Origin of the sequence: Streptomyces aquilus (assembly GCF_003955715.1) — a bacterium.
GTDB lineage: Bacteria > Actinomycetota > Actinomycetes > Streptomycetales > Streptomycetaceae > Streptomyces > Streptomyces aquilus.
In genome coordinates this window covers 4,674,860-4,731,971 of record NZ_CP034463.1, presented here as the reverse complement: position 1 = coordinate 4,731,971, position 57,112 = coordinate 4,674,860, and the positions used below count along the sequence as shown (strand labels likewise).

Here is a 57,112-nt window from a genome sequence, read left to right as displayed (position 1 = left end):
CTCCAACTGCTCCTTCGGCTGCCAACTCCCCCCGCCCGCGGTGAGCGTGCCCGGTACGTCCTGCCCCGTCCCGGCCACCTTCATCTTCACGCCGGTGAGCGCGCCCCCGCTGACCTTCACCCCCGTGGTGTTGATCGACGCGCCCGTCGAGCCGTCCTTGGCCGAGATGACGATCTTCGCCGCCGACGTCTTCGGGGAGTCCCCGGCGCCCTTGCCGTCGTTCTTGCCGTCGGCGCCGCCGCCACAGGCGGTGAGGGTGAGGGCGCCGACCGCCAGGACGGCACAGGCCCCCAGTGCGCGCCGCTTTGCTATGTCCGGCGTTGTCACGAGCTGCTCCCGATTCGTGTGATGTGCGTGATCCGCTCCAGTGCGTGGACAAAGAGCGCATGCATGGCCGGTCGGGTTCCCCGCGAGCGCGCTGAACGCCATCGCGTGACACAACCGGGACAATCCCCACACGAAATGAGCCACCGGCCGAGGCGCACCTCGGCCCCGACGCCGCGGGGCGCCGCGCGTTGGCGGCGCGGCGGCTCACACCCGAGAGCGCGGGCGCCTCGCCTCCGTCACCGACCCCCGTACAACTCCCCGTACGACAACCACTCCCCGCCCGGCCCCCTCACCGACTCGGCCGCACGCACAGCGCGCACGATCGCACGCGTCACCATGTCGGCGCCCGCCGCGAGGAGTTCGTTCAGCGCCAGGGGGTGCTCGGCGTCGAGCGCACGCTGCCCTGTCGCCAGGGTGAACACCGTGTCGCCGTCGTTCAGGAGGTGCACCGGTCGCACGGCGCGCGCGATGCCGTCGTGCGCCGTGCCCGCGAGTTTCTGCGCCTGTGCCTTCGACAGGTCCGCGTCGGTGGCGACCACCGCGAGCGTGGTGTTCAGGAGGGGAGGCGTGTTCTTCGCCGCGGTCTCGGCGAGGCGCCGGCGCGCGGCCTCGTGGACATGCGCCTCCGGGTAGTCCACGCGCCCCTCAAACAACTCCCCGTACAGAACGCCCGTTTCCGGATCCATCACGGATCCCGCCGCGTTCGCCACCACCAGCGCGGCGACCGTGATCCCCGACCCGAGCACGACGCTCGCGCTGCCGACCCCGCCCTTCATCGGCCCGACAGCGGCGCCCGTACCCGCGCCCACGCCCCCTTCCCGAACGCGCGCCCCGAGCGCGCTCGCCGCGGCCGCCTCCACCGCCGCCCGCCCCAGCGCCGCATCCGGCCTCGCCCGAAAGTCACCACCGCGCCCGAGATCGAAGACGCAGGCGGCCGGTACGACGGGAACGACATGCGTCGGATCCACCCCGACCCGCACCCCGCGCCCCTGCTCCTCCAGCCACGCCATCACGCCGGTCGCGGCGTCGAGCCCGTACGCGCTGCCGCCGGTCAGGACGATCGCCTCGGCCTTCTGCACGACGTTGCGGGGGTCGAGGGCGTCGGTCTCCTTGGTGCCGGGCCCGCCCCCGCGTACATCCACGGCGGCGACGGCGCCGCTTTCCGGGGGGAGCACCACGGTGGTGCCGGTCAGCCAACCGTCGCCGGTGCGCGTCGCGTGTCCCACGCGCACGCCGGCGACGTCCGTCAGAGCGTCAACTGTCATGCCCCCAGTCTCGTCCAGGCCGCACCCGCACCAGCCCATCCGCGCGGCACCGGCACCGACGTCGGCGTCGACACCGGCGCTCACCCGACCGGTGTCGGTGCCGCCTCCCGGCTCTCCCGGGCCACCATGCGCGCCGTCAGCGTCGTCCCCGTCGCCACCGCGAGCGCCGACACGACGCCGGCCGCGAGGACCGCCCAGTCGCCCAGGAACGTGCAGGCGATGACCAGCAGCGCGGTGACCGGCAGCACCAGCTGCTGCGCGGTGCCCACCTTGAAGTAGCGCGAGTGCAGGGCCCAGACGGTGAGGAGATACAGCGCTGTCGGCAGCGTGACGGCGGCCGACGCGGCCAGCGTGGAGATGTGTGCCTTGCCGACGGATTGTTCGACCGCGACCTCCAGTCCGGCGCCGATCGCGGCGGCCGAGGCGAAGATCAGGTAGTGGCCGTAGCCCCACAGGAACGCCTGCTTGTTGCTGTGCAGCCTGCCGTGGATCGGCACCACGAAGTAGATCCACCAGGCCGCGAACACGATCAGCAGTCCGCCCGTGGCGATCGGCAGCAGTTCGCCGAGCGCGTCGTTCTCCTCGACGGCGGACTTCACGGCGATCGTGGCCGCGGCGATCGTCTCGCCGAGGACGATGATGGTGAACAGTCCGTACCGCTCGGCGATGTGGTGCGGGTGCCAGGAGGAGTTGAAGTCCTTCTCGGCATACGCCGGCACGCACATCTCGATCACCGCCATCACGAGGAACACCCAGGGCCGCGCCCCCTCGGGCAGGACCACGAGCCCCGTCCAGCCGACCATGCAGAGCAGCACGCCAAGGGCGTACCGCAGGGCCATCGTCCGCTCCGCGCCCTCGGTGGACAGCGCCACGCGTATCCACTGCGCGGACAGGGCGAGCCGCATGATCACATAGCCCAGCCAGACGGCCAGGAAGTCGTGATCCTCGAAGGCCCGCGACACCCCGGCCGCGAGCACCAGCACGCCGGCGATCTGGATCAGGGTGACGACTCGGTACAGGACGTCGTCGTTGTCGTACGCCGAGGCGAACCAGGAGAAGTTCATCCAGGCCCACCAGATGGCGAAGAAGACCATCGCGTAGTTGAGGATGCCCTCGCCGGCGTGCCCCTCGGCGATGGAGTGCACCAGTTGCACGCCCGCCTGGGCGATGGCCACCACGAAGCACAGGTCGAAGAAGAGCTCCAGAGGAGAGGCGACCCGATGGGCCTCGTCGCGCCCGCGGGCGCTGAGCCTCCGCAGAGGGCTCCGGGTGGCGTGCGCGTCGGAGGGCGCCGGGGACGGAGTCGAACTGGACGTCATGCGTCCAAGCACACCAGATACCGGCCAGAAATTCTTGTGAACGGATTCACAAGCGGTCAGGGGCCCAAGGGCTTGGAGAAAGCGCCAGGTCAGCTGGCCCGCCCCCCGTCCGGGCCGCGCGGTGTCGGGACGTTGGTCCCGCAGATCGGGACCAACGCGGCCCGCGGAGCCGCCCGCGCGGGCGTGCAATGGAGCCGTACCGACGAAGCGATGTGGAAGGTGCGGGCCATGACTGCCATCCCTGCGGAAACCACGACCGCCACTCCGGCCGAGGAGACGGCGCAGCACACCTCGGCGCCGGGGGACGCCTGGGCCGGCTTCCGCGGCGGGCTGTGGCGCGACGCCATCGCCGTCCGAGACTTCGTCCAGAGCAACTACGCCCCCTACGAGGGCGACGCCTCCTTCCTCGCCGGCCCCACCGAGCGCACCACCAAGGTCTGGAACAAGCTCCTCGCGATGTTTCCCGAGGAGATCGCGCGCGGTGTCCACGACGTCGACGTCAGCACCCCGTCCCGCATCGACGCCTTCGCGCCCGGCTGGATCGACCCCGACCTCGACCTGATCGTCGGCCTCCAGACCGACGCCCCGCTCAAGCGCGCCATCATGCCCAACGGCGGCTGGCGCATGGTCGAGAGCGCCCTGGGCGCCTACGGGTACGCGGCCGACCCCGCCGTCCGGGAGATCTACACCAAGTTCCGCAAGACCCACAACGACGGCGTCTTCGACGCCTACACCCCCGAGATCCGCGCCTGCCGCTCCTCCGGCATCATCACCGGCCTGCCCGACTCCTACGGCCGCGGCCGCATCATCGGCGACTACCGCCGCGTCGCCCTCTACGGCGTCGACCGGCTCATCGTCGCGAAGCGAGCGGACAAAAGCGCTCTCGAAGTCGAGTGGCCGAGTGCGGAGGTGATCCAGGAACGCGAGGAAGTCGCCGAGCAGATCCGCGCCCTCGAAGAACTCAAGGCCATGGCTCTCTCCTACGGCCACGACATCTCCGGCCCGGCCAGCACCGGCCGCGAGGCCGTCCAGTGGCTGTACTTCGCATACCTCGCCGCCGTCAAGGAGCAGAACGGCGCCGCCATGTCGATCGGCCGCATCGACGCCTTCCTCGACATCTACCTCCAGCGGGACATCGAACGCGGCCTGCTCACCGAGACCGAGGCCCAGGAACTGATCGACGACTTCGTCATCAAGCTCCGCATCGTGCGCTTCCTGCGCACCCCCGAGTACAACGAGGGCTTCTCCGGCGACCCCACCTGGGTCACCTGGTCCATGGCGGGCCTCGGCGAGGACGGGCGCCCTCTGGTCACCCGAACTACCTTCCGCGCCCTCAACACCCTCTACAACCTCGGCCCCGCCCCCGAACCCAACCTCACCGTCTTCTGGTCGCCGCGCCTGCCCGAGGCCTTCAAGTCGTACGCCGCCCAGGTCGCCATCGACACCAGCGCCCTGCAGTTCGAGTCCGACGACCTGATGCGCCCCAAGTACGGCGACGACACCGCCATCGCCTGCTGCGTCTCCGCGATGGCCATGGGCAAGCAGATGCAGTTCTTCGGCGCCCGCGTGAACGTCGCCAAGGCACTGCTGTACGCCATCAACGGCGGCCGCGACGAGGTCTCCGGCAAGCCGGTCGTCGAGGGCTTCGAGCCGATCACCGACGAGTACCTCGACTACGACACCGTCCTCGCCCGCTACGACGCCATGCTCGGCTGGCTCGCGAAGACCTACGTCCACGCGCTCAACGTCATCCACTACATGCACGACAAGTACGCCTACGAGCGCCTCGAAATGGCCCTGCACGACCGGAAGATCCTGCGCACCATGGCGTGCGGCATCGCCGGCCTGTCGGTCGCCGCCGACTCCCTGTCCGCGATCCGGCACGCGCGCGTGAAGGTCGTCCGGGACGAAACGGGCCTCGCCGTCGACTACGTCGTCGAGGGCGACTACCCGGCGTACGGCAACAACGACGACCGGGCCGACGAACTCGCCCGCTGGATCGTCCACGACTTCATGGAGAAGGTCCGCCGCCACCCGACGTACCGCGACGCCGTGCACACCCAGTCGGTGCTGACGATCACCTCGAACGTCGTCTACGGCAAGAAGACCGGCCACACCCCCGACGGCCGCCGCGCGGGCGCCCCCTTCGCGCCCGGCGCCAACCCCATGAACGGCCGCGACGAACACGGGTACATCGCCTCGGCGCTCTCCGTCGCCAAGCTCCCCTACGACGACGCGGAGGACGGCATCTCGCTGACCAACACCATCACCCCGGACGCCCTGGGCCGCGCCCCCGAGGAGCGCGTCGCCAACCTCTGCGGCGTCCTGGACGGCTACATGGCGAGCGGCGGCTTCCACATGAACGTGAACGTGCTCGACAAGGCGACCCTCGAGGACGCGATGGAGCACCCCGAGATGTACCCGCAACTGACCATCAGGGTCTCCGGATACGCGGTCAACTTCATCCGCCTCACGCGCGAGCAGCAACTCGACGTCATCAACCGCACATTCCACGGATCGCTGTAAGGGAGCAGGGCGATGACCACGCTTCTTCCGCCCGCGTCGACCACGCCGGCGCCGGGCGGCGGCGCCTGCGCCGCGGCGGCCACCCCCGCCGCTGCGGCGACGCGGCGCCCCGTGGTCGGCTCGGTCCACTCGTGGGATCTGTCGACCGGCGTCGACGGCCCCGGCACCCGGTTCGTCACGTTCCTGTCCGGTTGCCCCCTGACCTGCCTGTACTGCCACAACCCCGACACGTGGCGGATGCGCGACGGCAAGCGCACCACCGCCGCCGACGTGGTCGCCGAGGCCGGCAAGTACACGCGGTTCATCGCGGCGGCCGGCGGTGGCGCCACCGTCAGCGGGGGAGAGCCACTGCTCCAGCCCGTCTTCACGGGCGAGCTGCTGCACCGCTTCAAGCACGAACTCGGCCTGCACACCGCCCTGGACACCTCCGGCTTCCTCGGCGTCCGGGCCACCGACGCCCTGCTGCGCGACACCGACCTGGTCCTGCTCGACATCAAGTCCTGGGACCGCGCCACCTACCGCAAGGTCACCGGCCGTCCCCTCGACCCCACCCTGGACTTCGCCCGGCGCCTGGCCGACCTCGACAAGGAGGTCCACGTCCGCTTCGTCCTGGTGCCCGGTCTCACCGACGCACCCGACAACATCGCCGGTGTCGCCGCCTTCGCCGCCACGCTCGGCAATGTCAGCCGCGTCGACGTCCTGCCCTTCCACAAGCTGGGCGAGGCGAAGTGGCAGGCGCTGGGGCGGACCTTCGCCCTGCACGACACCCCCTGCCCCACCCCGGAGCAGGTCACCTCGGCCAAGGGTGTCTTCGAGACCCACGGGCTGTACGCGGTGTGACCCGGTACGGCGACCGGACCGGCCAGGGCCGGCGCCGCCAGGGCCGTACCCTGGACGCATGAGCACCACCCCCGACCCCGAGCCGCGCGCCCCCAAGCCGTCGCTGATCTTCGACGACCCGCTGGACCAGCAGTCCTCGGACGACACGGACCGCGGCTGGGGCGAGCGCCCCGGTACGGACGGCGCGGCGGACCTGAAGCGCTTCCTCGACGAGAAGCCGCCCCACCACCTCTGAGCCGTCCGCCGCACGGCCCGCCACAGTCGGCGGGCCGTGGCGGCAGCTACCGCTCGTCGTGGCCCGAGCCACGCTGTGCGACCAGCGCGTCGCGGATCTCCTTGAGGACCTCCAGCTCGGTCACCTCGATGACCTCGTGAGTGCCCTCCTTGGCCTTCCTGCGGGCCTCCACCCGCGCCAGGTACTTCGCCATCGGCAGCACCATCAGGAAGTAGACCACCGCCGCGGTGATCACGAAGCTCAGCGTCGCGCCGAGGACCGAACCCCACAGGAGCTGGATGCCCTCGTCGGCCGTGCAGTTGTCGCTCAGACACGAGCTGTAGCTGTCGAGGTTCTTGGTGCCGATCGCTCCGACGAGCGGGTTGATGAGTCCCTTCACGACCGCATTCACGATGTTGGTGAAGGCGGCTCCGATGACCACCGCCACGGCCAGATCGACGACGTTGCCGCGCATCAGGAAGGCCTTGAAGCCCTGCCAGAGACTCGGTTCCTTCTTCTCGCTCACCTAGGGAACTCTCCTCGCACGCGGTTGTGGAACAAACAGCTCCGCAACCTACGTCAACGCAAGGTGACCCTGTCCAATTGGGTAGCTCGAACGGGGGACTTGACAGAAATCCGCGCAACAGGCGGATCACATGGCTCAACACAGCGTCACCGCCAGCCGTGCCGTCGCGCTCGCGCCCGCGAGGCGCGCCGCGATGGACCGTGGCACCGAGAGCACGACCAGCGCCCCGCTCTCGGCAGCACCTTCCAGCGGCTCCGGCACCTTCTTCACCCGCGCCCCGCGCGCGATCACCCGCGCGTCACCGCCCGTCGCCGTCGACTCGGCGGCGATCACGTCGACCCGGTCACCCGGCCGCAACAGCAGAACCGTGGCCCCGTCCGCGATACGCACCGGTGCCGTCACCATCTCGACGGCGCGCTGCTTCCGTACCGGCGCGGCCGCCGGGTGCCCGCGTGCCCCGTCCGCCTTGTCCGGGCCGACGGCCAACAGCGCGGCGGCCGTGACGGCGAGGCCCGCCGCGATGGCCCGCCTGCGATGCCGTACGAGCCTGGCCAGTTGATAACGCCCGCCCCGAACCCGCACGGGAGCGAAGTGCGGCACCTCGCACGTGGCGGGGGTATCGGTGCCCGGCGGGCGCGGGACAAGAGGAGAAGGAGAAGGAGCGAAGGACACGGGACCACCACCTGTGACGAGGGACCGGCTTGCAAGGCCACGATGAGGCCTGGTGCCGAATCCCGCCGAGGCAGGTGGACGACCGACTGGTTGTGGACAACTCCCTCACCCGAACGGGCAGTTCCGCCCTTCAGGCGCACTGCCCGTGCCGCGTCAGGGCAGTGCGAAGCCCGGATCCATCCCGCCGAGGGCCGTTGTGCACAGGCAGTCCCGCTCCTCGTTCGCCGGCAGTGCGGCCACCGCGTCGAACAGCACACCCCGCAGCCGGTCGACGTTGGCCGCGAAGACCCGCAGCACCTCGTCGTGCGAGACGCCCTCACCGGTCTCGGCGCCCGCGTCGAGGTCCGTGACCAGCGTCAACGAGGTGTAACAGAGTTCGAGTTCACGGGCGAGCGCCGCCTCGGGGTGGCCGGTCATGCCCACCACCGACCAGCCCTGCGCCTGGTGCCACAACGATTCGGCACGGGTCGAGAAGCGCGGCCCCTCGATCACGACCAGCGTCCCGCCGTCCACGGCTTCCCAGTCCCGCCCGCGCGCCGCCTTCAGCGCCGCCGTCCTGCCGACGGGGCAGTACGGGTCGGCCAGCGACACATGCACCACGTTGGGCACGTTGCCGCCGGGCAGCGGGAGCCCGTCGAAGTACGTGCCCGCCCGGGACTTCGTACGGTCGACCAGCTGATCCGGTACGAGCAGCGTGCCGGGCCCGTACTCGGGGCGCAGTCCGCCCACGGCGCAGGGCCCGAGGATCTGGCGGGCGCCCACCGACCGCAGCGCCCACAGATTGGCGCGGTAGTTGATCCGGTGCGGCGGAAGATGGTGGCCGCGTCCGTGCCGGGGCAGGAACGCGACGCGTCGGCCCGCCACGTCACCGAGGAAGAGGGAGTCGCTGGGCGGGCCGTAGGGGGTGTCCACCTGGATCTCGGTCACGTCGTCGAGGAACGAGTAGAAGCCCGAGCCGCCGATTACGCCGATCTCTGCGTTCGCCATGACCAGCACAGTAGCTGGCGCCGGCAGCGGGCCGGACCGGGCTCAGGAAAACACCGAGGACCCCGCCGTCGTACGACGACAGGGTCCCGCGTGCGGAGTCCTCAGGCGGCGGAGCTGCTGCTGGAGGAGGTGCCGCTGCTCGACGACTTCGAGTCCGAGGACGACGACGTCGAGGTGGACGAGGACGACGTGCTGGACGTCGACGACTTCGACGACGACGCCGGCGAGCTGCTCGACGAGGAGCCGCGGCTGTCGTTGCGGTAGAAGCCGGAGCCCTTGAAGACAATGCCGACCGCGGAGAACACCTTCTTCAGGCGGCCACCGCAGTTGGGGCACTCGGTCAGGGCGTCGTCGGTGAACTTCTGCACCGCCTCGAGGCCCTCGCCGCACTCGGTGCACTGGTACTGGTAGGTCGGCACTTGTCTTCCTCCTGGCACTCTCACTCAATGAGTGCTAACGACGGTCCATAGTGACGTATTCCTGAGGATCAGTCCACCGTCACCGGCACGCGGTGACCGACGCCACGTGCGACCGTACGGCTCCGGGGGCGCGCCGCGAGCCGTGAACGCAGGGTCAGAAGCGTCGCCAGGGCGAGCAGGGTGCCGACCATCGGGACCAGGAATCCTGCACCGTCCCAGAAGCGGTCCTCCAGCTGACCGGCGACCGTGACGGCACCGGCCTGGCCGAGCGCCACCGCTCCGGTCAGCCAGGTGAAGGCCTCGGTCCGGGCACCGGCCGGCACCAGGCTCTCGACCAGCGTGTAGCCGGTGATCAGCGCGGGCGCGATGGACATGCCGACCAGAAGGCCGAGCCCGGCCAGCGCGAGCACGGAGTGCGCGGCCCACAGACCGGAGGCCGTCAGCGCGAGTGCCGCGTATCCGACCACCAGGCGCCGCTGTGGGGCGACCTTCCACGCGATGGCGCCGCACGCGATGCCGGAGAGCATGTTGCCCGCGGCGAAGACGCCGTACAGGACACCGTTCAGACCGGGCTCGCCGATCGACTCGGTGAAGGCGGCCAGCGAGACCTGCATACCGCCGAAGACCGAACCGATCCCCAGGAACGCCACGATCAGCACCCGCACGCCGGGGACGCGCAGCGCGGAGGCGTGCTCCACGCGCGCGTGTCCGTCCACCGCGACCTGGGGCTGCGTGCCCTTCTGCGCGGCGAACAGCAGACCGCCGACCAGGGTCAGTGCGGCCTCGGTCATCAGGCCCGCGGCCGGGTCGACCGCGGTGCACAGGGCGGTGGCCAGGAGCGGGCCGACGACGAAGGTCAGCTCGTCCGTCACGGACTCGAACGCCGCCGCGGTGCTCATGAGGGGCGAGCCCTGGAGCTTCACGCCCCAGCGGGCGCGCACCATGGGGCCGATCTGGGGCACCGAGGCGCCCGTGGGAACGGCGGCGATGAACAGTGCCCACAGGGGCGCGTGGGAGAGCGCGAGCGCCGTCAGGGTCAGACCCGACAGCGCGTGCACCAGCACGCCGGGGATCAGGACGGTGCGCTGGCCGTAGCGGTCGGCGAGACGACCGCTGTAGGGCGCGAACAGCGCCATGGAAACACCGGTGACAGCGGCCGCGCCGCCCGCGGCGCCGTACGAGCCGGTGGTGTGCTGCACGAGCAGCACGATGGAGATCGTCAGCATCGCGAACGGCTGGCGTGCCGCGAAGCCGGGGAGCAGGAACGTCCAGGCGCCGCGCGTGCGCAGCAGTTGCCCGTATCCGGGGCGGGAGGAAGCCGGCGAGTCCTTCGACGGCTCGGTGGTGACCGTGGATGCCACGGCCCGTGCCTTTCTGCCGCCTGGTAGCGCGCCCGTGCGGGGGCGCCGAGAGCTGTCCTCATGCGCGGAACTGCGGTAGATACCGGCGCCCACTGCGAGGGTGTCCCGGCCGCCATACGGTCGCGCCAGCTCTGCGTCAGGCAGAGTTGGTTCGATCAGGGTGCGCCTTCATCGTACAGGGATCAACGGCTGATGCTCCTGTGAAAACGAGCACCATGGGCGGTGTTCACCTGCGATTAGGAAGGGTGTGAACTGTGCGAAACACGCCCTTAATGACATGGAGTGCGCTGAAGCGCGTCGCGCACGCTCCGTCCGGGCGCCCCCGCGCACGCCCAGGCGCGCCCCGCCTTCGCCCCCGTCAGCGCCCGGGCCCCGCGCCGTTCGCGCCCAGCCAGCCGGCCAGCTTGCCCCCGTGTCCCACGGCGCGCAGTCGCTTCTCCGCCGCGTCCCGGACCGGGTCCGTGGTGACCACGAGCAGTTCGTCCCCGCGGCGCAGCACCGTCGTGGGCAGCGGAACGAACGATTTTCCATCGCGGACGACGAGGGTGACGGCGGCCCCGGCCGGCAGCCGCAGCTCGTTGACCTCGACGCCGTGCATCTTCGACCCCTCGGGGATCGCGACGGACAGCAGATGCCCGCGCAGCCGCTCCAGGGGCGCCGACTCGATGCCGAGGTCGGCGGCCTCGGCGTCCTGGCCCAGGCGCAGCTTGCGGGCGAGCCAGGGGAGCGTCGGCCCCTGGACCAGGGTGTAGACGACGACCAGGACGAAGACGATGTTGAAGATGCGGCGGCTGCCGTCGACGCCGTTCACCATCGGGATGGTCGCCAGGATGATGGGCACGGCGCCGCGCAGCCCGGCCCAGGACATGAGGGTCTGCTCCTGCCACGGCACCCGGAACGGCACCAGGCAGAGCACGACGCTGAGCGGGCGCGCGACCATGGTCAGCACGAGCCCGATGACGAGCGCGGGCCACACGTCGTCGCCGAGTTCGTGCGGGGTGACGAGCAGGCCGAGCAGGACGAACATGCCGATCTGGGCGATCCAGCCGAGCCCGTCGGCGAAACCGCGCGTGGCGGGCCAGTGCGGGAGCTTGGCGTTGCCCATCACCATGGAGGCGAGGTAGACGCCGAGGAAGCCGCTGCCGTGCGCCAGTGCGCCCGCCGCGTACGCCGTCACGGCGATCGCCATGACGGCGATCGGATAGAGACCGGAGGCGGGCAGGGCCACGTGCCTGAGCCCCCAGGAGCCCAGCCAGCCGACCGCCAGGCCTATGGCCGCGCCGATGGCCAGCTCCAGGGCTATCTCGCCGATCAGCACGTACCAGTGCTCGACGGGGCCCGCGGTGGAGAAGGCGACGACGAGGATGACGACGGGTGCGTCGTTGAAGCCGGACTCGGCCTCCAGCGTGCCCGTCACGCGCGCGGGGAGGGGGATTCTCCGCAGGACGGAGAAGACCGCCGCCGCGTCCGTGGAGGACACGACCGCCCCGATGATGAGCGCCTGCCGCCACTCCAGGCCGATCAGGTAGTGCGCGGCCGTCGCCGTGACCCCGACGCTCACCGCGACCCCGCCCAGTGCCAGCGCGGACGCGGCGGGCAGCGCCGGCTTGATCTCCTTCCACTTCGTGCCCAGGCCACCCTCGGCCAGGATCACGACCAGGGCCGCGTATCCGATGACCTGGGTCAGTTCGGCGTTGTCGAACTTGATGTCGCCGATGCCGTCCTGGCCCATGGCGATGCCGATGCCCAGGTAGACGAGCAGGCTGGGGAGCCCGCTGCGCGAGGAGATCCGGACCGCTGCGACGGCGACGAGCAGGACGAGCGAGCAGACGAGCAGGAGCTGGTTGAGGTCGTGGACGGTCAGCGGCTGTTCCCTTCCCTGGCCCACGGGCATCACGCGCGCGTGGGCTCACGTACATAGGACACGAAGTGGCGGGTCTCCGCACCCAAGTACTTCGTTACCTTACCTAACTCTTGACGATTTCTTGACACTCCTCAAGGCAAGATCGAACGCCCGGCCATTCGGGTTGCCGACTCCGCGTCAAGTGCCGTCGGGCCCTGCGCCTATGGTTGCTCCAGCGCTCATTCAAAAGGACAGCCCGCCCTGCCGCTCGCGTTAGGACAGCAAGGACAGCGATGCCCCCCAACACCACCGCCTCATCGGGTCAGAAGCCCGGCAAGTCCGGCAGGAAAAAGGGGCGCAAAGCCCGTCTGATCGTCCTCGTTCTGGTATTGGCCATCATCGGGGGCATCGCCTACGGGGCGTACTGGTCCATCAGCACCGTCCGCGCCTCCTTCCCGCAGACCAAGGGTTCGATCACGCTCGAGGGCCTGTCGGGGCCGGTCGACGTGAAGCGTGACAGTTACGGCATCCCGCAGATCTACGCCTCCACCGACGAGGACCTGTTCATGGCGCAGGGCTACGTCCAGGCGCAGGACCGGTTCTACGAGATGGACGTGCGCCGCCACATGACCTCCGGGCGCCTGTCGGAGATGTTCGGCAAGGGCCAGGTCGACAACGACGAGTTCCTGCGCACCCTCGGCTGGGACCGCGTCGCGAAGAAGGAGTACGACACCAAGCTGTCGGCCTCCACGAAGAAGTACCTCCAGGCGTACGCCAAGGGGGTCAACGCCTACCTCCAGGGCAAGGACGGCAAGGACATCTCCCTCGAGTACGCCGCCCTGGGCTTCACCAACGACTACAAGCCCGAGCAGTGGACGCCCGTCGACTCGATCTCCTGGCTGAAGGCGATGGCCTGGGACCTGCGCGGCAACATGCAGGACGAGATCGACCGCGCCCTGATGACCAGCCGCCTCGGCCCCAAGCAGATCGCCGACCTGTACCCGGACTACCCGTACAGCCGCAACAAGGCGATCGTCCAGGAGGGCCAGTACAACGAGCTCACCCAGACGTTCGAGCAGGACGGCTCCCCATCCGCCTCAGGCTCCACGAGCGGCGCGACGGGCACCAGCGGCACCTCCTCGGCCTCCACGGCCCTCCAGGGCCAGCTGGCGGGCCTCCAGGACGTCCTCGACGATGTCCCCGCGGCCGTCGGTGTGAACGGCAACGGCATCGGCTCCAACGCCTGGGTCGTCTCCGGCAAGTACACGATCACCGGCAGCCCGCTGCTGGCCAACGACCCGCACCTGTCGGCCTCGCTGCCGTCCGTCTGGTACCAGATGGGCCTGCACTGCCGCACCGTCTCCAGCAAGTGCCAGTACGACGTGAGCGGTTACACCTTCGCGGGCATGCCCGGCGTCGTCATCGGCCACAACGCGAACATCGCCTGGGGCATGACCAACTCCGGTGTGGACGTCACCGACCTCTACCTGGAGAAGCTCAGCGGCAACGGCTACCTGTACGACGGCAAGACGGTGCCGTTCACCACGCGCGAGGAGACCATCAAGGTCGCCGGCGGCAAGTCCAAGACGATCGTCGTCCGCGAGACCAACAACGGCCCGCTGCTCTCCGACCGTGACGACGAACTCGTCAAGGTCGGCAAGAAGGCCACCGTCGACGCCGCCGCACCCGACCGCGGCGACGGCTACGGCATCGCCCTGCGCTGGACCGCCCTCCAGGCGGGCACCACCATGGACGCCGTCTTCGCCATGGACAAGGCGGCGAACTGGAACGACTTCCGCGCCGCGGCCGCCCTCTTCGAGGTGCCGTCGCAGAACCTGGTCTACGCCGACAGCAAGAACATCGGCTACACGCTGCCCGGCAGGATCCCCACGCGCGCGAAGGGCGTCGACGGCTCCATCCCGCAGCCCGGATGGGACTCCAAGTACCGCTGGACCGGCTGGATCAAGCAGGGTGAACTGCCCTACGAGTACAACCCGTCGCGCGGCTACATCGTCACCGCCAACCAGGCCGTGATCGACCCGGACAAGTACCCCTACACGCTCACCACGGACTGGGGCTACGGCACCCGCAGCCAGCGGATCACCGACCTGATCCAGTCGAAGATCGACGACGGCGGCAAGATCTCGACCGACGACATGCGGCAGATGCAGGTCGACAACAGCAGCGAGATCGCCAAGCTGCTCGTGCCCACGCTGCTGAAGATCGACATCGAGGACAAGGACGTCCGCGAGGCGCAGAAGCTGCTGGAGGGCTGGGACTACACCCAGGACGCCGACTCCGCGGCCGCCGCCTACTTCAACGCGGTCTGGCGCAACATCCTCAAGCTCGCCTTCGGCAACAAGCTGCCCAAGGAGCTCCGCGTCGAGGGCCAGTGCCTGTGGGTCGAGAAGGCCGACAGCACTGGCCCGGTGGACGAGGAGACCGAGGTCCGCGAGTGCGGCCAGCGCGATCCCGACCAGGCGCAGCCGGACGGCGGCGACCGCTGGTTCGAGGTCGTGCGCAACCTCATGGACGACGAGAAGAGCGACTGGTGGAAGACGCCGCAGGGCGTCGGGGACCGCCCTGAAGCCACCAACCGGGACCAACTCTTCAAGCGCGCCATGATCGACGCCCGCTGGGAGCTGACCGCCAAGCTCGGCAAGGACATCGACACCTGGAGCTGGGGCCGGCTGCACCGCCTGTTCCTGAAGAACCAGACCCTCGGCACCGAAGGTCCCGGCTTCCTGAAGTACATCCTCAACCGCGGCCCCTGGAAGCTCAGCGGCGGCGAGGCCACGGTCAACGCGACCGGCTGGAACGCCGCCGGCGGCTACGGCGTCGTCTGGGTGCCGTCGATGCGGATGGTGGTCAACCTCGGCGACCTCGACAAGTCGAAGTGGATCAACCTCACCGGCGCCTCCGGGCACGCCTACAGCGCCCACTACACCGACCAGACGAGCAAGTGGGTCAAGGGCGAGCTGCTGGACTGGTCCTTCACGAAGGACGCGGTCGACAAGAGCACGAGCGACACCCTGGTGCTCAAGCCGTGAACCGCTGAAGCACGGCTGAAAGCGAACAGCCGAAGGGCCCCTCCACGCGCGGGTGGAGGGGCCCTTCGCGCACGCCGGGCGGGACGCGCGAGCACGGGGCGTGCATCAACCGCCGCACGCCCCCTGAGCGTTCAGTGGTCCGCCGCCCGCCCGTCACCACGAAAACGGCGCACACCCGACGGCGTCACCACCGCGTCCACCGGCCGGTCGTGCGCCTCCTCCGGGACGCGCTCGACGACTTCGGAGTCGTAGAGCAGCACCACCAGCGCGGGATGCGCACCCGCACGCTCCAGGCGCGCGAGCACGCGGTCGTACGACCCTCCGCCCCGCCCCAGCCGCATGCCACGCGCGTCGACCGCGAGGCCGGGCAGCAGTACCACGTCGGCGGCGGTCACGGCATCGGGGCCCAGGCGGTCGCCGGCGGGCTCGAAGAGGGCCATCTTCCCGCCGTGCCGGATGCGCGCGAGAGAGCCCTCGCCCGCGTACGCGCCCCAGTCCAGGTCGTTGTCGGGCAGGAGCGCGGGGAGCAGGACGTGCACGCCCCGCGCGCGCAGCGCGTCCAGCAGCGCGAGCGTGCCGGGCTCGCTCCCCACCGAGACGTACGCCGCCACCGTGCGTGCCTGCGCCAGCTCGGGCAGCTCGAGCGCCCGCTCCGCCAGCGCGGTCGCCGTTCCCCGCAGGTCATCGGCCGTCAACCTGCTTCTCACCGAGAGGAACTCTCGCCGCAACATTCGCTTGTCAGGCTCGTCAGGACGTCCGATGTGACTCACAGGTCGCTCCCGTATCCTTTCAATACGCTCATATCAGGGTTAATTAACCGGAGCCTCAGATTCCCTGCAAAGGCACCGGATAAGGTTGCGGGCATGACTCAGTCGCACCCTCGGATCAGCAAGGCTGTCATCCCAGCAGCAGGCCTCGGCACCCGGTTCCTGCCGGCCACCAAGGCCACTCCCAAGGAGATGCTGCCGGTCGTCGACAAGCCGGCGATCCAGTACGTGGTCGAGGAGGCCGTCTCCGCGGGCCTCGACGACGTCCTCATGGTCACGGGCCGCAACAAGCGCCCCCTCGAGGACCACTTCGACCGCAACTACGAGCTGGAATCCGCCCTTCAGAAGAAGGGCGACGCCAGCCGGCTCGCCAAGGTGCAGGAGTCCAGCGACCTCGCGACGATGCACTACGTCCGCCAGGGCGACCCCAAGGGCCTCGGCCACGCCGTGCTGTGCGCGGCCCCGCACGTGGGGCACGAGCCGTTCGCCGTCCTCCTCGGCGACGACCTGATCGACCCGCGCGACCCGCTGCTCAAGCGGATGGTCGAGGTGCAGGAGCAGCACGGCGGCAGCGTCATCGCCCTCATGGAGGTCGCTCCCGAGCAGATCCACCTCTACGGCTGCGCGGCCGTCGACCCGACCGACGACGGTGACGTCGTCAAGGTCCACGACCTGGTCGAGAAGCCCGCCGCGGCCGACGCCCCGTCCAACTACGCGATCATCGGCCGCTACGTCCTCGACCCGCACATCTTCGACATACTCCGCAAGACCGAGCCCGGCCGCGGCGGCGAGATCCAGCTCACCGACGCCCTCCAGCAGCTCGCGGCGGACGAGAAGGTCGGCGGCCCCGTGCACGGCGTCGTCTTCAAGGGCCGCCGCTATGACACCGGCGACCGTGGCGACTATCTGCGTGCCATTGTCAGACTCGCGTGCGAACGTGAAGACCTGGGCCCGGACTTCCGGACCTGGCTTCGCAGTTACGTAGCCGAGGAGATGTAGCAACGTTGAGCAACGCCGCGCCCCGCACCACCGGCCAGGACCACCTCTGGTCGGTGGACGAACACCTGGAGGACATCCTCGCGACCGTCCGCCCCCTCGAACCCATCGAGCTGCAACTCCTCGACGCCCAGGGCTGCGTCCTGGTCGAGGACGTCACGGTGCCGGTCTCGCTGCCGCCGTTCGACAACAGCTCCATGGACGGGTACGCGGTACGGGTCGCGGATGTCGCGGGCGCGAGCGAGGAGTTCCCCGCCGTCCTGGACGTCGTCGGGGACGTCGCGGCGGGCCAGGCCGACCTGCTCCACGTGGGCCCCGGCCAGGCCGCCCGCATCATGACCGGCGCCCCCCTGCCGCCCGGCGCCGAAACCGTCGTACCGGTGGAATGGACCGACGGAGGCCTCGGCGAGGGGCCCGTGACCGGGATGCGCGCCCGCGCACTGGCCCCCGAGGGCGCCGAAGGGCACGTGCACGTGTACCGGCCCGCCGAGGCACGCGCGCACGTACGGGCCAAGGGCAGCGATGTGAAAGCCGGCGACCGCGCCCTCGAAGCCGGTACGGTCCTCGGCCCGCCGCAGATCGCCCTGCTCGCCGCGATCGGCCGCGGCACCGTACGCGTGCGCCCGCGTCCGCGCGTGGTCGTCATGTCCACCGGCAGCGAACTCGTCCAGCCCGACGAGAGCCTGGGCAGCGGTCAGATCTACGACTCCAACAGCTTCGCCCTCACCGCAGCCGCCCGCGACGCCGGCGCCATCGCCTACCGCGTGGGCGCTGTCGCCGACGACGCCGAGACCCTCCGCGACACCATCGAGGACCAGCTCGTCCGTGCCGACCTCATGGTCACCACGGGCGGTGTCAGCGTCGGGGCGTACGACGTCGTCAAGGAAGCCCTCTCGCACGTCGGGGACGAGGACGAGGCGGGCAGCGGCATCGACTTCCGCAAGCTCGCCATGCAGCCCGGCAAGCCCCAGGGCTTCGGCTCCATCGGCCCCGACCACACCCCCCTGCTCGCGCTGCCCGGCAACCCGGTGTCGTCGTACGTCTCCTTCGAGCTGTTCGTGCGCCCCGCGATCCGCACCCTCATGGGACTGGACGACGTCCACCGGCCGCGCACGCGCGCGAAGCTGACCGCGGGCAAGGCGCTGACCTCGCCGAAGGGACGTAGGCAGTTCCTGCGCGGGACGTACGCCGACGGCACCGTGACCCCCGTCGGCGGCGCCGGCTCGCACCTGGTCGCGGCCCTCGCGCACGCGGACGCGCTGATCGTCGTCCCGGAGGACGTGGAGAGCGTCGAGCCCGGCACCGAGGTCGAGGTGGTCCTGCTCGGCTGAGCGCTCCTGGTTGGCGGTACCGTGTCGCGCACAGCAGGCCCCTGCGCCGCACCGCGAAGGGCCGAGACCGGGAGCGCCACACAGCATGAGTACGCAGGACCGACTGACGCACATCGACGAGGCGGGCGCCGCCCGCATGGTCGACGTATCCGAGAAGGACGTGACCGCGCGCACCGCCCGCGCCAGCGGCCGTGTCCTCGTCTCGCCCCGCGTGATCGAGCTGCTGCGCGGCGAGGGAGTACCCAAGGGTGACGCCCTCGCCACCGCGCGGATCGCGGGGATCATGGGCGCCAAACGCACCCCGGATCTGATCCCGCTGTGCCACCCGTTGGCGGTGTCCGGTGTGAAACTGGATCTGTCGGTCGTGGACGACGCCGTGGAGATCCTCGCCACCGTCAAGACGACGGACCGCACGGGCGTCGAGATGGAGGCCCTCACCGCGGTCTCCGTCGCCGCGCTCACCGTGATCGACATGGTCAAGGCGGTCGACAAGGGAGCGGTCATCACGGACGTGCGGGTGGAGGAGAAGACCGGCGGCAAGTCGGGCGACTGGAGCCGGGCGTGAGCGCCGGGGCGCATGACGCCGAGCGCGCGCCGTACCGCGCGCTGGTCGTCACCGCCTCCAACCGTGCCGCCGCCGGCGTCTACGAGGACAAGGGCGGCCCCCTCGTCGCCGAGGGACTGAAGAGCTTCGGCTTCGCCGTCGAGGGGCCCCAGGTCGTGCCCGACGGCGATCCCGTGGAAGCTGCCCTGCGCGCCGCCGTGGAGGCCGGTTACGACGCCGTCGTCACCACCGGCGGCACCGGCATCTCGCCCACCGACCGCACTCCCGAGGCCACCCGCAGGGTGATCGACCACGAGGTGCCGGGCATCGCCGAGGCCATCCGGGCCTTCGGACGGGAGAAGGTGCCGACCGCGGCTCTCTCACGAGGGCTGGCCGGAGTCGCGGGACGCACGCTGATCGTCAACCTGCCAGGCTCCACCGGCGGGGTGAAAGACGGACTGGCCGTCCTGGAGCCCCTGCTGACCCACGCCGTCGACCAGATCCGCGGCGGCGACCATCCAAGACCCGGCGCCGGCAACGGGGGTGTGAGCTGAACAGCCCATCCTGGCCCGTCGTGCTCGCGGACGGCGATGTCGTCCTGCGGCCGATAAAGATGCGCGACCAGCGGGCGTGGCGCGAGGTCAACCGGCGCAACCGCGACTGGCTGCGCCCCTGGGAGGCGACCATCCCGCCGCCCACGCCCAGCGGGCCGATCGCGCACCGCCCGACCTACCGGCAGATGGTGCGTCATCTGCGCTCCGAGGCGAACGCGGGCCGGATGCTGCCGTTCGTCATCGAGTACCAGGGGCGGCTCGTCGGGCAGTTGACCGTCGCCGGGATCACCTGGGGCTCGATGTGCTCGGGGCATGTCGGTTACTGGGTGGACGAGTCGGTGGCCGGCCGTGGCGTGATGCCGACGGCGGTGGCGCTTGTCGTGGACCACTGTTTCCGGACCGTCGGCCTGCACCGCATCGAGGTCTGCATTCGTCCCGAGAACGGGCCCAGCCGACGCGTCGTGGAGAAACTCGGATTCCGCGAGGAGGGCCTCCGGCCCCGTTATCTCCACATCGACGGGGCCTGGCGCGACCATCTCGTCTTCGCGCTCACGGCGGAAGAGGTGCCGGAAGGGTTGCTCGCACGGTGGCAGCGGGCACGCTCACAGAAGGCGCCGCACAACACGCCCCGGAACCCGCAGAACACGCCGGGGAATCCCGCATAGACCCGGGAAATTGAATATATGTTCGAGAATGATCGGTCGGCGACCGTCTCAGGGCATTAAATTCGCGCCCTCAGCGGCCTGCTGATCGCATCGGTCACAAAAAAAGCTCGAAATATCAGCCAGATCGTGCGACACACCGGCCCAATTGGCGGATGGCCTCACGCAAACCCCTCTACCGTGTGAGGCGTGAGCAGCAGCGGCCTCATCTACGCAGTCATTGTCGGGGCCTGGGCCGCCTACTTGGTGCCGATGTGGCTCCGTAGGCAGGACGAGCTGAACGAGGCCCGTCCGACGGAACGCTTCAGCACCGCCATCCGGTTGCTGTCCGGACGGGCGGGGATGGAGCGCCGGTACGCCAAGGACCTGCGGGCGCGCTCCACCGAGGAGGGGGAGCCCAGCGCCGTCGACCCGGATGCCGTCACCGACTCGGTGGACGTCCGGGCCTTCGCCATGCCTCCGACGCGCCCGCAGGCGCGCGCGGAGATCCACGCACGCGCGGAAGCGCCGGCGTCCGGGCGCAGGGAATCGGTGCGCGAACCGGCGCGCGAACGGGCAGCCGAGCCGGCGCCCGCATCCGCGTCCGCACCGGCGCCCGCATCCGGATCCGCGCCCGCGCGCAGACCCGTGCCCACCCCCCGGCGCACCCCCTCGGCCGAGGCCGCCGCCGCGCGCGCCCGGCGCATGAAGGCGCTCGCGCGCCGGAGGCGCACCACCGTGGCGCTCTTCCTCGCCTTCACGCTCGGCGCGATCGTCGCCGCCGTCGGAGGGCTCGCGTTCCTCTGGGCGCCAGGCGTGCCCGCCGTGCTGCTCAGCGCGTACATCGCCTACCTGCGCTCCCAGGAACGCCGCCGCTTCGCCTACCAGATGGACCGTCGGCGGGCGGAGGCGGCGGCGCAGCACCTGAAGGAGCGTGCGCGGCAACCGCGCCGGCGACCGTCCGCGGACGCCGCCGCCGAAGCGGACGAGCCGGACGACGGACCAGAACCCGAGCAGCAGGACACCGGGCTGTCGGCGCTCGCCGCCGACCGGCGCGCGCTCGTCGAGCAGACCGATCACGCCGAGTGGGTCGACCAGCAGCGTGAGCGGCAGCGGCGGCCGGGGCACGGGGACAGCTGGGAGCCGGTGCCGGTGCCGTTGCCGACGTATGTGACCGCGCCCGTCGCGCCGCGGGCCACGGCCGACGTGGACCTGGGGGCGCCGGACGCGTGGAGCTCGGCGCGGTCGAGCTCCGTCGCCGGGGACCGGGAGGCGCGCGCCGGACAGGACGGCTCCGGATCGGACGCGGAGCCGGGGGAACCGCCCCGCGCGGAAGCCGCCGAGGCCGACGAGGACAGGGCGGACGGGGGCGGGCGCAGTGACGCTCGTCGGGCCGCGTCCGCGCGACGGGCCCGGGAGCGGGGGCGCACGCCGCTGTTCGACCAGTACGAGGACGGGGAGCGGCCGCGCGCGGCCAACGAGTAGCCGAGGAAGCCCCCACCTGTGGGTTGCCGCTCCGGCAGGGCAGGGAACGGATTTCCAAGCACCCCGATCGGGGTGCTAAGGTTTCACTCGTTGCAAGGGCCTGTGGCGCAGTCCGGTAGCGCACCTCGTTCGCATCGAGGGGGCCAGGGGTTCAAATCCCCTCAGGTCCACGCAGCATAGAGCCCCTGGCGGTGATCACCGCCAGGGGCTCTTGCCATGCCTGCGCAAGGAAGGCCTCCGCCACTTAATGTCGGCCGCCGACCGGACACCGTAGCGCGAGACCCGCCGGGACCACTGCCGCGAGGACGGCGAGGACGGCGCAGGCCGCGGTGGTCGCGCCGAGTTCCGGCCAGGGGACGTGGATCGGGGACCGTACCGACTGAAGGCCGAGCGCGGTCCACATGCCGGTGAGGTTGAGGGCCGTCACGAGCAGACCCAGGATCGCGCCCGCCGCGACCACCGTCAGGGACTCCAGGGCCACGAGACGGAGCACCTGGGTGTGCGTGGCTCCCGCCAGTCTCAGGGACGTCAGTTCGCGGGTGCGGTCGGACGTCGCCATCAGGAGCGTGTTGACGAGTGAGACGGCCGTGTAGAGGAGAGCTATGCCCAGGACCAGGAGGTAGCCGAGGCGGGTGGTCGCGTCGGCGGCCGTGAAACCGGTCGCGGGGTGGGCGGCGGCCAGCCACGCGTCGCGGGTGAGCAGCGTCGCCCGGGGCGCCGCCGAGCGCAGCGCCGCCCGCACCGACATGGCCTCGACGCCCTCCCGCACCCGCACCTCCACCCGGTCCACCACCGCCCCGCGCGCGTTGGCCGGCGTGACGTACACCCCGTTGTCGCCCGTCCCGACCGGCATCACCGCGGCGATGCGGAGGGATCTGCGGGTGCCGTCGCCGAGCCAGACGGTGACGTGCTCGCCGACCTCGTGCCGTGCCCACTCCTCGTTGACGACGATCGAGTCGTCGGACAGGTCGGAGAGCCGGCCGGCGGTCAGCGGGACGGCGGTCGTCCTGGCGAGCCGCTCCGGATCGGCCGCTCTCGCCTCGGACTTGACCAGGGCCACACCCTCCTCCAGGCGGTACACCTCGCTCGACGCGGTCGGTGAGACCTCGGCGCCCCGGACCGCGCGCAGACGGTCCAGTGCCCGCGCGTCCAGGCCCGTCGCCGAGGTCAGCACGTAGTCGGCCCGCGTCCGCTCCCGTGCCTCCGTGGCCCGCGCGTCGTTCAGGGTCGCCGTCGCGCCCAGCAACGAGCCCGTCAGGGCCACCGTGACCAGCACGGGGGCGGCCAGGGCGGCCGTGCGGCGGAGAGAGGTCGTGGTGTTGGCGCGGACCAGCATGCCGCGCGGCGTGAGGAGCCGGATCAGGGGGCGGACCAGGAGGGGCGACAGGAGGGCCGTAGCCGTGATCAGGAGCAGCGGACGGCTGGTGTACGTCTTGCGGTGCAGCAGGTCGCCGGGGTCCGTCAGGAGCGTCACGGTGAGCGTGACCGCCGCCGTCAGCAACAGGGCCGCCCCGCACAGGAGTCGGGCCCGTGTCAGAGGCTGCTCGTCGGCCGACGCCTCGCGCAGGGCCTGGGTCGGGGCGGTGCGGCCGGCCCGCCAGGAGGCGGCCGTCGCGCCGCACAGCGCCACCGACAGGCCCGTCCAGAACGCCATTTGGTACGGCCAGACATGGGCACCGATCGTGAACCAGGCCGGCGCGACACCACCCTCGACCACCCGCTCCGCGAGCCATGGGGCGCCGTACGACCCCAGCGCGCAACCCGCCGCCGACGCGAGGACGCCCACGAACAGGGCTTCCGCCAGCACCGTGCGACGGATCTGGCCGGGCGTCGCGCCCGTGGTGCGCAGCAGGCCGAACTCCCTGCGGCGCTGGGCCACCGCGAACGCGAAGGTGGACGCCACGACGAACACCGACACGAATCCGGTCACCCCGCCGGCCGTGCCGAACAGGGCGTTCAGCGTCGTCAGTGCCTCGGCGTCACGGTCCGGGTCCGCGTCGGCGAGCCGCCGCTCGGCGCCGACCAGGACCCGGGCGCCCGTCCCCGAGGACGCCACCACCCGTCGTACCGCCTCCGGCTCCGCCTCGACCACGAGCTGTGTGCTCACCGGCGCCAACTCGGCGGCACGCGCGTCCGTGTAGAAGAGGGCGCGTTCGAAGCCGGGGGAGCGTGCAGTGCCGACCGCGCGCCCCGCGTCGACCGTGTGCCCCGCGCCCACCGCGTCCACCGCGTCCACCGCGTCCACCGCGTCCACCGCGTCCACCGCGCGCGCCCCGCCTGCCGCGCGCCCCCCGTCGGTCACGCGCCCCCCGTCGGTCACGCGCCCCCCGTCGGCCAAGCGCGCCGTGCCCACCACCCGTACCGTGCCGTGCGCCGTCCGCAGACGCTTTCCCACGGTCGTCCCCGCATCCATGGCGGCCACCACCTCGTCCGCCGCGCGTGGCGGACGGCCCGACGTCAGGTGGTACGGGGCGAAGGCCGCGGTCGACCAGGGGTGGCCGATCAGGTCGTCGCGCACGGCGAAGGTGCGGTCCTGGGTGACTTCGCCGAGCTCGCGGAGCGCGGCCACCGTCCGAGGCGGTATCGGACGTGGGTGGGCCAGGGGTTGGGTGCGGTCGCCGATCCGGGTCGGTACGCGCAGGGTGTCCTCCCCCTGCACCACTACCGGGGCGGCGGCGAAGCGTTCCGGTGCACGCTCGGGGGCGTCGAGGGAGGAGGCGAGCGTCAGGCCCATGACCGTGAGCAGGGCGACGCCCAGGGAGAGGGCGACGAAGCTGCCGGTGAAGGTGGTCCAGCGGCAGCGCAGGGTGCGCAGGGCGAGGGTCAGCACGGTGCCGCCTCCAGCGTGGTCATGCGCGTGGCCACGTCGGCCGCCGACGGCCCCGTCAGCTCCCCGTGGACCCGGCCGTCGACCAGGAAGACGACGCGGTCGGCGTACGACGCGGCCACCGGGTCGTGCGTGACCATGACGATCGTGCGGTCCTCGGTGTCGACGAGGCCGCGGAGGAGCGACAGCACCTCGTGGCCCGTGCGCGTGTCCAGGGCGCCGGTGGGTTCGTCGGCGAAGAGCACCTCGGGGCGGGTGATCAAGGCGCGGGCCAGGGCCACACGTTGCTGCTGGCCGCCGGAGAGCCGGTCGGGGCGGTGCCGGGCGCGGTCGCCGAGTCCGACGCGTCGCAGTGCCTCACGCGCGCGTGCCTTCGACACGCGTCGGCCGGCCAGGCGCAGCGGCAGGACGACGTTCTGCTCGGCGGTGAGGGAGGGCAGGAGGTTGTACGACTGGAAGACGAAGCCGACGCGTTCGCGGCGCAGCAGGGTCAGGCGGCGTTCGCTCATCCCGGTCAGTTCCGTGTCGCCGATGCGCACCGAGCCCGAGGTCGGCCGGTCCAGGCCGGCCGCGCACTGCAACAGCGTCGACTTGCCCGAGCCGGACGGGCCCATGACCGCCGTGAACGTGCCCCCGGGGAAGGTCAGCGAGACGCCGTCCAGCGCCCGCACGCCGTCGTCGCCGTCGCCGTACCGCCTGCTGACGGACGTCAGTCTGATCGTCATCTGCCCTCATCGAGTCGAAGAGACGCCCCAGGAGCAGCCCGGAGGGACGTCAGGAGAGGAGTGGAGAGGAGTGGAGAGGAATGGAGAGGAATGGAGAGGAGTGAGAGGTGAGGAATCCGGCGCCAGGTCCGGGGCTCTACGAAACCGCGTCACCGTGCCCTCAAGCAGTGCGGCAGAAGCGAGACTTGGGGTAGGGCCAGGCATACCCCCGGCTCTCCGGCTGGACGGATTCCGCCCACCCCGGCCCGCCTCCTACGGTGATCTCCATGACGGTGTGGCAGGCGCTCGGCGGGCGCGGGTATCTGAGGTCGGCGTGGCCGTGGCGGTCGGTCGCGTTCCTGGCGAGCGGGGCGCTGTTCGGGGCGGTCGTGCTGGTCGGGATCGTCGCCGGGGTCGCCGTGGGGGCGGCGACGGCCGTCGTCCTCGTCGGGCTGCCGTTGCTCGTGCTCACCGCGCTCGCCGGGATTCCGGTGGCCGCCGTGGAGCGGTGGCGGGTGCGGACGGCGGGGGTGGGGGCCGCGCCCGCGGGGGCGCATCGGGTGCCTGACGCGCCGGGGCTCGCGCGCTGGCTCGTCGTACGGCTCAAGGAGCCGGAGACCTGGCGGGAGTTGGCGTACGCCGTGCTCCTCGCGCTCGTGCTGTGGCCGCTGGACGCGCTTGTCGTCACCTTCGCCGCCGGGGTGCCGCTGTTCCTGCTCGCGACGCCGCTGCTGGTCGCCGTCGAGGGCGAGGCGAAGGTGGTCAAGCTGTGGACGGTCGACACCTGGCCGGCCGCGACCGGGGCCGCGCTGGCCGGGGGCGTGTTGCTCCTGGCGGGGGCGTACGTGCTGGGGGTGGCCGCCGGGGCGCGCGCTCAGGTGGTGAAAGCGTTGTTGGGGGCGCGCGGGCATGACAGTGCGCGGGTCGCTGAGCTCGTGCGCTCGCGCGTGCGGCTGGTGGACGCCTTCGAAGCGGAAAGGCGCCGGATCGAGCGCGACCTGCACGACGGCGCACAGCAACGGCTCGTCGCCCTCACCATGCGCCTCGGCCTCGCCCGCCTCGACGTCCCGCCCGGCCCGCTCGCCGACCAGCTCGCCACCGCGCACGGCGAGGCCGAGAAAGCCCTCGCGGAGCTCCGCGAACTCATCCACGGCATCCACCCCAAGGTCCTCGCCGACTACGGCCTCGAAGCCGCCGTCGCCGACGCGGCCGACCGCAGCGCGATCCCCGTGGACGTCCACCTCGACCTGCCCGGACGGTTGTCCCAACCCGTCGAGTCCGCCGCCTACTTCGTCGTCTGCGAGGCACTCGCCAACGTGGGCCGACACAGCGGGGCGAGCCGGGCGGTCGTCAGCGGTGGGCACGACGAGGGACGGTTGACGCTGGAGGTCCGGGACGACGGACGCGGGGGCGCGGACCTCGCCGGCGGCACGGGGCTGACCGGTCTCGCCGACCGGGTGTCAGTGCTCGATGGCAGACTTTTCCTGTCCAGCCCGCCGGGCGGACCGACCCTGCTGCGAGTGGAGATCCCTTGCCGGCCGACCGAGCCCTGCGCATAGTCCTCGCCGAGGACAGCGTGCTGCTGCGCGACGGACTCGTCGGCCTGCTCACCCGGTTCGGGTACGAGGTGGTCGCGGCCGTCGGAGACGCGGACGCCCTCCTCGCGGCCGTCGCCGAGCACACGCCGGACGTGGTCGTGACGGACGTCCGCATGCCACCCGGCTTCCAGGACGAGGGACTGCACGCGGCGGTGAAGCTGCGCGAGGAGCGGCCCGGGCTGCCGGTGCTGGTCCTCAGCCAGTACGTGCAGCGGGCGTACGCCGCCGAACTCCTCGACTCCGGCGACGGCACCGGGGTCGGCTATCTGCTCAAGGACCGGGTGGGGCAGGTCGAGGAGTTCGTGGACGCGCTGCGGGAGGTCGCGGCCGGGGGCACGGTCGTGGACGCCGAGGTCGTACGGCAGCTGCTGCGCCGGCGGCGGGATCCGCTCGCCCGGCTCACCCCGCGCGAGCGGGAGGTGCTGGCGCTGATGGCCGAGGGCAAGTCCAACGGCGCGATAGCCAAGGCGCTGGTGGTGTCCGAGGCGGCCGTCGGCAAGCACATCGGCTCGATCCTCACCAAGCTGGACCTGCCACCGGCCGACGACACGCACCGCAGGGTGCTGGCGGTGCTGGCCTACCTCAGAGGCTGAGCTCCACAGGAACGCCCGGAACGCCGTGCTGCACGGACACGGAGACGCACCGGAACGCCGCGCACCCCCCGCCCGCCTAGAGGGCCTTCGCGTAGCAGCGGCTCGACTCGTAGTGGCGGTAGTACCCGAACTTCTCGCACGGCTCGTACCCACTGGAGGTGTACAGCGCGATGGCCTCCGGCTGCTTGATGCCCGTCTCCAGCACCATGCGGACCCGGCCCGCCGCCCGCGCGTCCTCCTCCAGCGCGGCCAGGATGCGCCGGGCGAGGCCGTTGCCCCGCGCCTGCTCTATGACGTACATCCGCTTCAGCTCGGCATCCCCGTCGCGGTACCCCTCGTCATTGGTGTCCTGCGTGCGCCAGCCGCCTGTGGCCACCGGGCTGTCGTGCTCGTCGTACGCGATGAGGTACACGCCGTTCGGCGGCTCGAAGTCCGAGGGGCTCAGGGGAGTGGCATCGCCGTCGTCGCCGTAGCGGACGGCGTACTCGGCCTGGACCTGGTCATTGAGCTTGACGGCGTCGGGGTGGTCGAAGGAGACGCGACGGATGACATGCATGTCGGAAACGGTAAGCCAAGGTGGTCCAGAACAGGATTCGGTCCAAGGTGCGGGTAGGGTGCCCTGGTGCTCACAGTGACCAGTGCGAATGTGAACGGACTCCGCGCCGCCGCGAAGAAGGGCTTCGTGGAGTGGCTCGCCGACACCTCCGCCGATGTGCTCTGCTTGCAGGAGGTGCGAGCCGAGCCGCAGCAGCTGCCCGAGGGGGTCCGCACGCCCGAGGGCTGGCACGTCGTGCACGCGCCAGCCGCCGCCAAGGGCCGCGCCGGCGTCTCCCTCTACACCCGCCGAGAGCCCGACCGCGTCCAGGTCGGCTTCGGGTCGAGCGAGTTCGACACCAGCGGGCGGTACGTCGAGGCCGACCTGCCCGGTGTGACGGTCGCCTCCCTCTACCTCCCCTCCGGCGAGGTCGGCACCGAGCGCCAGGACGAGAAGATCCGCTTCATGGGCGAGTTCCTCGCCCACCTCAAGGGCCTGCGCGAGCGCTCCGCCGCCGACGGCCGTGAGGTCGTCGTCTGCGGCGACTGGAACATCGCGCACCAGCCGGCCGACCTGAAGAACTGGCGCGCCAACCAGAAGAACTCCGGCTTCCTGCCGGAGGAGCGGGAGTGGCTGACGCGGGTCTTCGACGCGGCCGACGGCGGTTACGTCGACGTGGTGCGGGCGCTGCATCCGGAGGTCGAGGGGCCGTACTCGTGGTGGTCGTACCGGGGGCGGGCCTTTGACAACGACACGGGTTGGCGCATCGACTACCACGTCTCGACTCCCGGCCTGGCCGCCAAGGCGGTCAAGGGGTTCGTGGAGCGGGCGGCCACGCACGCCGAGCGCTGGTCGGACCATGCGCCGGTGACCGTGGTCTACGACCTCTGACCTCCGGGGTTCGTCTACGGCTCCTGTCCTGGCTCGCTCTGCTTGCGCAACCGTCGGTCCAGTGCCAGTGACAGTTCCGCCTCCACCACGCTCCGCGCGAGCGGGCGCAGGCGGGCGAGGTCGTTCTCCGTGGCGTGGCGGAGGACCAGGTCGGTGAACATCTCCGCGAGTTCGTCGACGTGGTCGCGGACGCGTTTGCCGGCGGCCAGGACCTCGGCGAGGGGGATGCCCTCGGCGACCAGGGCCGAGGAGACGTCGAGGAGGCGGCGGCTGATGTGGACGATCTCGTCGCCGTCGGTGCCGAGGTAGCCCAGGTCCAGTGCGGCGGCGAGGTTCTCCGGGGTGACCTGGCCCTCGAAGCGGGCGGCGAGTTCCTCGGGGGTGAGACGGACCGGCTCCTCTTCGGAAGGGGGGTCCACGCCCAGCAGGTCCGCCACGTCGCGGCCGTGGTCCAGGGCCTCCGCCAGTTCCGCGATGCCGGTCAGGGTGTGGCCGCGTTCCAGCAGGGCCGCGATCGTGCGCAGCCGGGCCAGGTGATGGTCGTCGTACCAGGCGATACGGCCCTCGCGGCGGGGCGGCGGGAGCAGTTTGCGTTCGCGGTAGAAGCGCAGGGTGCGCACGGTGATGCCGGCCCGCCGCGCCAGCTCATCCATGCGGTACTCACGGTGCTCCTGCTTCTCCGTCACGTCCGCAGCCTATGTTGTACCGCCGGTAACTTTCCTTCCCCCGACCCCTACCCATCGGTACGGAGCTGCTCTACCCTCCCATTGCGCCAGTGTTCACTGGCGGAGTCGGACAGCGTGGAGGGTTCGGGATGACCGAGCACGAGCATGTGCGGGTGGCGGTGATCGGGTCCGGGTTCGGGGGGCTCGGGGCCGCCGTACGGCTGCGGCGGGAGGGTGTCACCGACTTCGTCGTGCTGGAGCGGGCGGACAGTGTCGGGGGCACCTGGCGGGACAACAGTTATCCCGGGTGCGCCTGTGACGTGCCCTCCCACCTCTACTCCTTCTCCTTCGCGCCCCACCCCGACTGGCCGCGCACCTTCTCCGGGCAGGAGCACATCCGGGCCTATCTGGAGCACGTCGCCGACGTCTTCCACCTCCGGCCGCACATCCGCTTCGACTCCGAGGTGATGCGGATGGTCTGGGACGCGGAACGGCTGTGCTGGGACATCGAGATCAGCGGGGGCCGGCGGCTCTCCGCCGATGTCGTCGTCTCCGCCACCGGGCCGCTGTCCGACCCCAAGATCCCCGACATCCCGGGGCTCGACTCCTTCCCCGGCAAGGTCTTCCACTCGGCCCGCTGGGACCACGACCTCGACCTGCGCGGCAAGCGCGTCGCCGTGGTGGGCACCGGGGCCTCCGCGATTCAGATCGTGCCCGCCATCCAGCCGCAGGTCGGCCGGCTCACCCTCTTCCAGCGCACCCCGCCCTGGGTGATGCCCCGCGTCGACCGGGCCATCACCGGCGCCGAGCGGGCGCTGCACCGGGCGCTGCCGTTCACCGGGCAGGCCCGGCGCGGACTGCTGTGGGGCATCCGGGAGTTGCAGGTCTCGGCGTTCACCAAGCACCCCGACCGGCTCGGGTTCGTCGAGCAGTTGGCCAAGCGGAACATGGGGCGGGCCGTCAAGGACCCGGCGCTGCGCACCAAGCTCACCCCCGACTACCGCATCGGCTGCAAGCGCATCCTGCTGAGCAGCGAGTACTACCCGGCGCTCGCCCGGCCCAACGTCGACGTCGTCGCCAGCGGTCTTCAGGCCGTACGCGGCTCCACCCTCGTCGCCGCCGACGGCACCGAGACCGAGGCCGACGTCATCGTCTTCGGTACGGGCTTCCACGTCACCGACATGCCCATCGCCGAGCGGGTCGTGGGCGCGGAGGGCAGGACCCTCGCCGAGGTGTGGAAGGGCGGCATGGAGGCCCTGCGCGGCGCCTCGGCCGCCGGGTTCCCGAACTGGATGACCATCATCGGGCCCAACACCGGCCTCGGGAACTCCTCGATGATCCTGATGATCGAGTCCCAGCTGAACTACCTGGCCGACTTCGTACGGCAGTTGGACGTCCTCGGCGGACGCGCCGCCCTCGACGCCCGGCCGAGCGCGGTCGGCGCCTGGAACCGGCGGGTGCAGGAGCGGATGAAGCGCACGGTGTGGAACACCGGCGGCTGCACCAGTTGGTACCTCGACGCCAACGGCCGCAACACCACCATCTGGCCGGGGACGACGAGCGAGTTCCGGCGGGCGACACGGCGCGTGGACATCACCGAGTACGAGGTCATCCGCGTCAAGAAGGCGGCCAATAAGGCGGCCGAGACGACGGCCAATAGGGCGGCCGAGAAGGCGGCCGAGACGACGGCCGAGACGACGGCCGAGACGACGGCCGAGACGACGGCCGAGACGACGGGTACGAAGGACGAGGTGTCCGCGTGAGCCGGCTCATGTCCGTCGTGTCCGGGCCCTACGCCCCGCCCGCCCCCACCCGTGAACTGACCGCCGTCTCCGCCGACGGCGCCCGCCTGCACGTCGAGGTGCACGGGCCCGAGGGCGCCCCCGCTGTCGTCCTCGCCCACGGCTGGACCTGCTCGACCGCCTTCTGGGCGGCGCAGATACGGGACCTCGCCGTCGACCACCGGGTCGTCGCCTACGACCAGCGCGGCCACGGCCGCAGTCCGGCGAGCCCGGCGTGCAGCGTGGACGCGCTCGCCGACGACCTGGAAGCCGTACTGGAGGCGACCTTGGCGCCGGGGGAGCAGGCCGTGATCGCCGGGCACTCGATGGGCGGGATGACGGTGATGGCCGCCGCGACCCGGGCCGCCTTCCGGGAGCATGCCGCCGCGGTCCTGCTGTGCAGCACCGGGTCCTCGCGGCTGGTCGCCGAGTCGACCGTCGTACCCCTGCGGCCGGGGCGGCTGCGGACCTGGCTGACCAAGCACATCCTGGGGTCGCGGGCGCCGCTCGGGCCGGTCACTCCCGTCGCCCGGCGGATCCTCAAGTACGGGACGATGGGGCCGGGTTCGGCCCCGCACATGGTGGAGGCGTGCGCGCGGATCGTGCACGCGTGCCCGCGCAAGGTGCGGTACTCCTGGTCGCAGGTGCTCGATCTGCTCGACCTCGACCACGGGGTGCGCTCCCTCGACGTGCCGACGGCCGTCGTCGTCGGGACCGCCGACCGGTTGACGCCGCCGGTGCACGCGCGTGAGCTGGTGGCGGCGCTGCCGCAGTGCGTGGGGCTCACCGAACTGCCGGGACTCGGGCACATGACGCCCGTGGAGGCTCCCGAGCTGGTCACCGGGAAGATCCGGGACCTCGTGACGACGTACGCGACGCTCAAGGAGGGCGCATGAGCAGGGTCGGTCTCGAAGGACAGGTCGCCGTCGTCACGGGCGCCGCGCGCGGTGTCGGCGAACTGCTCGCGCGGAAGCTGTCGGCGCGCGGGGTGAAGGTGGCGCTGGTCGGCCTGGAGCCGGACGCGCTCAAGCAGGTCTCCGAACGGCTGCACAGCGACAGCGACCACTGGTACGCCGACGTCACCGACCACGAGGCGATGGCGCGGGTCGCGCGAGAGGTCAAGGAGCGGTTCGGGAAGGTCGACATCGTCGTCGCCAACGCCGGTGTGGCGACCGGGGGACCGTTCGTGGACTCCGATCCGGAGGCGTGGCGGCGGGTCATCGAGGTCAACCTGATCGGGTCGGCGGTCACCGCCCGGGCCTTCCTGCCGGTGCTGATGGAGAGCCGGGGGTACCTGCTCCAGATCGCCTCGCTCGCGGCCATCACCCCGGCGCCGATGATGACCGCGTACTGCGCGTCCAAGTCCGGTGTGGAGGCGTACGCGCACAGTCTGCGGGCCGAGGTCGGCTACAAGGGCGTGCGGGTCGGCGTCGGCTATCTGTCCTGGACCGACACGGACATGGTGCGCGGCGCCGACCAGGACGAGGTCATGCGGGAGCTGCGGCAGCGGCTGCCGTGGCCGGCCAACAAGACGTATCCGCTGGGTCCGGCCGTGGACCGGATCGTCGCCGGGATCGAACGGCGGGCCGGCCATGTGTACGGGCAGTGGTGGCTGCGCGGCATGCAGGGCGTGCGCGGGTACCTGCCGGGGCTCATCGGGACGGTCGGGGTGCGGGAGATGCGGCGGTTCGGGGACCGGTTGGAGGGCATGCGGTCGGGACTCGTCGGCGCAGGTGGGGCGGCCGATGAGGAGGCGCGCGCTACGCACCGTGACTGATCGAAATGCGCGCTGTGTCCGGGCGTGTGAATCTGGTCGAGGCCCCGGCTCGGGGCTCTTCCCCCACCCACTTCGGGAGTGAACCCACATGGGTATGAAGGACCAGTTCCAGGACAAGTCGGAGCAGTGGCAGGAGCAGGCCAAGCAGCGCGCCCAGCAGGGCAAGGAGCAGGCGCAGCGCGGCAAGCAGCGGGACGAGGAGACGGAGCGGCTCCAGCAGGACGAGCAGGACCGCTTTGACCAGGACTACGACGCGTAGTCGCTGCTGGTAGGCGTAGGGCGCCCGGTGTTTTTGGGGCGCCCTACGTTTGTGTTTTTTGGGGTGCGTTGTCGGTGCGGGCTCGTGGGGGCTGGTCGCGCAGTTCCCCGCGCCCCTCAGGGAGTTGCCCGCGCCCCAGTTGTAGAACTCCCCGGCGAATTTGCTCACGATCTCGGCGGCAACTTCGGCCTCGACCTGTCCGGTACGTCGCTGTAGTCCGGCGGCGTCGCCGGCGGGTTGGTGCTCAGCAGGTCCACCGCCAGTCTCACCGCGTCGTCCAGCTGGGCGTGCCTCCCCTCCGCCCAGTCCAACGGAGTTCTCAGCACCTCCAGGTCCGGGGCCACGCCCCGGTTCTCGACGCTCCAGCCGTACGCGTCGAACCAGCCCGCGTTCATCGGCACCGTGATCACCGTGCCGTCGCCGAGTTGGTGGCGGCCGGTCATGCCGACGACCCCGCCCCACGTGCGCTGTCCGACCACGGGGCCCAGCTTCAGCAGCTTGAACGCGGCCGTGATCATGTCGCCGTCGGAGGACGTCGCCTCGTCCGCGAGGGCGACCACCGGGCCCCTCGGGGCGTTCGAGGCGTACGACACCGGCTGGGCGTTTCTCGTGAGGTCCCAGCCGAGGATCGTGCGGGTCAGCTTCTCCACGACGAGTTCGCTGATGTGGCCGCCCGCGTTGCCGCGTACGTCGACGATCAGCGCCGGCCTCGACACCTCCATGCGCAGGTCCCGGTTGAACTGGGCCCAGCCGGAGCCGCCCATGTCGGGGATGTGCAGATAGCCGCAGCGGCCGCCGCTCAACTCCCGTACGACCTCACGGCGTTTGGCCACCCAGTCCTGGTAGCGCAGGGGGCGTTCGTCGAGCAGGGGGACCACGGCCACGCGCCGCGCGCGGCCCTCGCCCTCCGCCGGGGTGAACGTCAGCTCCACCGTCGTACCGCCCGCCCCGGCGAGCAGCGGGTACGGGCCGGTCACCGGGTCGACGGGGCGGCCGTCGACGTGGGTGAGGACCGCGCCCTCGCGGATGCCGGTGCCGGCCAGCGGGGAGCGGGCCTTGGAGTCGGAGGAGTCGCCGGGCAGGATGCGCTTGACCGTCCAGCCGGCGTCCCGGCGGACGAAGTTGGCGCCCAGCAGGCCCTGGCGGCGCTGGTAGTGGGGCGGGCCCTCGTTGCGGCGGGCGGCGGTGACGTAGGCGTGGGAGGTGCCCAGTTCGCCGAGGACCTCGCGGAGCAGGTCCGCGAACTCGTCCGGCGTGGCCACCCGTTCGACCAGCGGGCGGTACTGGTCGAGGACCGCGTCCCAGTCGATGCCGCACATCCCCGGGTCCCAGAAGTAGGCGCGGATCAGCCGGCCCGCCTCCTCGTAGGCCTGGCGCCACTCGGCGCCGGGGTCGACGTCGTGCAGGATGCGGCGGGCGTCGATCCACACGGTGGAGTCGCTGTCGCCGGACTCGGTGGCCGGCACCGCGCGCAGGTCGCCCTCGTCGACGATCACCAGCCGCGAGCCGTCGCCGCTGACCGCGAACCAGTCGAGGTCGTCGACGAGTTCGGACTTCTTCGCCTTGCTGATGTTGAAGTACTCCAGGGTCGGGCGGCCGCTGGTGTCGTCCGGGTTGGCGAACGTCTCGCCGAGGGCGCCCGAGATCGGCCAGCGCAGCCAGACGAGCCCGCCGCCCGCCACCGGGTACAGCGCCGAGTACTTGGAGGCGCTGACCGGGAACGGGGTCACCCGGCTTTCCAGGCCCTCCACCTCGACCGTGACGGCGCTGCCGTCGTCCGGCTCGTCCTCCGCCGGGTCCAGGCCGCCCGCCGCCGGGCGCCCCTCCGGGTTCAGCGCGAAGGGGGACGGGGTCGCCGAGGACAGCGGGACCAGGTACGGGCGGCAGCCCAGCGGGAAGGAGAGGTCGCCGGTGTGGACGTCGTACACCGGGTCGAAGCCGCGCCAGGAGAGGAAGGCGAGGTAGCGGCCGTCGCGGGTGAAGACCGGGTTCTCGTCCTCGAAGCGGCCGTTGGTGACGTCGACGATCAGCCGGTCCTTCATGCGGGCCATCTTGATCTGGCGCAGGGACCTGCCGATGCCGGGGTGCGACCAGGTCAGCCAGGAGCCGTCCGGGGCGAAGGACAGGTCGCGGACGGGGCCGTTGATGGACCGGATCAGCTCGGTGACCTCACCGTTGGAGTCCTCCGTCGCGTCGATCAGCAGCAGGCGGCCGTCGTGGGAGGCGATGGCCAGGCGTTCGCCCCGTGGGTCGGAGACCAGTTCCAGGACGCGGCCCAGTTCGCCGGAGGCGAGCCGGCGGGGCTCGCGGTCGCCGGTCGCGCGCGGGAGATGGGCGACCTCGATCGCGTCCTCGCCCTCCGCGTCGGTGACGTACGCGACCTGGCCGACCGAGCCGAGCATCTCCGGGAGCCGGACCCGTACGCCCGGGGTGTCGGTGATCGTGCGGGCCGGGCCGTCGCGGTGGGTCAGCCAGTACAGGCTGCCGCGGACGACGACGGCGCTCGCGCGGCCCGTCTCGTCGACCGAGACGCCGTCCACGTGCTGGGCGGCCGGCACCTGGTACGTACGGCGTCCCGCGCGCGGGCCGCTCAGCCGGACGTCGAGCCTGCGGGGCGTCCCGGCCGGGGAGAGGTCGTCGACGATCCACAGGTCGCCCGCGCACTGGTACACCACCCGGGTGCCGTCGCTCGCCGCGTGCCGGGCGTAGAAGGCGTCGTGGTCGGTGTGACGGCGCAGGTCGGAGCCGTCGTAGGCGCACGAGTAGAGGTTGCCGACGCCCTCGTGGTCGGAGAGGAAGGCGATCCGGCCGCCGACGAACATCGGGGAGTGGAGGTGGCCGTCGAGGTCCTCCAGGAGGCGGTGGCCGTGCAGCCACAGGCGGCCCGTGGCGCCGCCCCGGTAGCGCTTCCAGGCGGCCGGTTCGTGCGGTGGGGTGCCGGTGAGCAGCAGGGTTCTGCGGTCGCCGTCGAGGTCGGCGACCTGGATGTCGGAGACCGGGCCCCAGGGGAGCTTGCGGCCGGGGTCGCCGTCGGTGCGGACCTTGTAGGCCCAGGTGAAGTAGGAGAAGGGCTCGCCGTGGGAGGCGACGGCCAGGATCTGGCCTTCCGGCGTCCATCCGCAGACCTGCGTGTCCGGTGAGCCCCAGTACGTGAGCTGTCTGCCCGGACCGCCTTCCACGTCCACCAGATGGATCTCCGGCACGAGGCTGCGCCAGCTCGTGTACGCGATGTGGCGGCCGTCGGGGGAGAAGCGCGGGTGGCCCACCTTGGTACGGTCGACGGTGAGCCGCCAGGCGCGGTCCGTTCCGTCCAGGGGGGCCAGCCACAGGTCGTCCTCGGCCACGAAGCACAACAGGTCACCGCTCAGATGCGGCAGGCGCAGATAGCTCACCTCTTCATGCTTTTCCGGGGGATGAGCCGGAGCAACTCGTGAAAAACCGGGCCCAGGTGACGCAGGACACGAACGAAACCGTTTCGTTTCGCTAGCGGGTGCGCTACATTCGACATGTACTCACGTACGAAACCGTGTCGTTCGGCGCGGGACTCCGGAGTGGGAAAGGGTGAGAAGCATGACTGAGGTCGCGACGGCGCGTCGCAGTCGGATCACGCCCGAGCGCGAGGCCGAGCTGTACGGGGCCGTGCTCGAACTGCTCCGTGAGGTCGGCTACGACGCCCTCACCATGGACGCCGTGGCCGCTCGCACCAAGTCCAGCAAGGCCACGCTCTACCGCCAGTGGGGCGGCAAGGCCGAGCTCGTCGCGAAGGCGGTACGGCACACCAAGCCCGGCGGTGCCGGCAGCCTCGCCCACATCGACACCGGATCGCTCAGGGGCGACCTGCACGCCCTCACCATGCGCTCGGACGACTGCCAGATGGAGCAGAACTCCGCGCTCATGCGAGGCCTCGCCATGGCGATCCACGGCAACCCGGATCTCCTGGCGGCGTTCAAGGAACACCTCATCGGGCCGGAGATGGCGGACTTCCGCACCATCGTGCAGCGCGCGATCGACCGCGGCGAGGTCCGCCCGGACAACCCCGCGATCGACTTCGTGATGCACATGATGATCGGCGGGTTCGCCGCCCGCTCGATGATCGACGAGCAGCCGCCGACGCAGGCGTTCCTGCTGTCGTACATCGACGCCGTGGTCCTCCCCGCCCTCGGCAACCAAGGCGACTGACCCCCTTCCCCAGCACCACCACCCTCACCTGACGTACCCGCTCATGTCGTCGGGACGATCACCCCTGCCACCCACCGGGCTGATCACCCCTGCCCCTGCACACCCCACGACCTGACCGGGAGTACGCCCACGTGGCCACTTTCCTGTACAAACTCGGCCGGCTCGCCTTCCGGCGACGGCATTTCGTCGCCCTGATCTGGGTCGCCCTGCTGACCCTCGCCGGCGTCGGCGCGGCCAGCGCCCCCGCCGCGGGCTCCTCCTCCTTCTCGATCCCCGGCACCGAGGCCCAGAAGGCCTTCGACCTGCTGGAACAGCGCTTCCCCGGGGCCAGCGCCGACGGTGCGACCGGACGCCTGGTCTTCAAGGCGCCCGAGGGCGAGAAGATGACCGACGCCGCCAACAAGGCGACCGTCGCCAAGACCGTGACCGCGCTGGGCGACGGCTCCGAGGTCGTCTCCGTCACCGATCCCTACAAGACCCACGCCGTCAGCAAGGACGGCACGGTCGCCTACCTCTCGGTGACGTACGACGCGCCCGCCATGGAGCTCAAGGACTCCACCCGGGACGCCCTGGAGGCGGCCGGGGACCAGGCCCGGGACACGGGGCTGACCGTCGAGGTCGGCGGTGACGCGCTCCAGGCCGGGGCCGAGCCGGGCGCGATCGGCGAGGTCGTCGGTCTCGCCATCGCCGCGGTCGTCCTGGTCATCACCCTCGGCTCGCTGGTCGCGGCCGGGCTGCCGCTGCTGACGGCCATCATCGGCGTCGGTATCGGCGTCTCCACCATCACCGCCCTCGCCAAGACGCTCGACCTCGGCGACAACACCTCCACGCTCGCGCTGATGATCGGCCTCGCGGTCGGCATCGACTACGCCCTCTTCATCGTCTCCCGCTACCGCGGCGAGCTGGCCGAGGGCCGCGACCGCGAGGAAGCGGCCGGCCGGGCCACCGGTACGGCGGGCTCGGCGGTGGTCTTCGCCGGCCTCACGGTCGTCATCGCGCTGGCCGGACTGTCGGTGGTCGGTGTGCCGATGCTCAGCAAGATGGGCCTCGCGGCGGCGGGCACCGTCGTGATCGCCGTCCTCATCGCGCTGACGATGATCCCGGCGCTGCTCGGGTACGCGGGCCGGAAGATCCGGCCGGCGGGCGAGAAGCGCAAGAAGTCCTCGGAGAAGACCGCCGGGAAGCCCAACCTCGGCACGCGCTGGGCGAGCTTCGTCATCCGCCGTCCGGCCGTCGTGCTCCTGCTCGGCGTCGTCGGTCTGGGCGCGATCGCGCTGCCCGCCACCTCCCTGGAACTGGGCCTGCCCGACGACGGCTCGCAGCCGACGTCCACCACCCAGCGCCGCGCCTACGACCTGCTCTCCGAGGGCTTCGGACCCGGCTTCAACGGCCCGCTGATGGTCGTCGGCGACGCCCAGGACAGCGCCGACCCGAAGGCCGCCGCCACCGAGGTCGCGGACCGGATCAAGGGCCTGGACGACGTCGTGACGGTGACGCCCGCGACGTTCAACAAGGCCGGGGACACCTTCACCATCACCGTGATCCCGGACTCCAAGCCCTCCTCGACCAAGACCGAGGACCTGGTCCACGGCATCCGGGACGCCGGGGCGGACGTCAAGGCCGGCACCGACACCGACGTCCTGGTCACCGGCACCACGGCCATGAACATCGACTTCTCGCAGAAGCTCACCGACGCCCTGATCCCGTACCTGGCGCTGGTGGTCGGCCTGGCCTTCCTGCTGCTGATCGTGGTCTTCCGCTCGATCCTGGTCCCGCTGAAGGCGGCCCTCGGCTTCCTGCTCTCCGTCCTCGCCGCGCTCGGCGCCGTCGTCGCGGTCTTCCAGTGGGGCTGGCTGGGCGGTCTGATCGGGGTCGAGGAGACCGGCCCGATCATGTCGATGATGCCGATCTTCATGGTCGGCGTGGTCTTCGGCCTCGCGATGGACTACGAGGTGTTCCTCGTGACCCGGATGCGGGAGGCGTACGTCCACGGCGAGTCCCCGAGCCAGGCCGTGGTGACCGGGTTCAAGCACAGCGCCCGGGTCGTGGTCGCCGCCGCGGTGATCATGATGGCCGTCTTCGGCGGCTTCATCAGCTCCAGCGAGTCGATGATCAAGATGATCGGCTTCGGCCTCGCGATCGCGGTCTTCTTCGACGCGTTCGTCGTCCGCATGGCGATCGTCCCGGCGGTGCTCGCCCTGCTCGGCAAGAAGGCCTGGTGGCTGCCGAAGTGGCTGGACCGCGCCCTGCCGCACGTGGACGTCGAGGGCGAGGGGCTGCGCAGGCTGGACGACGACAAGAGGGACGACGAGGATCGGGAGCTCGTAGGGGTCTGACGTACCGATCCTGAACAGCCTGGACCGGGGCCGTGGTGCAGTCCGCTGCACCGCGGCCCCGGCAGTCGGTGCCGTTGTCAGTGCCCGGGGCTAACGTGGCGGACATGACCACACTTGCCGCACGACCCCGCACGGCCCTGCTCGTGATCGACGTCCAGAAGGGTGTCGTGGCCGAGGCCCACCAGCGCGACGCCGTCGTCGCCAACATCGCCGCGCTCGTCGACCGGGCCCGCGAGGAGGGCGTCCCGGTGGTCTGGGTCCAGCACTCCGACGACGACCTGGTGAAGGGCAGCGAAGCCTGGGAGTACGCGCCGGAGCTGATACGCCGGGACACCGAGGCGCTCATCCACAAGAACTTCGGCGACTCCTTCGAGGAGACCGAGCTGGAGGACGTCCTCGCGGCGGCCGAAGCGGGCCATCTCGTGGTGACCGGGGCATCGACCGACGCCTGCATCCGCTCCACCATCCACGGCGCGTTCGTCCGCGGCTACGACGTCACGCTCGTCGGCGACGCCCACACCACGGACGACAACAGCAAGTGGGGCGCCCCGCCCCCGGACCAGGTCATCGCCCACACCAACCTGTACTGGCAATACCACTCGGCGCCCGGGCGGACGGCGGCGGTGGCGGACACGAAGGACGTCACGTTCGAGTGACCTTTGAGCACCCGGCTTAACCGGTCGCCTGTGCCCTACACGCACCGCTAGCGTGCGGTGCATGACGACCACCGACAGCCCAGCGGGCACCGCCGATTCCGGCGCCCACCCCCTGTTCGCCGAGGCCCTGCGCGCGAAGGGGCTCGACGACCTCCACCGGCAGGTCCGCCGCTTCCCGGAGGCCACCCGGACCGCCGCCGAGGCTGCCGCGGCGATCGGCTGCGAGCTCAGCCAGATCTGCAAGTCGCTGATCTTCGCGGCCGACGGGGTGCCGGTGCTGGTGCTGATGGACGGGGCCTCCCGGGTCGACGTCGAGCTGGTGCGGAGGGAGCTCGGCGCCGAGAAGGTGACGCGGGCCAAGGCGGACGTCGTACGGGAGACCACCGGGTACGCCATCGGGGGAGTGCCGCCCTTCGGGCACCGTACGACGACACGGGTGCTGGCCGACCGGTCGCTGCTGGAGCACGACCTCGTGTGGGCCGCCGCCGGCCATCCGCACGCCGTGTTCCCCATCGCGCCCGAGGACCTCGTCGCGCACGCCGGAGCCACCCTCGTGGACGTGCGCGAGCACACCCCGTGACGCCGGTCGTCACCGCGGCGGTGCTGTGCGCCGCGGTCACGCACGCCAGCTGGAACGCCATCGCGCACAAGATCACCGACAAGCTCGTCGGGTTCACCCTCATCGCGGGCGGCGGGACGCTGATCGGGTTGGTCATGGTGCCGTTCGTGGCGATACCGGCGGCGGGGGCGTGGCCGTATCTCCTCGCCTCCGCCGTGATCCACGTCGTGTACTACATGCTGCTGATGACGTCCTTCCGGCTGGGGGACTTCGGGCAGGCGTATCCCCTTGCCCGGGGCAGCGCGCCCCTGGTGGTCACCGTCCTCGCCGCCGTCTTCGCCCACGAGGTGCCGGACGGGTGGGCCGCCGCCGGGATCGGGGTGTCCTGCGCCGGGCTGACCGGCGTCGCACTGTGGGGGCTGCGGGGGCGCCGGCCCGACTGGGCGGCGATCGGGGCCGCGTTGGCGACGGGGCTGTCCATCGCCGCGTACACCGTCGTCGACGGGCTCGGGGTGCGGGCCTCCGGGTCGTCGCTCGGGTACATCGCCTGGCTGATGGCCATCGAGGGCGTGTGCGTACCGGCGTACGCGCTCTACCGCTGGCGCGGTCAACTGGTCGCCGAACTGCGGCCGTTCGCGGCGGTCGGGCTGCTCGGTGCCGCGCTGTCCGTCGCCGCGTACGGGCTCGTGCTGTGGGCGCAGACCAAGGCCGAGCTGGCGCCGATCGCGGCGCTGCGGGAGTCGTCGATCATCGTCGGCGCGGCCATCGGGGCGGTGTTCTTCAAGGAGCGGTTCGGGGCGCCGCGGATCGTGGCCGCCGGGCTGCTGGTGACCGGGATCGGGCTCATGCTGCACGCCGGGTGACGGACCGCTCACTGGCTAGTCTGTGCCCCCATGAGCGGCGTCTTCATCAACTACCGCAGGGGCGGGCACTCCGGTGTCGTCGACGATCTCGACGCGGCGCTCGCGCGGCACTTCGGCAGGGACCAGGTGTTCCTGGACCGGCCGTCCCTGCTGCCGGGGCAGCGGTTCGCGGACGCGCTGGCGGAGCGGGTCGCCGACTGCGACGCGCTGATCGCCGTGCTCCACCCCGGGTGGGCGGACGAACGGCAGCCGTCCGGGGCGCGGCGGCTGGACGAGCCGGAGGACTGGGTTCGGCGGGAGATCGAATGGGCGCTGGCGGACGGGAAGTTCGTCCTCCCGGTGCTGCTCGACGGCGCCGAGATGCCCACCGCGGCCGAGCTGCCGGTCACGCTCCGGGCGCTCGCCGGCCTCAACGCGCCCCGGCTGCGGGCGGCGCACCGGACCGCCGACCTCGCCGTGGTGGTCGCCGCGCTGGAAGGCGTCGTCCGCCCGGACTGGCGGCCCGTCGAGCCGCCCGAGGAGCGCGCGGCACGGCCGGGCGGGCGGTGGCTCGCGGCGCTGACCGCAGCGGTGGCCGCCGCGGTGCTCGTCGGCGTGCCGCTGCTGCCCCAGGACGACGACTGGGTCGGCACCGACGTCCTGCCGTACACCCTGACCGCCGCCCTGATGTGCTGCCTCCTGCTCTGCGCCCCGCTGATCGCGGTCGCCGCCGTGCGGCTCGTACGACGGTCCGTCGACGACCTGGAGCGCGAGCTGCACGCCGTCCGGCACCGCACCTACATCCGCGGGACCTGGCCCGTCGGCGTCGGGCTCGTCCTGGTCGGGGTGTACGGCGCGCTCCGCGGCGACCTGGGCATGGTGCAGGCGCTGGTCCTGCTGCTGGTGCTGGGCGTGGCGGTCGCCCGGGCGGCGGCCGCCGACATCCGGCTGCGCCGACGCGACGACGAGCTGTGGGCCCGCTGGCCGCACCGGCTGCCCGACCGCGTGAACCGGGCCGAACTGCGCCGCGCCGTCGCCCGGCTCCACCTGCGCCTCGACCGGATGACCGCCCCGCTCTCGCGCGAACAGCGGGAGAAGGCCGACTGGGAGCTGGACGACATCGCCGGGGCGCTGCGGCGGACGGCGCGGGAGGCGGCCCGGACACGGGGGCTCTGGCTGCGGCGGGACCATCCGTGGCTGTGCGCCCTCTACACGGTGTGGCTGGCGCTGCTCACCGCGCTGGCGGCCGCGTCGGGGCGGGCCTTCGCCGACGCCGGGGAGGGGACGGTCCGGCGGTACGTGACGCTGGGGGTGGTCGTCCTGCTCGGGGTGCTGCTCGCGTTCGGCACGCTGGAGATCGCGTACCGGTACCAGCGGCGGCAACGGCGGGAGCTGGTGCGGCAGATCGACGGGTACCGGGAGTCGCTGGCCGCGCGCGTGGCCGGGATGAGCCTCCCGCCACGCGTCAAGGCGACGGCGCCGGCACCGCGGCCCGAGGAGTACGCGGAGCCCGAATAGGAAGCGGCGGCTCGGGAGTCGTCCGCCGGACCGACTGGTCGCGGCCGCCCCTGCGGTAGCACTCTGGAAGGAGTTCTTCCGGAGGTGATCGACATGATGCGCACCACTGTGGGATGGCACGTCGAGATGGAGTTCATGGAGGACGACGAGCACACCCGGGCGGTGGCCATGGTCCGGCTGCCCGACGGCAGCGAGGTACGGGCCCACGGCCAGGCCAGCCGCCACCACACCGACTCCAATCAACCGCGGGTCGGCGAGGAGATCGCCGGGGCCCGCGCGCTCAACGAACTCGCCATGCGGTTGCTGACCAAGGCGCACGGCGAGATCGACGCGGCGTCCGGGCGGACGTCCCACCCGATCCACGTATAGCTACGCGGCCGGCTGCACGGCCGCTCGCACCGCCCGCACCAGCGCCTGCGCCCGCGGATCCGCCGTGACCGTCTTGCGCAGGCCGTTGGTCACATAGCCGAAGGCGATGCCCGACTCCGGGTCGGCGAACCCGAGGGAACCGCCGCGACCGGGGTGGCCGAAGGAGCCCGGACCGAGGAACGGGGACGCGCTGCCGTGCAGCATGTAGCCGAGGCCGAAACGGGTGTTGACCACCAGCACCCGGTCCGGCCCCGCCGACTCCTCCGCGCGGGCGCGCTCTACCGTGTCCGGGGACAGCAGCCGCACACCGTCCACCTCGCCGATCGTCGCCGCGTAGAAACGGGCCAGACCGTCGGCCGTGGCGATCCCGTTGGTCGCGGGCAGGGCGCTCGCCCGGTAGGCCGGGTCGTTCTGGTCCGGGAAGGGGGTGATCGCGCCGAAGGCGCGGTTGGTGAGGGAGCCGGGGTCCTCGTAGGCCTCGGTCACCGAACGCTTGGGGCGCATCCGCAGCGCGGCGGCGGCCTCCGGCGCGGCGACCGGGCCCACGCGCCCGGCCCGGTGCGCCTGCGCGTCCGGCAGCCCCAGCCACAGGTCCGCCCCGAGCGGCCCGGCGATCCGCTCGGCGATCCACTCACCCGTGCCGAGCCCCGTCACCCGCCGCACCAGCTCGTCCAGCAGCCAGCCGTACGTCAGCGCGTGATAGCCGTGGTCCGTGCCGGGCTCCCACACGGGCGCCTGCGCGGCCACGGCCGCCGGGCCCTTCGACGGGTCCAGGGCCTGCTCGGGCGTGATCGGGTGGTCGAGGACCGGCAGCCCGGCGCGGTGGTTGAGCACATGCCGGACCAGCACCCGCTCCTTCCCGTGCGCCTTGAACTCCGGCCAGTACTCGCCGACCGGCGCGTCCAGGTCCAGCCGCCCGCGCTCGGCCAGCATCAGGGGTACGGCGGCGGCGACGCCCTTGGTCGCCGAGCGCACGATCTGGGCGGTGCCGCGCTGCCACGGCTCGGTGCCGTCGACGTCCTTCGCCCCCGCCCAGAGATCGACGACTTTGTGCCCGTCCCGGTAGACGGCGACGGCCGCGCCGCGGTCCCCGAGGTGCTCGAAGTTCCGGACGAACGCGTCCCTGACCGGCTCGAAGCCCTCGGCGACTGTGCCGTTCACGTCCACGGCCGTACTCCTCTGCGTGCTGCTCGGTGCGGTGGGTGTCCCCCCATCAGCCAAGCAGGATCGTCACGTCGATGTTCCCGCGGGTCGCGTTGGAGTACGGGCACACCTCGTGGGCGGCGTCCACCAGCTTGCTCGCGATGTCCTGGTCGAGCACGGGGAGCGAGACGCTGAGGGCGACCGCGAGACCGTAGCCGCGCTGGGCGTTGGGGCCGATGCCGACCTTCGCGGCGACCGTGGAACCGGTCAGGTCGAAGCCGGCGCGGCGGCCCACCAGCACCAGCGCGTTGTGGAAGCAGGCGCTGAAGCCCGCCGCGAACAGCTGCTCCGGGTTGGTGCCGTTGCCGTCGCCGCCCAGCGCCGGAGGCATCGCGACCTTCAGCGCGATCTGCCCGTCCTGACTGGTGACATAGCCGTCCCGGCCGCCGTGGGCGGTGGCCTCGGCGACGTACATGATCTTCGTCGGACGGGTGTCGACGACGGTGGTGTCACTCATGGCTGGCCCCCCAGGGAACGAGCGTGCGCAAATACATCGTGCACAAGGTACCCGTCGGTAGGTCGGCCTTGAGCGAGTAGGGGGTGGCGACCGGCGGTAACAGGAGGTCAGTGGGGGCGCTCGGCCGCCGTGTGCGCCTTCTCCGCGAGCTCCCACAACTCCTCGCGCAACCTCGCGACCCCGGCGGTGTCGAGCCCCGTCGCGGACAGGAGCGCGCCGGGTACGCGCGCCGCGCGCTCCCGCAGTTCCTCCCCGCGCCCCGTGCACGCGACGAGCACCGAGCGCTCGTCGTGGGCCGCGCGCTCCCGGCGCACCACCCCCGCGCCCTCCAGCCGCTTGAGCAACGGCGACACCGTGCCGTAGTCGAGCCGCAGCGCCGCCGCCAGCTCCTTCACCGTCGTCTCGCCGCGCTCCCAGAGCACGAGCAGCACCAGGTACTGCGGGTAGGTGAGACCCAGCTCCTCCAGCAGCGGGCGGTACGCGGCCGTCACGGCGCGCTGGGCGGCGTACAGCGCGAAACACAGTTGCTCGTCGAGGAGCAGTGAGCCGTCGACCGCTGTGGGGTCCTCGTTCGTCACGCGCCCATTGTCACGGACGGTCCGACCCGGCGGACACCGAACGAGGGTCGAAGCCGAACGGCAGCTCCAGGCGGTGGGCGCGCATCAGGTCGTCGTCGGAGAGCAGCTCGGCCGTCTTGCCGTCGGCCGCGATGACGCCCTCGCTGAGGATGAGGGAGCGCGGGCACAGCTCCAGGGCGTACGGGAGGTCGTGCGTGACCATGAGGACCGTGACGTCCAGGGAGCGCAGGATGTCGGCGAGTTCGCGCCGGGAGGCGGGGTCGAGGTTGGAGGACGGTTCGTCGAGGACGAGGATCTCCGGCTCCATGGCGAGCACGGTCGCGACGGCGACCCGGCGGCGCTGGCCGAAGGAGAGGTGGTGCGGCGGCCGGTCCTTGAACTCGGCCATGCCGACGCGCGCCAGCGCACGCTCCACGCGCGCCTCCAGTTCCGCGCCCTTCACGCCCGCGGCCGCCGGCCCGAACGCGACGTCCTCGCGCACGGTCGGCATGAACAGCTGGTCGTCGGGGTCCTGGAAGACGATCCCGACCCGCCGCCGGATCTCCGCCATGTGCCGCTTGCCGACGGGCAGTCCGGCGACGTGCACGGTGCCGGTGCCGCCGGACAGGATGCCGTTGAGGTGCAGCACGAGGGTCGTCTTGCCGGCGCCGTTCGGCCCGAGCAGCGCGACCCGTTCGCCGCGCGCGACGGAGAAGTCCACGCCGAACAGGGCCTGATGCCCGTCGGGGTAGGCGAAGGCGAGGCCGGAGACCTCCAGAGAAGCGGTCACGTCATCCAGCCCGCTCACAGTGTCCAACCCACTCCCCGCGTCCAACCCACTCCCCGCGTCCAACCCGCTCACAGCATCCAGCTCACTCACAGCATCCATCCCAACAGGCATACGAGCAGAGCCGCACCCGGCAGCGTGAACGCGTACGTCCACTGCGCCCGGGACGCGGTCACCTCGTCGATGACCGGCATCGAACCGGCGTATCCCCGGCTCACCATGGCGAGGTGCACGCGCTCGCCGCGCTCGTAGGACCGGATGAACAGGGCGCCCGCCGACTTAGCGAGCACCCCCCAGTGCTTCACACCCCGGGCCTCGAAACCGCGTGACTCGCGGGCGATCCGCATGCGCCGCATCTCGTCCGTGATGACGTCGCCGTACCGGATCATGAAGGAGGCGATCTGCACGAGCAGCGGCGGCAGCTTCAACCGCTGGAGACCCAGGAGCAGTTCCCGCAGCTCGGTCGTGGACGCCAGCAGCACGGACGCGGCGACGCCGAGCGTGCCCTTGGCGAGCACGTTCCAGGCGCCCCACAGTCCGCTGACGCTCAGCGAGACGCCCAGCACCTCCACCCGCTCGCCCTCCGCCACGAACGGCATGAGCACCGCGAACGCGACGAACGGCACCTCGATCAGCAGCCGCTTCAGCAGGAAGCCGGCGGGCACGCGCGCGACGTACGCGACGACGCCCAGCAGGACCGCGTACAGCGCGAACGCCCACATCGCCTCGCGCGGGGTCGAGACGACGACCACCACGAAGCAGAACACCGCGGCGAGCTTGGTGTGCGGCGGCAGGGCGTGCACGGGGGAGTGCCCGTGCCGGTAGAGCCTGTGCGCGTGTCCGGCGCCCATGTCAGACGCCCGCGCTCACGGGGGAGGCGTCGTCGGCCGTACGCCGCCTGCGCACCGCCCAGAACACGGCGCTGCCCGCGACGACCGTGACGCCGACGCCGATCACGCCCGCGAGACCGCCGGAGAGCCGGGCGTCGTCGACGTCCTTGACGCCGTAGTCGGCGAGCGGGGAGTCGGCGGAGGCGTGCTTCTCGGTCTTCTGGTCGATGCCCTGGTCGGCGGCGACCTTTTCCAGGCCGTCGGGGCTGGCGGAGGCGTAGAAGCTGACGCCGCCCGCGAGGACGAGGGAGGTGACCAGTCCGGCCAGCCACACCTTGCGGTGCGAGCGGGCGGCGACGGGGACGGCCACCGGGTCGGGCGCGTCGACGAGTGCGCCGTTGACCCGCAGCTTGAGCCGCTGGCGCAGGTCACGGGCGCCGTACACGAGGTCCGGGCGTACGGCGACGACGGCGCCGACCGTCAGCGCGGTGATCGTGGCCTCGCCGATGCCGATCAGGACGTGCACGCCGACCATCGCGGTGGTGACCTTGCCGATGGAGACGTCGGTGGTGCCGCCGACCCAGTAGATCAGCGTGAAGGCGACGGCCGCGGCCGGGACGGACAGCAGCGCGGCGGCGAAGGAGGCCACCGTGATCGACCGGCGCCCCCGCGGCAGCACCTTCACCAGGGCGCGGAAGACGGCGTAGGCCACGACCGTCGTCACCACCGCCATGTCCGTGATGTTCACGCCGAGCGCGGTCAGCCCGCCGTCCGCGAAGAGGATGCCCTGCATGAGCAGCACCACGGAGACGCACAGCACGCCGGTGTAGGGGCCGACGAGGATCGCCGCGAGGGCACCGCCCAGGAGGTGGCCGCTGGTGCCCGCGGCGACGGGGAAGTTGAGCATCTGCACGGCGAAGATGAACGCCGCCACGAGCCCCGCCAGCGGCGCGGTCCGCTCGTCGAGCTCGCGGCGCGCGCCGCGCAGGCTCACGGCGACGGCGGTCGCGGCGACCACTCCGGTGGCGGCGGACACGGGGGCGTCTATGAATCCGTCAGGCACATGCACCGTTAGATGATGCGGCTTAATGCGAACAACTTGCAAGAGCGATCCGGTTGTGGGGGGCGTCCGGGAGCGCGTTCCCGAAAATATGCGACATTGGAAAGGAAGCGGTCGCACAGCCTCCGCACAGGTCACTCAGCGTAAGGGGCCGAGCCGATGTCCGTAGTCGAGCAGTACGCGCGAGCCCATATCGTCACGGACGCCGACATCACGGTCGCCGAACCCGAGGCCGTCCCCGTCGTCCTGCGCTACGACCCCGACACCGACCCGCGCACCGTGCGCGTCGGCCTGCCCGGCCCGCACGAGTGGACCTTCGAGCGGGCCCTCCTGGAACAGGGCCTGCGGGCGCCGGTCGAGGCCGGGGACGTCAGGGTGTGGCCGTGCGGACGGGTGCAGGCCGTGGTGGAGTTCCACTCCACCCAGGGCGTCTCTGTGGTGCAGTTCGAGTCCAAGGCCCTGCTCAGGTTCCTGCGCCGGACGTACACGGCCACGGCCACTCCCGTGAGCCGTTAGGGACAGGCCCTAGCTCCCCATCTTCAGCAGCGCCGCCACGATCGGCCCGGCCGTGTCACCGCCGTGGCCGCCCGCCTGGACGACGCCGGCCGCGGCGAGGTCGCCGCGGTACGCGGTGAACCAGCCGTTGGGCTTCTTCTGGCCGTCGACCTCCGCCGAGCCGGTCTTGGCGCCGACGTTGCCGTAGACGCCCTGCATCGCCTCCGCCGCCGTGCCGTAGGCCGCCGTGTACGCCATCAGCTCGCGCAGCTGGCTCAGCGTGCCCGAGGACATCGTGCGCGAGGCCTTCGCGAGGGTGCGGCCGTCCACGTCCGGGGAGACCAGGTACGGCTGCCGGAAGACGCCCGACTCGACGGTCGCCGACACCGACGCCATGTTCAGCGGGTTCATGCGCACCGCGCCCTGGCCGATCAGCGAGGCCGCCATCTGGGCCTGCGACTGCACCGGCACCGACCCGTCGAAGGTGGGCACGCCGACCGCCCAGTCGTTCATGGACAGGCCGAAGACCTGCTGGGCCTGCTTGGTCAGCGAGTCGTTCTCCAGCTTCGGCGCCTGGCTGATGAAGGCGGTGTTGCAGGAGCGGGCGAAGCTCGCCTTGAAGGTGCCGCCCTTGATCGAGAACTTGTCGTCGTTCTGGAACTTCCAGCCGCCGTACGTGAAGTACTTCGGGCACGGATGCGGCTTGTCCGCCGACGCCAGCCCCTTCTCGATCAGCAGCGAGGACGTGACGACCTTCATCGTCGAGCCCGGCGCGAGGGAGCCCTGGAAGGCCACGTTGAAGCCCTTGTTGGCGTTCGCCACGGCCAGGATCTCGCCGGTCGACGGCCGCAGCACCACTACGGACGACTGCGCCCGCTTCGCGACCTGCGCCTCGGCCGCCGCCTGGAGGGCCGGGCTGAGCGTCGTCTTCACCGTCCCCGGCGTGCCCTTGCTCAGCTCCAGCAGGGTCTTGTCGGACAGCTTGTCCTTCTTCGACTCCTCGCCGCGCACGACCTGGAGCTCGACGCCCGCCTTGCCGCCGGCCTTCTTGCCGTACTTCTCCCGCAGCCCGTCGAGCACCGACCCGAGCGAGGGGTACTTCGCGGTGGTGATCTCGCCGCCGTCCCGGTCGACGGCCTTGACCGGCGGGTTCCCGGACTCGCCGGTGACCAGGGTGTCGCCGTCCTTCAGATCCGGGTGGACGACCGCGGCGTGCCAGTCGACCTGGGGCTTGCCGGTGGTGGTGTTCCGCACGACGGTGAGCGAGCTGTCGTACGACAGCGGCTTCGACTTGCCCTTGTACGACACCGTCGCCTTCACCGCGAAGGGCACCTTGGCGCCGGTCGGGGTGCCGGGGGTGAGGGTGACGTCCTTGAGGTGGGCGTCCTTCGTGTACCCGGTGAGGAGCTTCGTGGCCGCCTCGGTGTCGCTGGTGACGGCCGCGGCCTGGGCGACCCTGCCCTGCTGCCAGGACGTCAGGAACGTCCGCGTCGCGGTGGTGACCTCGGTCGCGGACAGCGGGCCCGTCCTCACCTTCGGCTTGCCGTCGCCCGAGGCCGCCGTCGAGGACGTACGGTCCTCGGCCGCCGCGCCGCCGCCGTACAGCACGTACCCGGCGAGCCCGGCGCCGCCCACGACCACGGCGACCATCCCGCCGATCACGGCGGGACGATGCGTCCTACGTCGCTCGGCGACGCGCCTTCTCTTGCCCACAGCCTTCGTTCCTCCGCGAAATCACCGGGGTCCCCGTTGCCCTCATCCATCACCTCAACGACGGCGACCACCCTAGAGTCCCGTCCCGCGGAGGTGAGTTCAGTCTCCCGCCACCAGGACGGCCCGCACGATCGGTCCCGCCGCGTCGACACCGTGGCCGCCCTGCTCGGTCATCGCGGCCGCCGCCACATCATTGCGGAAGCCGGTGAACCAGCTGTTCGAGGTGGCGTTGCCGTCGACCTCCGCGGAGCCCGTCTTCGCGCCGATGTCGGCGCTGCCGAGGCCTTGCATGATGCCCGTCGCGGTGCCCGGCGTCTGCGTGGCCGTCAGCCGCATCATCTGCTTGAGCTGGTAGACCGTGCTCGATCGCAGCCCCTCGGCGGTGGCGAGCTCGCGGTCGTCGAGCTTCGGCGAGACCAGGTACGGCTGGCGGAAGACGCCGGTGATGGCGGTGGCCGTCACGGACGCCATGTTCAGCGGGTTCATGGTGACCTGGCCCTGGCCGATGGCGTTGGCCGCCCGGTCCGGGCCGCTGACGGCCGGGACGCTGCCGTCCTGGGAGGAGATGCCGGTCTTCCAGTTGTCGCGGCCGAGCCCGAACTTGTTCTGCGCCTCGGCCGTCAGCGATTCGTCGGTCAGCGGCTTCTCGTCGATCAGCTTGATGAAGGCCGTGTTGCAGGACCGCATGAAGCTGTTGGCGAGGGTGGCGTTCTCGTTGGGCTGCATGTTCTTGAGGTTGTGGAAGGTCTGCCCCTGCCACATCGCGTCGGGCGGGCAGGGCGCCGGGCCGTTCATCGAGGTGACGCCGTTGTCGATGAGCATCGCCGCGGTGATGATCTTCATCGTGGAGCCGGGGGCGACCTTGCCCTCGAAGGCCGCGTTGAAGCCGTCGTCCCGGTGGTTGGCGACCGCGAGCACCTCGCCGGTGCTCGGCTTGACCGCGACCACCGAGGAGTTGTCGTACCGGGTCACCGCCTTCTCGGCGGCGGCCTGCGCGCTCGCGCTGATCGTGGTCTGCAGCTTGCCCGCCTTGCCCTTGGAGAGCGTGAGGAGCGAGGTGTCGGGGGCGCCGTTGCCGTCGTGGCGGACGTAGAGCTCGACGCCCGGCGTGCCGCCCGCCCTGGGGCCGTACTTCTCGCGCAGGGCGTCCAGGATCGGGCCGAGGGAGGGGTACTTGTCCTTCGTCAGTACCTTGCCGCCCCGGTCCACGGCCTCGATGGGCGGCGTGGACGAGGAGCCGGTGACGAGACTGTCCTGGTCCGTCCGCAGCTCCGGGTGGACCACGGACGGCTTCCAGTCGACCAGCGGCTTGCCGGTGGTGAGGCCGCGCACGACGGTCAGGGAGCTCTTGTACGTCAGCGGCGCGGACTTGCCCTGGTACGACACCTTCGCCTTCACGGTGAAGGGCACCGTGGTCCGCTTCGCCGTGCCGGGCGTGATCTTCACGGCGGTGATGTGCGCGTCCTCGGCGTAGGACGTCAGCAGCGACTTCGCCGCCGCGTTGTTGTTGGTGAACTGCGCGGCGGCCGCCGCCGCGCCCTTCTCCCAGTCCGCGAAGAACTTCTCCGAGGTCTCCCGGACCTCGTCCGCGCCGAGCGGACCGGACTTCACCTCGGAGCCGCCCGCGCCGGAACCCCCGTCGCCGTTCAGCGCGGACACGATGTTGAACGCGCCGTACCCGGCCCCACCCACCATCACGGCGAACACGCTGCCGATGACGGTGACCTTGACCCCCTTGTTCATGGAACCGAACCCCTCCCCGTTATCAGTCCTCCGCACCTTAAGTGGGCCGAGTGAAAACTGTGAGGGGTGTTTCCCTTTGTAGCCGAGTTGTTGACTAGACCCAGGTATCCAGCCACATCCGTGAACGCCAGTCGTCGATCGGGATGGCGGTCCCGGTGTACAGGGGCCAGAAGTAGATGAAGTTCCAGGCGATCAGCAGCACCAGCACGCCCGCCCCGGTCGCCCCCGCCACCCGCCGGGTGTCGCTCGAGCCGGGCGGTCCGACGAGCGCGCCGAGCATCATCGCCACGGCCAGGCACAGGAACGGCAGGAAGACGACGGCGTAGAAGAAGAAGATCGTCCGTTCCTGGTACATGAACCAGGGCAGATAGCCGGCCGCGATGCCGCAGGCGATGGCGCCCGCGCGCCAGTCCCGGCGGAAGAACCAGCGCCACAGCACGTACAGCACCGCGAAGGCCGCCGCCCACCACAGCAGCGGTGTGCCGATCGCGAGGACCTCGCGCGCGCACTTCTCCGTCGCGTCGACCGGGCAGCCGTCCTTGCCGGCGGCCGGGGACTCGTAGAAGTACGACACCGGGCGGCCGTCGACGATCCAGCTCCACGGGTTGGACTGGTAGGTGTGCGGGGAGTTGAGGCCCACATGGAACTCGTAGACCTGGTGCTCGTAGTGCCACAGGCTGCGCCACCAGTCGGGGAACAGCCAGGACCAGCTGCTGTCCTTGCCGTCGGTCGCGGCCCAGTTGCGGTAGTAGCCGCCGGTGCCGTCGGTCGGGGAGAGGATCCAGCCGAGCCAGGACAGCAGGTAGGTGGCGATCGCGACCGGGATCGTCGCCAGGAAGGTGAGGCCCAGGTCGTGCTTGAGGACGGCGACGTACGGGTGGCGGGCGCCGGCCACCTTGCGGGAGCCGACGTCCCACAGCACGGCCATGACGCAGAACGCGGCCATGATGTACAGGCCGTTCCACTTGGTGCCGATGGCCAGGCCCAGCATCAGGCCCGCCAGCCAGCGCCAGGGGCGCCGGCCGAACCGGGTGGTCTCCGCGACGTGCCGGTCCGGGCGGGCGTGCCCGTCCGCGTCGACCGGCAGCGCGGCGGCGAGCTTCTCGCGCGTCCGGTCCCGGTCGACGACCAGGCAGCCGAACGCGGCCAGCACGAAGAACATCAGCACGCCGTCGAGCAGCGAGGTGCGGGCCATCACGAACGCCAGCCCGTCCACCGCCATCAGCGCGCCCGCGAGGCAGCCGAGGAACGTCGAGCGGAAGATCCGGCGGCCGATCCGGCACAGCATCAGGACCGACAGCGTGCCCAGCAGCGCCGTCATGAACCGCCAGCCGAACGGGTCGAACCCGAACATCAGCTCGCCGAGCCCGATGACGTACTTGCCGACCGGCGGATGCACCACATAGGCCGCGTCGGCGGGGATCTTGACCTTGCTGCCGACGTCGAGGATGACGTCGTTGGCGTTCTTGTCCCAGGACACCTCGAAGCCGCGGTGGACGATCGCCCACGCATCCTTGGCGTAGTACGTCTCGTCGAATATCACCGCCTTGGGGCTGCCCAGGTGCCAGAACCGGAGCACGCCCGCGAAGAGCGTGACGAGCAGCGGGCCGCCCCAGCCGGACCAGCGCCCGAGCCAGTCGGTCAGCGTCTTCGGCAGGCCGAGCGCCGCCCACATGCGCGGGTCGGGCCGGGTGTACGGCGGCACCAGCCGGTCCCGGACATCGCTTCTCGGTCCGGCCGAGTAGCCGAAACGGCGCAGCCGCTGCTGCCAGGACGGCCGCTGGTCCTGCGGCGTCTGGTCCTGCCGGGTGTCCGTGGAGTCCATGGACGACGCTGTACTGGTCACCGCGCCATCGTAGGGAACACGTCTGTGGGAGTCCCGTGGATGGGCCCTGCGAGGATGGAAACGTGACAGGAACCCTTGTTTTGGCAGGCACCCCCATCGGCGACATCGCGGACGCCCCGCCCCGGCTGGCCGCGGAACTGGCCGCCGCGGACGTGGTCGCCGCCGAGGACACCCGACGGCTGCGGCGCCTCACCCAGGCGCTCGGCGTCACCCCCAAGGGGCGTGTCGTGTCGTACTTCGAGGGCAACGAGGCGGCCCGCACGCCCGAGCTGGTCGAGGAACTCGTCGGCGGCGCGCGCGTGCTGCTGGTGACGGACGCCGGCATGCCCTCGGTGTCGGACCCCGGCTACCGGCTGGTCGCGGCCTGTGTGGAGAAGGACGTCCGCGTCACCGCCGTCCCCGGCCCGTCCGCCGTGCTGACCGCGCTCGCGCTGTCCGGGCTGCCCGTCGACCGGTTCTGCTTCGAGGGGTTCCTGCCCAGGAAGGCGGGGGAGCGGCTGTCGCGGCTGCGGGAGGTCGCCGAGGAGCGGCGCACCCTCGTCTACTTCGAGGCCCCGCACCGGCTCGACGACACCCTCGCCGCGATGGCCTCCGTCTTCGGCGAGGAGCGGCGGGCGGCCGTCTGCCGCGAGCTGACGAAGACGTACGAGGAGGTCAAGCGCGGTCCGCTCGGGGAGCTGGCGGCGTGGGCCGCGGAGGGTGTGCGCGGGGAGATCACCGTCGTCGTGGAGGGGGCGCCCGAGCGGGGCGCGCAGGACGTGAGCGCGGAGGAGCTCGTGCGCCGGGTGCGCGTGCGCGAGGAGGCCGGCGAGCGCCGCAAGGAGGCGATCGCGGCGGTGGCCGTGGAGGCCGGGCTGCCCAAGCGGGAGGTCTTCGACGCGGTCGTCGCGGCCAAGAACGCGGGTGCGTGACCGCGCAGGCGTATGCCCTCTGAGCAGGGCGCATGTCGTTTGAGCGAGCGCCCCACGGTCGAGTAAAGGGCGGCGGTCGAAAGCAAAGCCCAGCCCCCCTCGGCAGGGCCGTTTTGGCAAGGAAAGTCCAAATCGGATCCAACAGTCGACAGGGCTGGTGCATTCGCGTCGGCGGAAGCGTCCACTGGTCGAAGGGACGCACCCGTCCCGGTGTCCAGCGGACCAGAGGAGCTGGCATGAGCGAGATCGCAGGGCAGACCGCCGCACTGCGCAGTGGCGCCACCGCCGTCGTCCACGAGTCGTACTCCTTCGCCTGCATGCGCTGCGGGCACGGCTGGGAGCAGTCGTACGAGATCGAGCACCACACCGACGCCGACAACCACGAGTTCGTCATCTACGTCGCCGACCAGCAGGTCGTGCCGTCGCCGCTGTCCCGGCCCACGTGCCAGAACTGCGACGGCCACGTCGTGCGCATCATGCGGCCGGGCCAGGTCTCCTCGGTGCTCGACGCGGCGCACCGCCATCAGCGCCGGGCGCCGCAGGCCGGCCCCGTGGAGGTGCCGGAGGTGCCGGAGGTGCCCGCGCAGGCCAAGGAGCGCCACCACTGGCAGCTCTCCGATCTCCTGCACCCGTTCCACCACCGCAAGGCGAGCTGAGCTCCGCCGGTCGGGTGGGCATGCCCCTTTCGTAGGATCGGGGCATGCCTTCGAATTCCTCCGCAGCTTCCGACAAGAACGCGGCACCGCCGCTCCCGGAGCCCCTGCGGGTGCCGGTCGCCGACTCCCACACCCACCTCGACATGCAGTCGGGGACGGTGGAGGAGGCGCTCGCGAAGGCAGCGTCGGTGGGCGTGACCACGGTGGTGCAGGTCGGCTGCGACATCAAGGGCTCGCAGTGGGCCGCGCGGACGGCGGCACAGTACGACGCCGTCCACGCGACCGTCGCCCTGCACCCCAACGAGGCGCCGCGCATCGTCCACGGCGACCCCGACGGCTGGTCGCGGCAGGGCGCCCGGCAGCCGGGGGGCGCGCAGGCGCTCGACGCGGCGCTCGCCGAGATCGACCGGCTCGCGGCGCTGCCCCAGGTGAAGGGCGTCGGCGAGACCGGCCTCGACTACTTCCGCACCGGCCCCGAGGGCAAGGAGGCGCAGGAGCGCTCCTTCCGCGCCCACATCGAGATCGCCAAGCGGCACGGCAAGGCCCTCGTCATCCACGACCGCGACGCCCACGACGACGTCCTGCGCGTGCTGAAGGAGGAGGGCGCGCCGGAGCGGACGGTGTTCCACTGCTACTCCGGGGACGCGGAGATGGCCGAAGTGTGCGCGCGCGAGGGCTACTTCATGTCCTTCGCCGGCAACGTCACCTTCAAGAACGCCCAGAACCTGCGGGACGCGGTGGCGGTGGCCCCGCTGGAGCTGCTCCTGGTGGAGACCGACGCGCCCTTCCTGACGCCGGTGCCGTACCGCGGACGGCCCAACGCGCCCTACCTGATTCCGGTCACGGTGCGGGCGCTGGCCGCGGTGCGCGGCATCGACGAGGACGCCCTGGCCACGGCCCTCGCCGCCAACACGGCACGCGCGTTCGGCTACTGAACACCACGCTGAGTACTCGCGTCGCTTTGGAGAGTGACGGCCGCTCCGCTAGGTTCTGGGTCTCTCTGGACCCTGGAGCGTGTCGGCGTGAGCAACTCCCAGTACCAGACGTACGAGCCGTACGGCGCGGCCTACGACCCGCACAGCGCGGAGACGCTGGCGT

At 71.4% G+C, this 57,112-nt stretch carries 53 protein-coding genes and 1 tRNA gene (2 of these 54 cut by a window edge); 30 read left to right on the top strand and 24 right to left on the bottom strand.

Annotated elements, in window-relative coordinates; all coding sequences use genetic code 11:
• The 3 genes from EJC51_RS21725 to EJC51_RS21715 all read right to left on the bottom strand — a co-directional run.
• Positions 1-327 carry the 5' portion of a L,D-transpeptidase gene (locus EJC51_RS21725; RefSeq protein WP_126272623.1) on the bottom strand. Its footprint begins 891 nt before the window's first position, so the window shows 327 of its 1,218 coding nt (coding positions 1-327); its start codon is at positions 325-327; the stop codon falls past the left edge of the window.
• Positions 328-563: 236 nt separating this feature from the next.
• Positions 564-1,592 (bottom strand): P1 family peptidase, encoded by a 1,029-nt coding sequence (locus EJC51_RS21720; RefSeq protein ID WP_126272622.1) that lies wholly within the window; start codon positions 1,590-1,592, stop codon positions 564-566.
• An 80-nt stretch (positions 1,593-1,672) separates the two neighbouring features.
• On the bottom strand, positions 1,673-2,911 hold the full coding sequence (locus tag EJC51_RS21715) for a low temperature requirement protein A (protein WP_126272621.1): 1,239 nt from the start codon (positions 2,909-2,911) through the stop codon (positions 1,673-1,675).
• A gap of 228 nt (positions 2,912-3,139) precedes the next feature.
• Here EJC51_RS21715 and pflB point away from each other — a divergent pair, with 228 nt between their 5' ends.
• The 3 genes from pflB to EJC51_RS21700 are packed head-to-tail and all read left to right on the top strand — an operon-like array spanning position 3,140 to position 6,512.
• Positions 3,140-5,437 (top strand): formate C-acetyltransferase, encoded by a 2,298-nt coding sequence (pflB, locus tag EJC51_RS21710; protein ID WP_126272620.1) that lies wholly within the window; start codon positions 3,140-3,142, stop codon positions 5,435-5,437.
• Between the two features lie 12 nt (positions 5,438-5,449).
• Positions 5,450-6,277: a pyruvate formate-lyase-activating protein gene (gene pflA / locus EJC51_RS21705; RefSeq protein WP_126272619.1), complete on the top strand. Its 828-nt coding sequence runs from the start codon at positions 5,450-5,452 to the stop codon at positions 6,275-6,277.
• A gap of 58 nt (positions 6,278-6,335) precedes the next feature.
• Positions 6,336-6,512, top strand: coding sequence for a hypothetical protein (locus tag EJC51_RS21700; RefSeq protein ID WP_126272618.1), 177 nt, complete (start codon positions 6,336-6,338; stop codon positions 6,510-6,512).
• Positions 6,513-6,558: 46 nt separating this feature from the next.
• Here the strand turns inward: EJC51_RS21700 and mscL are convergent, their stop codons facing one another.
• From mscL to EJC51_RS21665, 6 genes are all read right to left on the bottom strand, one after another.
• The gene (gene mscL / locus EJC51_RS21695; protein ID WP_126272617.1) at positions 6,559-7,017 is read right to left on the bottom strand and encodes a large conductance mechanosensitive channel protein MscL; all 459 of its coding nucleotides are present in this window, start codon (positions 7,015-7,017) and stop codon (positions 6,559-6,561) included.
• Positions 7,018-7,152: 135 nt separating this feature from the next.
• Positions 7,153-7,689 (bottom strand): hypothetical protein, encoded by a 537-nt coding sequence (locus EJC51_RS21690; RefSeq protein ID WP_126272616.1) that lies wholly within the window; start codon positions 7,687-7,689, stop codon positions 7,153-7,155.
• 153 nt (positions 7,690-7,842) lie between these two features.
• Positions 7,843-8,676 (bottom strand): S-methyl-5'-thioadenosine phosphorylase, encoded by an 834-nt coding sequence (locus EJC51_RS21685; RefSeq protein WP_126272615.1) that lies wholly within the window; start codon positions 8,674-8,676, stop codon positions 7,843-7,845.
• Between the two features lie 101 nt (positions 8,677-8,777).
• On the bottom strand, positions 8,778-9,095 hold the full coding sequence (locus EJC51_RS21680) for an FmdB family zinc ribbon protein (RefSeq protein WP_126272614.1): 318 nt from the start codon (positions 9,093-9,095) through the stop codon (positions 8,778-8,780).
• A gap of 68 nt (positions 9,096-9,163) precedes the next feature.
• Positions 9,164-10,456: an MFS transporter gene (locus EJC51_RS21675; protein ID WP_126272613.1), complete on the bottom strand. Its 1,293-nt coding sequence runs from the start codon at positions 10,454-10,456 to the stop codon at positions 9,164-9,166.
• A 358-nt stretch (positions 10,457-10,814) separates the two neighbouring features.
• The gene (locus EJC51_RS21665) at positions 10,815-12,350 is read right to left on the bottom strand and encodes a potassium/proton antiporter (protein WP_126272612.1); all 1,536 of its coding nucleotides are present in this window, start codon (positions 12,348-12,350) and stop codon (positions 10,815-10,817) included.
• Between the two features lie 242 nt (positions 12,351-12,592).
• Between EJC51_RS21665 and EJC51_RS21660 the strand changes: the two genes are divergently transcribed.
• Positions 12,593-15,349, top strand: a complete 2,757-nt coding sequence (locus EJC51_RS21660; RefSeq protein WP_126272611.1) for a penicillin acylase family protein — start codon at positions 12,593-12,595, stop codon at positions 15,347-15,349.
• A gap of 131 nt (positions 15,350-15,480) precedes the next feature.
• Here EJC51_RS21660 and EJC51_RS21655 read toward each other — a convergent pair whose 3' ends face one another.
• The gene (locus EJC51_RS21655; protein ID WP_126272610.1) at positions 15,481-16,080 is read right to left on the bottom strand and encodes a 5-formyltetrahydrofolate cyclo-ligase; all 600 of its coding nucleotides are present in this window, start codon (positions 16,078-16,080) and stop codon (positions 15,481-15,483) included.
• Between the two features lie 132 nt (positions 16,081-16,212).
• Here EJC51_RS21655 and galU point away from each other — a divergent pair, with 132 nt between their 5' ends.
• From galU to EJC51_RS21620, 7 genes are all read left to right on the top strand, one after another.
• On the top strand, positions 16,213-17,115 hold the full coding sequence (gene galU, locus EJC51_RS21650) for a UTP--glucose-1-phosphate uridylyltransferase GalU (RefSeq protein ID WP_126272609.1): 903 nt from the start codon (positions 16,213-16,215) through the stop codon (positions 17,113-17,115).
• A 5-nt stretch (positions 17,116-17,120) separates the two neighbouring features.
• Positions 17,121-18,443: a molybdotransferase-like divisome protein Glp gene (gene glp / locus EJC51_RS21645; protein ID WP_126272608.1), complete on the top strand. Its 1,323-nt coding sequence runs from the start codon at positions 17,121-17,123 to the stop codon at positions 18,441-18,443.
• Between the two features lie 85 nt (positions 18,444-18,528).
• A complete protein-coding gene (gene moaC, locus EJC51_RS21640; RefSeq protein ID WP_126272607.1) occupies positions 18,529-19,008 on the top strand; it encodes a cyclic pyranopterin monophosphate synthase MoaC in 480 nt (159 codons plus the stop codon).
• On the top strand, positions 19,005-19,541 hold the full coding sequence (locus EJC51_RS21635) for a MogA/MoaB family molybdenum cofactor biosynthesis protein (RefSeq protein ID WP_126272606.1): 537 nt from the start codon (positions 19,005-19,007) through the stop codon (positions 19,539-19,541). Before moaC ends, EJC51_RS21635 begins: the two co-directional genes overlap by 4 nt.
• A gap of 20 nt (positions 19,542-19,561) precedes the next feature.
• The gene (locus EJC51_RS21630) at positions 19,562-20,206 is read left to right on the top strand and encodes a GNAT family N-acetyltransferase (RefSeq protein WP_126272605.1); all 645 of its coding nucleotides are present in this window, start codon (positions 19,562-19,564) and stop codon (positions 20,204-20,206) included.
• A 186-nt stretch (positions 20,207-20,392) separates the two neighbouring features.
• Positions 20,393-21,667, top strand: a complete 1,275-nt coding sequence (locus tag EJC51_RS21625; protein WP_126272604.1) for a gephyrin-like molybdotransferase receptor GlpR — start codon at positions 20,393-20,395, stop codon at positions 21,665-21,667.
• Positions 21,668-21,763: 96 nt separating this feature from the next.
• A tRNA-Ala gene (locus EJC51_RS21620) sits at positions 21,764-21,837 on the top strand.
• A gap of 74 nt (positions 21,838-21,911) precedes the next feature.
• Here the strand turns inward: EJC51_RS21620 and EJC51_RS21615 are convergent.
• The gene (locus EJC51_RS21615; RefSeq protein ID WP_244362773.1) at positions 21,912-24,497 is read right to left on the bottom strand and encodes an FtsX-like permease family protein; all 2,586 of its coding nucleotides are present in this window, start codon (positions 24,495-24,497) and stop codon (positions 21,912-21,914) included.
• On the bottom strand, positions 24,491-25,219 hold the full coding sequence (locus EJC51_RS21610; RefSeq protein ID WP_126272603.1) for an ABC transporter ATP-binding protein: 729 nt from the start codon (positions 25,217-25,219) through the stop codon (positions 24,491-24,493). The genes EJC51_RS21615 and EJC51_RS21610 overlap by 7 nt, the downstream gene beginning before the upstream one ends.
• Positions 25,220-25,485: 266 nt before the next feature.
• On the opposite strand from EJC51_RS21610, the gene EJC51_RS21605 reads away from it, so the two are divergent.
• Positions 25,486-26,757, top strand: coding sequence for a sensor histidine kinase (locus EJC51_RS21605; RefSeq protein ID WP_126272602.1), 1,272 nt, complete (start codon positions 25,486-25,488; stop codon positions 26,755-26,757).
• A complete protein-coding gene (locus tag EJC51_RS21600) occupies positions 26,730-27,389 on the top strand; it encodes a response regulator transcription factor (RefSeq protein ID WP_166682888.1) in 660 nt (219 codons plus the stop codon). The genes EJC51_RS21605 and EJC51_RS21600 overlap by 28 nt, the downstream gene beginning before the upstream one ends.
• 76 nt (positions 27,390-27,465) lie before the next feature.
• On the opposite strand, the gene EJC51_RS21595 is transcribed toward EJC51_RS21600, so the two are convergent.
• Positions 27,466-27,945, bottom strand: coding sequence for a GNAT family N-acetyltransferase (locus EJC51_RS21595; RefSeq protein ID WP_126272601.1), 480 nt, complete (start codon positions 27,943-27,945; stop codon positions 27,466-27,468).
• A gap of 66 nt (positions 27,946-28,011) precedes the next feature.
• Between EJC51_RS21595 and EJC51_RS21590 the strand changes: the two genes are divergently transcribed.
• Positions 28,012-28,815 (top strand): exodeoxyribonuclease III, encoded by an 804-nt coding sequence (locus tag EJC51_RS21590; protein WP_126272600.1) that lies wholly within the window; start codon positions 28,012-28,014, stop codon positions 28,813-28,815.
• A 14-nt stretch (positions 28,816-28,829) separates the two neighbouring features.
• Here the strand turns inward: EJC51_RS21590 and EJC51_RS21585 are convergent, their stop codons facing one another.
• On the bottom strand, positions 28,830-29,468 hold the full coding sequence (locus tag EJC51_RS21585) for a MerR family transcriptional regulator (RefSeq protein WP_165951294.1): 639 nt from the start codon (positions 29,466-29,468) through the stop codon (positions 28,830-28,832).
• 161 nt (positions 29,469-29,629) lie between these two features.
• On the opposite strand from EJC51_RS21585, the gene EJC51_RS21580 reads away from it, so the two are divergent.
• The 4 genes from EJC51_RS21580 (at position 29,630) to EJC51_RS47785 (ending at position 33,297) form a co-directional block, all read left to right on the top strand.
• The gene (locus tag EJC51_RS21580; protein WP_126272598.1) at positions 29,630-31,243 is read left to right on the top strand and encodes a flavin-containing monooxygenase; all 1,614 of its coding nucleotides are present in this window, start codon (positions 29,630-29,632) and stop codon (positions 31,241-31,243) included.
• A complete protein-coding gene (locus EJC51_RS21575; RefSeq protein WP_126272597.1) occupies positions 31,240-32,157 on the top strand; it encodes an alpha/beta fold hydrolase in 918 nt (305 codons plus the stop codon). Before EJC51_RS21580 ends, EJC51_RS21575 begins: the two co-directional genes overlap by 4 nt.
• Positions 32,154-33,038: an SDR family oxidoreductase gene (locus tag EJC51_RS21570; RefSeq protein WP_126272596.1), complete on the top strand. Its 885-nt coding sequence runs from the start codon at positions 32,154-32,156 to the stop codon at positions 33,036-33,038. Before EJC51_RS21575 ends, EJC51_RS21570 begins: the two co-directional genes overlap by 4 nt.
• An 88-nt stretch (positions 33,039-33,126) precedes the next feature.
• Positions 33,127-33,297 (top strand): hypothetical protein, encoded by a 171-nt coding sequence (locus EJC51_RS47785; protein WP_165951280.1) that lies wholly within the window; start codon positions 33,127-33,129, stop codon positions 33,295-33,297.
• A 164-nt stretch (positions 33,298-33,461) separates the two neighbouring features.
• Here the strand turns inward: EJC51_RS47785 and EJC51_RS21565 are convergent, their stop codons facing one another.
• A complete protein-coding gene (locus EJC51_RS21565; protein ID WP_126272595.1) occupies positions 33,462-36,689 on the bottom strand; it encodes a S41 family peptidase in 3,228 nt (1,075 codons plus the stop codon).
• A gap of 178 nt (positions 36,690-36,867) precedes the next feature.
• Between EJC51_RS21565 and EJC51_RS21560 the strand changes: the two genes are divergently transcribed.
• The 7 genes from EJC51_RS21560 (at position 36,868) to EJC51_RS21530 (ending at position 43,756) form a co-directional block, all read left to right on the top strand.
• Positions 36,868-37,476, top strand: a complete 609-nt coding sequence (locus EJC51_RS21560; protein ID WP_126272594.1) for a TetR/AcrR family transcriptional regulator — start codon at positions 36,868-36,870, stop codon at positions 37,474-37,476.
• Between the two features lie 131 nt (positions 37,477-37,607).
• On the top strand, positions 37,608-39,812 hold the full coding sequence (locus EJC51_RS21555) for an MMPL family transporter (RefSeq protein WP_126272593.1): 2,205 nt from the start codon (positions 37,608-37,610) through the stop codon (positions 39,810-39,812).
• 104 nt (positions 39,813-39,916) lie between these two features.
• On the top strand, positions 39,917-40,468 hold the full coding sequence (locus EJC51_RS21550) for an isochorismatase family protein (protein WP_126272592.1): 552 nt from the start codon (positions 39,917-39,919) through the stop codon (positions 40,466-40,468).
• Positions 40,469-40,529: 61 nt separating this feature from the next.
• Complete coding sequence (locus EJC51_RS21545) at positions 40,530-41,048, top strand: YbaK/EbsC family protein (RefSeq protein WP_126272591.1); 519 nt, start codon at positions 40,530-40,532, stop codon at positions 41,046-41,048.
• Entirely contained in the window at positions 41,045-41,890 is an 846-nt protein-coding gene (locus tag EJC51_RS21540) for a DMT family transporter (RefSeq protein WP_126272590.1), read from the top strand. Before EJC51_RS21545 ends, EJC51_RS21540 begins: the two co-directional genes overlap by 4 nt.
• 30 nt (positions 41,891-41,920) lie before the next feature.
• On the top strand, positions 41,921-43,387 hold the full coding sequence (locus EJC51_RS21535; protein ID WP_126272589.1) for a toll/interleukin-1 receptor domain-containing protein: 1,467 nt from the start codon (positions 41,921-41,923) through the stop codon (positions 43,385-43,387).
• A gap of 93 nt (positions 43,388-43,480) precedes the next feature.
• Positions 43,481-43,756, top strand: coding sequence for a DUF1876 domain-containing protein (locus EJC51_RS21530; RefSeq protein ID WP_126272588.1), 276 nt, complete (start codon positions 43,481-43,483; stop codon positions 43,754-43,756).
• Here EJC51_RS21530 and EJC51_RS21525 read toward each other — a convergent pair whose 3' ends face one another.
• From EJC51_RS21525 to EJC51_RS21500, 6 genes are all read right to left on the bottom strand, one after another.
• Positions 43,757-44,923 carry a serine hydrolase domain-containing protein gene (locus tag EJC51_RS21525; protein ID WP_126272587.1) on the bottom strand — a complete coding sequence of 389 codons (1,167 nt, stop codon included), beginning with the start codon at positions 44,921-44,923 and terminating at the stop codon, positions 43,757-43,759.
• 46 nt (positions 44,924-44,969) lie between these two features.
• Positions 44,970-45,416, bottom strand: coding sequence for an organic hydroperoxide resistance protein (locus tag EJC51_RS21520; protein ID WP_126272586.1), 447 nt, complete (start codon positions 45,414-45,416; stop codon positions 44,970-44,972).
• A 107-nt stretch (positions 45,417-45,523) separates the two neighbouring features.
• Entirely contained in the window at positions 45,524-45,994 is a 471-nt protein-coding gene (locus tag EJC51_RS21515; protein WP_126272585.1) for a MarR family winged helix-turn-helix transcriptional regulator, read from the bottom strand.
• A gap of 10 nt (positions 45,995-46,004) precedes the next feature.
• Positions 46,005-46,772, bottom strand: coding sequence for an energy-coupling factor ABC transporter ATP-binding protein (locus tag EJC51_RS21510; RefSeq protein WP_126277068.1), 768 nt, complete (start codon positions 46,770-46,772; stop codon positions 46,005-46,007).
• 77 nt (positions 46,773-46,849) lie between these two features.
• Positions 46,850-47,611 (bottom strand): cobalt ECF transporter T component CbiQ, encoded by a 762-nt coding sequence (gene cbiQ / locus EJC51_RS21505; protein ID WP_126272584.1) that lies wholly within the window; start codon positions 47,609-47,611, stop codon positions 46,850-46,852.
• 1 nt (position 47,612) lies between these two features.
• The gene (locus EJC51_RS21500; RefSeq protein WP_126272583.1) at positions 47,613-48,659 is read right to left on the bottom strand and encodes an energy-coupling factor ABC transporter permease; all 1,047 of its coding nucleotides are present in this window, start codon (positions 48,657-48,659) and stop codon (positions 47,613-47,615) included.
• A gap of 150 nt (positions 48,660-48,809) precedes the next feature.
• Between EJC51_RS21500 and EJC51_RS21495 the strand changes: the two genes are divergently transcribed.
• On the top strand, positions 48,810-49,166 hold the full coding sequence (locus EJC51_RS21495) for an SsgA family sporulation/cell division regulator (protein ID WP_126272582.1): 357 nt from the start codon (positions 48,810-48,812) through the stop codon (positions 49,164-49,166).
• Between the two features lie 9 nt (positions 49,167-49,175).
• Here EJC51_RS21495 and EJC51_RS21490 read toward each other — a convergent pair whose 3' ends face one another.
• The 3 genes from EJC51_RS21490 to EJC51_RS21480 form a co-directional block, all read right to left on the bottom strand.
• Positions 49,176-50,858 carry a penicillin-binding transpeptidase domain-containing protein gene (locus tag EJC51_RS21490; RefSeq protein ID WP_126272581.1) on the bottom strand — a complete coding sequence of 561 codons (1,683 nt, stop codon included), beginning with the start codon at positions 50,856-50,858 and terminating at the stop codon, positions 49,176-49,178.
• Positions 50,859-50,957: 99 nt separating this feature from the next.
• Positions 50,958-52,601 (bottom strand): penicillin-binding transpeptidase domain-containing protein, encoded by a 1,644-nt coding sequence (locus EJC51_RS21485; RefSeq protein ID WP_126272580.1) that lies wholly within the window; start codon positions 52,599-52,601, stop codon positions 50,958-50,960.
• 94 nt (positions 52,602-52,695) lie between these two features.
• Complete coding sequence (locus tag EJC51_RS21480; protein WP_166682887.1) at positions 52,696-54,447, bottom strand: dolichyl-phosphate-mannose--protein mannosyltransferase; 1,752 nt, start codon at positions 54,445-54,447, stop codon at positions 52,696-52,698.
• Between the two features lie 62 nt (positions 54,448-54,509).
• Between EJC51_RS21480 and rsmI the strand changes: the two genes are divergently transcribed.
• The 4 genes from rsmI to EJC51_RS21460 form a co-directional block, all read left to right on the top strand.
• Positions 54,510-55,358 (top strand): 16S rRNA (cytidine(1402)-2'-O)-methyltransferase, encoded by an 849-nt coding sequence (gene rsmI, locus EJC51_RS21475; protein ID WP_097265198.1) that lies wholly within the window; start codon positions 54,510-54,512, stop codon positions 55,356-55,358.
• Between the two features lie 236 nt (positions 55,359-55,594).
• On the top strand, positions 55,595-56,014 hold the full coding sequence (locus EJC51_RS21470) for a hypothetical protein (protein WP_126272579.1): 420 nt from the start codon (positions 55,595-55,597) through the stop codon (positions 56,012-56,014).
• Positions 56,015-56,058: 44 nt separating this feature from the next.
• A complete protein-coding gene (locus EJC51_RS21465; protein ID WP_126272578.1) occupies positions 56,059-56,949 on the top strand; it encodes a TatD family hydrolase in 891 nt (296 codons plus the stop codon).
• An 87-nt stretch (positions 56,950-57,036) separates the two neighbouring features.
• A protein-coding gene (locus EJC51_RS21460) for a resuscitation-promoting factor (protein ID WP_126272577.1) crosses the window boundary here: on the top strand, positions 57,037-57,112 show its beginning. It continues 1,292 nt past the right edge of the window; only the first 76 of its 1,368 coding nucleotides appear in the window; its start codon is at positions 57,037-57,039; its stop codon lies beyond the right edge, outside the window.

Bases quoted from the DNA above. Each gene is read 5' to 3' on its own strand.
- EJC51_RS21520 (WP_126272586.1), bottom strand. From the start codon at position 45,416: ATGAGTGACACCACCGTCGTCGACACCCGTCCGACGAAGATCATGTAC.
- EJC51_RS21585 (WP_165951294.1), bottom strand. From the start codon at position 29,468: ATGGATGAGCTGGCGCGGCGGGCCGGCATCACCGTGCGCACCCTGCGC.
- EJC51_RS21570 (WP_126272596.1), top strand. From the start codon at position 32,154: ATGAGCAGGGTCGGTCTCGAAGGACAGGTCGCCGTCGTCACGGGCGCC.
- EJC51_RS21545 (WP_126272591.1), top strand. From the start codon at position 40,530: ATGACGACCACCGACAGCCCAGCGGGCACCGCCGATTCCGGCGCCCAC.
- EJC51_RS21715 (WP_126272621.1), bottom strand. From the start codon at position 2,911: ATGACGTCCAGTTCGACTCCGTCCCCGGCGCCCTCCGACGCGCACGCC.
- EJC51_RS21485 (WP_126272580.1), bottom strand. From the start codon at position 52,601: ATGAACAAGGGGGTCAAGGTCACCGTCATCGGCAGCGTGTTCGCCGTG.
- EJC51_RS21605 (WP_126272602.1), top strand. From the start codon at position 25,486: ATGACGGTGTGGCAGGCGCTCGGCGGGCGCGGGTATCTGAGGTCGGCG.
- EJC51_RS21550 (WP_126272592.1), top strand. From the start codon at position 39,917: ATGACCACACTTGCCGCACGACCCCGCACGGCCCTGCTCGTGATCGAC.
- EJC51_RS21580 (WP_126272598.1), top strand. From the start codon at position 29,630: ATGACCGAGCACGAGCATGTGCGGGTGGCGGTGATCGGGTCCGGGTTC.
- EJC51_RS21530 (WP_126272588.1), top strand. From the start codon at position 43,481: ATGATGCGCACCACTGTGGGATGGCACGTCGAGATGGAGTTCATGGAG.
- EJC51_RS21685 (WP_126272615.1), bottom strand. From the start codon at position 8,676: ATGGCGAACGCAGAGATCGGCGTAATCGGCGGCTCGGGCTTCTACTCG.
- EJC51_RS21560 (WP_126272594.1), top strand. From the start codon at position 36,868: ATGACTGAGGTCGCGACGGCGCGTCGCAGTCGGATCACGCCCGAGCGC.
- cbiQ (WP_126272584.1), bottom strand. From the start codon at position 47,611: ATGGGCGCCGGACACGCGCACAGGCTCTACCGGCACGGGCACTCCCCC.
- EJC51_RS21535 (WP_126272589.1), top strand. From the start codon at position 41,921: ATGAGCGGCGTCTTCATCAACTACCGCAGGGGCGGGCACTCCGGTGTC.
- EJC51_RS21495 (WP_126272582.1), top strand. From the start codon at position 48,810: ATGTCCGTAGTCGAGCAGTACGCGCGAGCCCATATCGTCACGGACGCC.
- EJC51_RS21720 (WP_126272622.1), bottom strand. From the start codon at position 1,592: ATGACAGTTGACGCTCTGACGGACGTCGCCGGCGTGCGCGTGGGACAC.
- moaC (WP_126272607.1), top strand. From the start codon at position 18,529: ATGAGTACGCAGGACCGACTGACGCACATCGACGAGGCGGGCGCCGCC.
- EJC51_RS21660 (WP_126272611.1), top strand. From the start codon at position 12,593: ATGCCCCCCAACACCACCGCCTCATCGGGTCAGAAGCCCGGCAAGTCC.
- EJC51_RS21665 (WP_126272612.1), bottom strand. From the start codon at position 12,350: ATGCCCGTGGGCCAGGGAAGGGAACAGCCGCTGACCGTCCACGACCTC.
- galU (WP_126272609.1), top strand. From the start codon at position 16,213: ATGACTCAGTCGCACCCTCGGATCAGCAAGGCTGTCATCCCAGCAGCA.
- EJC51_RS47785 (WP_165951280.1), top strand. From the start codon at position 33,127: ATGGGTATGAAGGACCAGTTCCAGGACAAGTCGGAGCAGTGGCAGGAG.
- EJC51_RS21595 (WP_126272601.1), bottom strand. From the start codon at position 27,945: ATGCATGTCATCCGTCGCGTCTCCTTCGACCACCCCGACGCCGTCAAG.
- EJC51_RS21470 (WP_126272579.1), top strand. From the start codon at position 55,595: ATGAGCGAGATCGCAGGGCAGACCGCCGCACTGCGCAGTGGCGCCACC.
- pflA (WP_126272619.1), top strand. From the start codon at position 5,450: ATGACCACGCTTCTTCCGCCCGCGTCGACCACGCCGGCGCCGGGCGGC.
- EJC51_RS21465 (WP_126272578.1), top strand. From the start codon at position 56,059: ATGCCTTCGAATTCCTCCGCAGCTTCCGACAAGAACGCGGCACCGCCG.
- EJC51_RS21655 (WP_126272610.1), bottom strand. From the start codon at position 16,080: ATGTTGCGGCGAGAGTTCCTCTCGGTGAGAAGCAGGTTGACGGCCGAT.
- EJC51_RS21700 (WP_126272618.1), top strand. From the start codon at position 6,336: ATGAGCACCACCCCCGACCCCGAGCCGCGCGCCCCCAAGCCGTCGCTG.
- pflB (WP_126272620.1), top strand. From the start codon at position 3,140: ATGACTGCCATCCCTGCGGAAACCACGACCGCCACTCCGGCCGAGGAG.
- EJC51_RS21610 (WP_126272603.1), bottom strand. From the start codon at position 25,219: ATGACGATCAGACTGACGTCCGTCAGCAGGCGGTACGGCGACGGCGAC.